The organism is Oceanobacillus rekensis (assembly GCF_002153375.1).
GTDB classification, from domain to species: domain Bacteria; phylum Bacillota; class Bacilli; order Bacillales; family Amphibacillaceae; genus Oceanobacillus; species Oceanobacillus rekensis.
On sequence record NZ_MTBQ01000006.1, the window covers coordinates 172,220 to 229,890 of the forward strand.

General features: G+C 37.7%; 60 protein-coding genes and 1 other annotated feature (1 of these 61 cut by a window edge). Of the genes, 39 read left to right on the plus strand and 21 right to left on the minus strand.

Annotated elements, in window-relative coordinates:
• The 6 genes in view from hisA to hisZ are tightly spaced (at most 18 nt apart) and all read right to left on the minus strand, a layout consistent with a single transcriptional unit that may run on beyond the window.
• Positions 1–611: the 5' portion of a 1-(5-phosphoribosyl)-5-[(5-phosphoribosylamino)methylideneamino]imidazole-4-carboxamide isomerase gene (hisA, locus tag BV906_RS15145; protein ID WP_087974469.1), read on the minus strand. 112 nt of this gene lie to the left of the window's left edge; 611 of the gene's 723 nt are visible here — the first part of the coding sequence; the start codon lies at positions 609–611; its stop codon lies off the left edge, out of view.
• Positions 608–1,213, minus strand: coding sequence for an imidazole glycerol phosphate synthase subunit HisH (gene hisH, locus BV906_RS15150; protein ID WP_087974470.1), 606 nt, complete (start codon positions 1,211–1,213; stop codon positions 608–610). Before hisH ends, hisA begins: the two co-directional genes overlap by 4 nt.
• A gap of 18 nt (positions 1,214–1,231) precedes the next feature.
• Positions 1,232–1,816 (minus strand): imidazoleglycerol-phosphate dehydratase HisB, encoded by a 585-nt coding sequence (gene hisB, locus BV906_RS15155; RefSeq protein ID WP_087974471.1) that lies wholly within the window; start codon positions 1,814–1,816, stop codon positions 1,232–1,234.
• A complete protein-coding gene (hisD, locus tag BV906_RS15160; RefSeq protein WP_087974472.1) occupies positions 1,809–3,095 on the minus strand; it encodes a histidinol dehydrogenase in 1,287 nt (428 codons plus the stop codon). Before hisD ends, hisB begins: the two co-directional genes overlap by 8 nt.
• Before the next feature lie 6 nt (positions 3,096–3,101).
• Positions 3,102–3,728, minus strand: coding sequence for an ATP phosphoribosyltransferase (gene hisG, locus BV906_RS15165; RefSeq protein WP_087974473.1), 627 nt, complete (start codon positions 3,726–3,728; stop codon positions 3,102–3,104).
• Positions 3,729–4,979 carry an ATP phosphoribosyltransferase regulatory subunit gene (hisZ, locus tag BV906_RS15170; protein WP_087974474.1) on the minus strand — a complete coding sequence of 417 codons (1,251 nt, stop codon included), beginning with the start codon at positions 4,977–4,979 and terminating at the stop codon, positions 3,729–3,731.
• A 140-nt stretch (positions 4,980–5,119) separates the two neighbouring features.
• Between hisZ and BV906_RS15175 the strand changes: the two genes are divergently transcribed.
• The 4 genes from BV906_RS15175 (at position 5,120) to murB (ending at position 8,268) form a co-directional block, all read left to right on the plus strand.
• On the plus strand, positions 5,120–5,920 hold the full coding sequence (locus BV906_RS15175) for a histidinol-phosphatase HisJ family protein (protein WP_087974475.1): 801 nt from the start codon (positions 5,120–5,122) through the stop codon (positions 5,918–5,920).
• A gap of 103 nt (positions 5,921–6,023) precedes the next feature.
• The gene (locus BV906_RS15180; protein WP_087974476.1) at positions 6,024–6,404 is read left to right on the plus strand and encodes a YbaN family protein; all 381 of its coding nucleotides are present in this window, start codon (positions 6,024–6,026) and stop codon (positions 6,402–6,404) included.
• 14 nt (positions 6,405–6,418) lie between these two features.
• Positions 6,419–7,228, plus strand: a complete 810-nt coding sequence (locus BV906_RS15185) for an alpha/beta fold hydrolase (protein ID WP_245844199.1) — start codon at positions 6,419–6,421, stop codon at positions 7,226–7,228.
• 116 nt (positions 7,229–7,344) lie between these two features.
• Positions 7,345–8,268 (plus strand): UDP-N-acetylmuramate dehydrogenase, encoded by a 924-nt coding sequence (gene murB / locus BV906_RS15190; protein ID WP_425435201.1) that lies wholly within the window; start codon positions 7,345–7,347, stop codon positions 8,266–8,268.
• A 158-nt stretch (positions 8,269–8,426) separates the two neighbouring features.
• Here the strand turns inward: murB and ehuA are convergent, their stop codons facing one another.
• The 4 genes from ehuA to ehuB all read right to left on the minus strand — a co-directional run bounded on the left by ehuA (position 8,427) and on the right by ehuB (position 11,624).
• Positions 8,427–9,197, minus strand: coding sequence for an ectoine/hydroxyectoine ABC transporter ATP-binding protein EhuA (gene ehuA / locus BV906_RS15195; protein WP_087974478.1), 771 nt, complete (start codon positions 9,195–9,197; stop codon positions 8,427–8,429).
• Between the two features lie 17 nt (positions 9,198–9,214).
• Complete coding sequence (gene ehuD, locus BV906_RS15200) at positions 9,215–9,916, minus strand: ectoine/hydroxyectoine ABC transporter permease subunit EhuD (protein ID WP_087974479.1); 702 nt, start codon at positions 9,914–9,916, stop codon at positions 9,215–9,217.
• Position 9,917: 1 nt separating this feature from the next.
• On the minus strand, positions 9,918–10,577 hold the full coding sequence (locus BV906_RS15205) for an amino acid ABC transporter permease (RefSeq protein WP_087974556.1): 660 nt from the start codon (positions 10,575–10,577) through the stop codon (positions 9,918–9,920).
• A gap of 147 nt (positions 10,578–10,724) precedes the next feature.
• Positions 10,725–11,624, minus strand: coding sequence for an ectoine/hydroxyectoine ABC transporter substrate-binding protein EhuB (ehuB, locus tag BV906_RS15210; protein WP_087974480.1), 900 nt, complete (start codon positions 11,622–11,624; stop codon positions 10,725–10,727).
• A gap of 398 nt (positions 11,625–12,022) precedes the next feature.
• On the opposite strand from ehuB, the gene ytzI reads away from it, so the two are divergent.
• Positions 12,023–12,196: a YtzI protein gene (gene ytzI, locus BV906_RS15215; protein ID WP_087974481.1), complete on the plus strand. Its 174-nt coding sequence runs from the start codon at positions 12,023–12,025 to the stop codon at positions 12,194–12,196.
• 168 nt (positions 12,197–12,364) lie between these two features.
• Here ytzI and BV906_RS15220 read toward each other — a convergent pair whose 3' ends face one another.
• Positions 12,365–13,342: a ring-cleaving dioxygenase gene (locus BV906_RS15220; protein ID WP_087974482.1), complete on the minus strand. Its 978-nt coding sequence runs from the start codon at positions 13,340–13,342 to the stop codon at positions 12,365–12,367.
• Between the two features lie 158 nt (positions 13,343–13,500).
• Positions 13,501–14,058 (minus strand): M15 family metallopeptidase, encoded by a 558-nt coding sequence (locus tag BV906_RS15225; RefSeq protein WP_087974483.1) that lies wholly within the window; start codon positions 14,056–14,058, stop codon positions 13,501–13,503.
• A gap of 163 nt (positions 14,059–14,221) precedes the next feature.
• On the opposite strand from BV906_RS15225, the gene BV906_RS15230 reads away from it, so the two are divergent.
• From BV906_RS15230 to proS, 8 genes are all read left to right on the plus strand, one after another.
• A complete protein-coding gene (locus BV906_RS15230) occupies positions 14,222–15,811 on the plus strand; it encodes an ABC transporter substrate-binding protein (protein ID WP_087974557.1) in 1,590 nt (529 codons plus the stop codon).
• Positions 15,812–15,827: 16 nt separating this feature from the next.
• A complete protein-coding gene (locus tag BV906_RS15235; protein WP_245844205.1) occupies positions 15,828–16,817 on the plus strand; it encodes an ABC transporter permease in 990 nt (329 codons plus the stop codon).
• Entirely contained in the window at positions 16,817–17,653 is an 837-nt protein-coding gene (locus BV906_RS15240; RefSeq protein WP_087974484.1) for an ABC transporter permease, read from the plus strand. The genes BV906_RS15235 and BV906_RS15240 overlap by 1 nt, the downstream gene beginning before the upstream one ends.
• 16 nt (positions 17,654–17,669) lie before the next feature.
• Positions 17,670–19,121 (plus strand): ABC transporter ATP-binding protein, encoded by a 1,452-nt coding sequence (locus tag BV906_RS15245; RefSeq protein WP_087974485.1) that lies wholly within the window; start codon positions 17,670–17,672, stop codon positions 19,119–19,121.
• Between the two features lie 106 nt (positions 19,122–19,227).
• A complete protein-coding gene (locus tag BV906_RS15250) occupies positions 19,228–19,851 on the plus strand; it encodes a glycerol-3-phosphate acyltransferase (protein ID WP_087974486.1) in 624 nt (207 codons plus the stop codon).
• A 204-nt stretch (positions 19,852–20,055) separates the two neighbouring features.
• Positions 20,056–20,541, plus strand: coding sequence for a DUF456 domain-containing protein (locus BV906_RS15255; protein ID WP_087974487.1), 486 nt, complete (start codon positions 20,056–20,058; stop codon positions 20,539–20,541).
• Between the two features lie 31 nt (positions 20,542–20,572).
• Complete coding sequence (gene thiD / locus BV906_RS15260) at positions 20,573–21,406, plus strand: bifunctional hydroxymethylpyrimidine kinase/phosphomethylpyrimidine kinase (protein ID WP_087974488.1); 834 nt, start codon at positions 20,573–20,575, stop codon at positions 21,404–21,406.
• Positions 21,407–21,477: 71 nt separating this feature from the next.
• Positions 21,478–21,700, plus strand: a binding site (T-box leader).
• Positions 21,701–21,751: 51 nt separating this feature from the next.
• Complete coding sequence (gene proS / locus BV906_RS15265; RefSeq protein ID WP_087974489.1) at positions 21,752–23,191, plus strand: proline--tRNA ligase; 1,440 nt, start codon at positions 21,752–21,754, stop codon at positions 23,189–23,191.
• 106 nt (positions 23,192–23,297) lie between these two features.
• Here proS and BV906_RS15270 read toward each other — a convergent pair whose 3' ends face one another.
• On the minus strand, positions 23,298–23,777 hold the full coding sequence (locus BV906_RS15270) for a glutathione peroxidase (RefSeq protein ID WP_087974490.1): 480 nt from the start codon (positions 23,775–23,777) through the stop codon (positions 23,298–23,300).
• A gap of 95 nt (positions 23,778–23,872) precedes the next feature.
• On the opposite strand from BV906_RS15270, the gene BV906_RS15275 reads away from it, so the two are divergent.
• Complete coding sequence (locus tag BV906_RS15275) at positions 23,873–24,559, plus strand: hypothetical protein (protein ID WP_087974491.1); 687 nt, start codon at positions 23,873–23,875, stop codon at positions 24,557–24,559.
• A gap of 48 nt (positions 24,560–24,607) precedes the next feature.
• Here the strand turns inward: BV906_RS15275 and BV906_RS15280 are convergent, their stop codons facing one another.
• Positions 24,608–25,048, minus strand: a complete 441-nt coding sequence (locus BV906_RS15280; protein WP_087974492.1) for a general stress protein — start codon at positions 25,046–25,048, stop codon at positions 24,608–24,610.
• A gap of 314 nt (positions 25,049–25,362) precedes the next feature.
• On the minus strand, positions 25,363–26,334 hold the full coding sequence (gene trhO / locus BV906_RS15285) for an oxygen-dependent tRNA uridine(34) hydroxylase TrhO (RefSeq protein ID WP_087974493.1): 972 nt from the start codon (positions 26,332–26,334) through the stop codon (positions 25,363–25,365).
• Positions 26,335–26,566: 232 nt separating this feature from the next.
• Between trhO and BV906_RS15290 the strand changes: the two genes are divergently transcribed.
• The 6 genes from BV906_RS15290 (at position 26,567) to BV906_RS15315 (ending at position 29,750) form a co-directional block, all read left to right on the plus strand.
• Complete coding sequence (locus tag BV906_RS15290; protein ID WP_245844208.1) at positions 26,567–26,794, plus strand: spore coat protein; 228 nt, start codon at positions 26,567–26,569, stop codon at positions 26,792–26,794.
• A 122-nt stretch (positions 26,795–26,916) separates the two neighbouring features.
• The gene (locus BV906_RS15295; protein WP_087974495.1) at positions 26,917–27,480 is read left to right on the plus strand and encodes a spore coat protein; all 564 of its coding nucleotides are present in this window, start codon (positions 26,917–26,919) and stop codon (positions 27,478–27,480) included.
• Between the two features lie 29 nt (positions 27,481–27,509).
• Entirely contained in the window at positions 27,510–27,941 is a 432-nt protein-coding gene (locus BV906_RS15300) for a spore coat protein (RefSeq protein ID WP_087974496.1), read from the plus strand.
• 531 nt (positions 27,942–28,472) lie between these two features.
• Positions 28,473–28,664 carry a cold shock domain-containing protein gene (locus BV906_RS15305; protein ID WP_087974497.1) on the plus strand — a complete coding sequence of 64 codons (192 nt, stop codon included), beginning with the start codon at positions 28,473–28,475 and terminating at the stop codon, positions 28,662–28,664.
• 95 nt (positions 28,665–28,759) lie between these two features.
• Positions 28,760–29,449, plus strand: coding sequence for a class I SAM-dependent methyltransferase (locus BV906_RS15310; protein ID WP_087974498.1), 690 nt, complete (start codon positions 28,760–28,762; stop codon positions 29,447–29,449).
• A gap of 1 nt (position 29,450) precedes the next feature.
• Positions 29,451–29,750: a hypothetical protein gene (locus BV906_RS15315; protein ID WP_087974499.1), complete on the plus strand. Its 300-nt coding sequence runs from the start codon at positions 29,451–29,453 to the stop codon at positions 29,748–29,750.
• Positions 29,751–29,987: 237 nt separating this feature from the next.
• Here BV906_RS15315 and BV906_RS15320 read toward each other — a convergent pair whose 3' ends face one another.
• Entirely contained in the window at positions 29,988–30,890 is a 903-nt protein-coding gene (locus tag BV906_RS15320) for an NAD(P)-dependent oxidoreductase (protein ID WP_281254149.1), read from the minus strand.
• Between the two features lie 222 nt (positions 30,891–31,112).
• On the opposite strand from BV906_RS15320, the gene BV906_RS15325 reads away from it, so the two are divergent.
• Positions 31,113–31,790 (plus strand): TraR/DksA C4-type zinc finger protein, encoded by a 678-nt coding sequence (locus tag BV906_RS15325; protein WP_087974501.1) that lies wholly within the window; start codon positions 31,113–31,115, stop codon positions 31,788–31,790.
• A gap of 48 nt (positions 31,791–31,838) precedes the next feature.
• On the opposite strand, the gene BV906_RS15330 is transcribed toward BV906_RS15325, so the two are convergent.
• Complete coding sequence (locus tag BV906_RS15330; protein ID WP_087974502.1) at positions 31,839–33,164, minus strand: S1C family serine protease; 1,326 nt, start codon at positions 33,162–33,164, stop codon at positions 31,839–31,841.
• A 184-nt stretch (positions 33,165–33,348) separates the two neighbouring features.
• On the opposite strand from BV906_RS15330, the gene BV906_RS15335 reads away from it, so the two are divergent.
• The 3 genes from BV906_RS15335 (at position 33,349) to typA (ending at position 37,340) form a co-directional block, all read left to right on the plus strand.
• Complete coding sequence (locus BV906_RS15335) at positions 33,349–34,035, plus strand: response regulator transcription factor (protein ID WP_087974559.1); 687 nt, start codon at positions 33,349–33,351, stop codon at positions 34,033–34,035.
• Positions 34,036–34,037: 2 nt separating this feature from the next.
• On the plus strand, positions 34,038–35,387 hold the full coding sequence (locus tag BV906_RS15340; protein ID WP_087974503.1) for a sensor histidine kinase: 1,350 nt from the start codon (positions 34,038–34,040) through the stop codon (positions 35,385–35,387).
• 129 nt (positions 35,388–35,516) lie between these two features.
• A complete protein-coding gene (gene typA, locus BV906_RS15345) occupies positions 35,517–37,340 on the plus strand; it encodes a translational GTPase TypA (RefSeq protein WP_087974504.1) in 1,824 nt (607 codons plus the stop codon).
• Between the two features lie 129 nt (positions 37,341–37,469).
• On the opposite strand, the gene BV906_RS15350 is transcribed toward typA, so the two are convergent.
• Positions 37,470–38,318, minus strand: a complete 849-nt coding sequence (locus tag BV906_RS15350; protein WP_087974505.1) for a YsnF/AvaK domain-containing protein — start codon at positions 38,316–38,318, stop codon at positions 37,470–37,472.
• Positions 38,319–38,636: 318 nt separating this feature from the next.
• Between BV906_RS15350 and treP the strand changes: the two genes are divergently transcribed.
• From treP to BV906_RS15370, 4 genes are all read left to right on the plus strand, one after another.
• On the plus strand, positions 38,637–40,568 hold the full coding sequence (gene treP, locus BV906_RS15355; protein ID WP_087974506.1) for a PTS system trehalose-specific EIIBC component: 1,932 nt from the start codon (positions 38,637–38,639) through the stop codon (positions 40,566–40,568).
• Positions 40,569–40,636: 68 nt separating this feature from the next.
• A complete protein-coding gene (gene treC / locus BV906_RS15360; RefSeq protein ID WP_087974507.1) occupies positions 40,637–42,298 on the plus strand; it encodes an alpha,alpha-phosphotrehalase in 1,662 nt (553 codons plus the stop codon).
• 12 nt (positions 42,299–42,310) lie between these two features.
• Positions 42,311–43,027: a trehalose operon repressor gene (gene treR / locus BV906_RS15365; RefSeq protein ID WP_087974508.1), complete on the plus strand. Its 717-nt coding sequence runs from the start codon at positions 42,311–42,313 to the stop codon at positions 43,025–43,027.
• A 51-nt stretch (positions 43,028–43,078) separates the two neighbouring features.
• On the plus strand, positions 43,079–44,761 hold the full coding sequence (locus tag BV906_RS15370; RefSeq protein WP_087974509.1) for a glycoside hydrolase family 13 protein: 1,683 nt from the start codon (positions 43,079–43,081) through the stop codon (positions 44,759–44,761).
• A gap of 537 nt (positions 44,762–45,298) precedes the next feature.
• Here BV906_RS15370 and BV906_RS15375 read toward each other — a convergent pair.
• Positions 45,299–46,159: a dimethylarginine dimethylaminohydrolase family protein gene (locus BV906_RS15375; protein WP_087974510.1), complete on the minus strand. Its 861-nt coding sequence runs from the start codon at positions 46,157–46,159 to the stop codon at positions 45,299–45,301.
• A gap of 136 nt (positions 46,160–46,295) precedes the next feature.
• Between BV906_RS15375 and BV906_RS15380 the strand changes: the two genes are divergently transcribed.
• On the plus strand, positions 46,296–47,027 hold the full coding sequence (locus tag BV906_RS15380) for a YqcI/YcgG family protein (protein WP_087974511.1): 732 nt from the start codon (positions 46,296–46,298) through the stop codon (positions 47,025–47,027).
• 34 nt (positions 47,028–47,061) lie between these two features.
• On the opposite strand, the gene BV906_RS19570 is transcribed toward BV906_RS15380, so the two are convergent.
• Positions 47,062–47,238, minus strand: a complete 177-nt coding sequence (locus tag BV906_RS19570) for a hypothetical protein (RefSeq protein ID WP_176330372.1) — start codon at positions 47,236–47,238, stop codon at positions 47,062–47,064.
• A 263-nt stretch (positions 47,239–47,501) separates the two neighbouring features.
• Here BV906_RS19570 and BV906_RS15385 point away from each other — a divergent pair, with 263 nt between their 5' ends.
• From BV906_RS15385 to BV906_RS15420, 8 genes are all read left to right on the plus strand, one after another.
• Positions 47,502–48,320, plus strand: a complete 819-nt coding sequence (locus BV906_RS15385; RefSeq protein WP_087974512.1) for a DUF368 domain-containing protein — start codon at positions 47,502–47,504, stop codon at positions 48,318–48,320.
• Positions 48,321–48,379: 59 nt separating this feature from the next.
• Positions 48,380–48,700, plus strand: a complete 321-nt coding sequence (locus BV906_RS15390) for a thioredoxin family protein (protein ID WP_087974513.1) — start codon at positions 48,380–48,382, stop codon at positions 48,698–48,700.
• Positions 48,701–49,210: 510 nt separating this feature from the next.
• Positions 49,211–49,903 carry a response regulator transcription factor gene (locus BV906_RS15395; protein WP_087974514.1) on the plus strand — a complete coding sequence of 231 codons (693 nt, stop codon included), beginning with the start codon at positions 49,211–49,213 and terminating at the stop codon, positions 49,901–49,903.
• Positions 49,900–51,258: a sensor histidine kinase gene (locus tag BV906_RS15400; protein ID WP_087974515.1), complete on the plus strand. Its 1,359-nt coding sequence runs from the start codon at positions 49,900–49,902 to the stop codon at positions 51,256–51,258. Before BV906_RS15395 ends, BV906_RS15400 begins: the two co-directional genes overlap by 4 nt.
• An 88-nt stretch (positions 51,259–51,346) precedes the next feature.
• On the plus strand, positions 51,347–52,018 hold the full coding sequence (locus tag BV906_RS15405; protein ID WP_087974516.1) for a PepSY domain-containing protein: 672 nt from the start codon (positions 51,347–51,349) through the stop codon (positions 52,016–52,018).
• Between the two features lie 232 nt (positions 52,019–52,250).
• The gene (locus tag BV906_RS15410) at positions 52,251–52,790 is read left to right on the plus strand and encodes a PepSY domain-containing protein (RefSeq protein ID WP_087974517.1); all 540 of its coding nucleotides are present in this window, start codon (positions 52,251–52,253) and stop codon (positions 52,788–52,790) included.
• Between the two features lie 51 nt (positions 52,791–52,841).
• A complete protein-coding gene (locus BV906_RS15415) occupies positions 52,842–53,717 on the plus strand; it encodes a PepSY domain-containing protein (RefSeq protein ID WP_176330373.1) in 876 nt (291 codons plus the stop codon).
• A gap of 318 nt (positions 53,718–54,035) precedes the next feature.
• Positions 54,036–54,710 carry a serine/threonine protein kinase gene (locus BV906_RS15420; RefSeq protein ID WP_087974519.1) on the plus strand — a complete coding sequence of 225 codons (675 nt, stop codon included), beginning with the start codon at positions 54,036–54,038 and terminating at the stop codon, positions 54,708–54,710.
• A gap of 171 nt (positions 54,711–54,881) precedes the next feature.
• Here BV906_RS15420 and BV906_RS15425 read toward each other — a convergent pair whose 3' ends face one another.
• Complete coding sequence (locus BV906_RS15425; RefSeq protein WP_176330374.1) at positions 54,882–56,450, minus strand: bifunctional metallophosphatase/5'-nucleotidase; 1,569 nt, start codon at positions 56,448–56,450, stop codon at positions 54,882–54,884.
• 381 nt (positions 56,451–56,831) lie between these two features.
• Here BV906_RS15425 and BV906_RS15430 point away from each other — a divergent pair, with 381 nt between their 5' ends.
• Positions 56,832–57,119 (plus strand): glutaredoxin family protein, encoded by a 288-nt coding sequence (locus BV906_RS15430; RefSeq protein WP_087974520.1) that lies wholly within the window; start codon positions 56,832–56,834, stop codon positions 57,117–57,119.
• A 79-nt stretch (positions 57,120–57,198) separates the two neighbouring features.
• Positions 57,199–57,615, plus strand: coding sequence for a YppG family protein (locus BV906_RS15435; RefSeq protein WP_087974521.1), 417 nt, complete (start codon positions 57,199–57,201; stop codon positions 57,613–57,615).
• Positions 57,616–57,671: the final 56 nt, after the last annotated feature.

A 57,671-nucleotide genomic window follows, 5' to 3' on the forward strand; every position in this document is an offset into this window, starting at 1 on the left:
TCTTCTTTTGTTGAAACCCCACCAGATGCAATAACATCCATTGTTGTAGCGTTATTGATGGTTGCGAGCTCTTCAAAGTTTGGTCCTTGCATCATTCCATCTTTTAGGATGTCGGTGTAAACAATCGTCTCCACTCCAAGTGCTTCTAATTCTTCTACTAGGTCAATTGCTTTTACTGTACTTGTTTCTGTCCAACCATCTGTTGCAACGTAGCCATTCCGGGCATCAATGGAAACTGCAATTTTCGAACCATACTTTTCTAATGATTCTTTTAAAAATTGCTTGTTGTTAATGGCGGCTGTCCCAATGATAACGCGTGAAACACCAGCAGATAGGTAATCTTCTATAATATCCAGTGAACGGATTCCGCCACCAACCTGTACAGGAATTTTAGTATTTGCGGCAATCTCCTTAATGGCATCAAGGTTCAGTGAATCCCCTGTTTTAGCACCGTCAAGATCTACCGTATGTATAAATTCCGCTCCTTTTCCCTGCCATTGTGCAGCCATTGCTGTAGGTGAATCCCCGTAGATTTTCTCTTTATTATAATCTCCTTGTGTTAGACGGACACATTTCCCGCCGCGAATATCGATTGCTGGAAATAGAATCATGAAATCATCTCCCCATAGTTTTGTAGTAGTTTAATTCCAATATCACCACTTTTTTCAGGGTGAAATTGCATGCCTGTTACATTGCCTTGCTGAACGATTGCTGGAACAACTCCACCGTATTGTGTACTGCCGACAAGTGAATCTTCTTCAAGTGACCCAACTGCATAGGAATGCACAAAATAAACATAAAAATCATCTGGCAGATTTCTCGTGATTGGATTTTCTTGATGCTTTGTAATTGTATTCCAACCCATATGTGGAACCTTGACACTCTCTTTAATTTTGCTTGCATTTCCTTTAAGTAAACCAAGACCTTCCCAGTCACCATCCTCATAACTTCTTTCATAGAATAGTTGCATTCCTAGACAGATACCGAGAATAGGCTTTCCGGCTGCGACTTCCTGTTTTATAACTTCCGCCAAATTCTGTTCATTGATGGCAACCATGGCATCCTTGAAGGCTCCAACACCTGGAAGAATAATGGAAGAAGCATCCCTTATTACTTGAGGATCATTGGTCACGACAGAATCTTTCTTCAATTTAGCAAGTGCAAATTGTAAACTCTTAATATTTCCCGCGCCGTAATCGATAATTGCGATCATATAAGTTCTCCTTTCTAATTATAGACTCCCCTTTGTTGAAGGAATACCTTTCATTCGAGGGTTTTTCTGTGTTGCTTGATCCAATACCCGGCCAAACCCTTTGAAAATGGACTCAATCATGTGATGCGTATTTTTTCCATATTCAAGATTGATATGGAGGGTTACCTTTGCATTGCTCACAAAGGCTTGGAAAAATTCCTCCACTAGTTCTGTATCAAAATTACCAACCTTATCTTTTAATCCTTCAACATGATAAACAAAATAAGCACGTCCACTGATATCCAAGGAAATGGTTGATAATGCCTCATCCATTGGAGTTGTCACCGTCGCATATCGAGTGATTCCTTTTTTATCACCTAGTGCTTCATTGAATGCCTGTCCAAGAGCAATTCCAATGTCTTCTACCGAGTGATGCTGATCGACTTCCAGATCACCATCACATTTTACATCTAGATTAAATAAACCGTGCTTTGTCATTAAGGTTAACATATGGTCAAAAAATCCAACCCCTGTTTCGATAGAAGAGTTTCCGTCACCATCGATTGTAAAATCAAGCTCAATTGCTGTTTCGCCTGTTTGTCTGCTTACTGCCGCTTTACGCATTTGGTTCATCCTTTCTGATTCGAATGGAATTTGCATGTGCCGTTAATCCTTCTACATTTGCTAGCGTGATTATTGGATCCGCGGCAGTTTGAATTGCTTCTTTGGAATAATGGATGATGCTCGATTTCTTGATGAAATCATAGACACCGAGTGGGGAGGCGAATTTTGCTGTTCCATTCGTTGGTAATGTATGATTTGGGCCTGCAAAATAGTCACCCAATGGCTCTGGTGAATAATTACCGAGGAATATCGCACCTGCATTCTTGATATACTGCAGATTCTCCCCAGGATTTTCAATCATCAATTGTAAATGTTCTGGTGCAATTTCATTAACGATTGTGAAGGCCTCTGATAAGTTAGAAACGACAATAACCTTTCCGTTTTGGTTGATTGATTGCTCGATAATCTCCTTGCGTTCCAGTACGGCAGTTTGTTTTTCTACTTCTAATTTAATTTTCTCTGCTAACGTATTGCTTGTTGTTATACAAATAGAACTGGCAGATTCATCATGTTCCGCTTGAGAAAGTAAATCAGCGGCAACATAGCTTGGTGGTGCTGTTTCATCTGCTACGACGCAAATTTCACTAGGACCTGCAATCATATCAATGGCTACATCGCCGTAAACCCATTTCTTTGCTCGAGCCACATAGGCATTGCCGGGGCCAACAATTTTTGCGACTTTTTTGATCGTTTCGGTTCCATATGCCAAGGCAGCAATTGCCTGTGCGCCCCCAACTTTGTAAATTGTACGAATACCGACTTCCGATGCAGCGACAAGTACATATGGGTTAATTTTTCCATTTGCCTGTGGAGGTGTAGTAATGACAATTTCTTCAACCCCAGCAATCTTGGCTGGGATAACATCCATGAGAACGGATGACGGATAGGCAGCTTTACCACCTGGAATATAGACACCAACTCGATCTAACGGCGTGACCTTTTGTCCAAGCATGATTCCTGGTCCTTTATTCATAAACCAGGATTGTTCTACTTGTGCTATATGAAAAGATTCGATATTTTCTTTTGCCTGTTTCAACGCCGAAAGAAATTCACTGTCCACCAATTCTCTTGCTTCTATAAATTCATCTTCTGAGACGGTTAATGAACTTAATTTTGTTCGGTCAAATTTTTCTGTATAACGAAATAATGCATTGTCACCATCAAGACGTACTTGTTTGATTATTTCTAAAACCGCATTATCCAGTGCTTGTTCACTATTTAGTATAGAAGCCTGATCCTTACTTTCATTCGTAAATTGCTCTGCTGTTACTATTTTCATTTATTATCACTCCAAAGCGGATTTTAATTGACTTATTAGTTGCTGAACTTCAGCAGACTTTGTAGCAAAGCTTGCCTTGTTCACAATCAATCTTGTGCTGATCTGTTCTATATCTTCCAAGACTGTCAGCCCATTTTCTTTAAGCGTGTTACCTGTCTCGACGATATCGACAATATAATCTGCCATACCAATAAGTGGTGCCAATTCGACGGAGCCATTTAGTTTCACGACTTCAATGGATTGCCCTTTTTTATCAAAGTGTTTCTTAGCAATATTGGGATATTTAGTTGCAATGGTTAGATGCCGACTCTGTTCGAGTGCTTGCTCCTCTTTTCCTGCTACAGCAAACTTACATTTTCCAATGCCTAAGTCTAACAATTCATACACATCAGCCTGTGATTCAAGTATATTATCTTTACCAACAATACCGATATCGGCTGCACCTTTATCCACATATGTTGGTACATCGATTGCTTTCACAAAAATGAGTTTAATTGTTCGGTCATCATTATAGAATACAAGTTTCCTGCTTTTCTCATGAAAATCTTTAAAATGGATCCCTGTTTTCTCCAGAAGATCAATCGTGCTTTTGGCCGGGCGACCTTTGGCTAGTGCTAGTGTAATAGATTGCAATTATAAATCCCCCTTTACATCCTCTAGCAACGACGTCATCTCATTCATTTTAGAGAATGGTTGCTTCTTGTCATTACTGATTAATGTATTCTCCTTGGTATCATAAACTACTATATGTCTAGAAGTTAGCTCTTTTAAGCTACTAGTCTCCCTAGAAAATGTTAAGACTTGGTAGTTTCTATTTCGCAGTTCGGATGCTGCAGTTAAAGCTTCCTTTTGCTTTTCTTTTGTATAATAAACGATGACATCGATAGCCTGGTCTCCAGAGGTTGCTCTCCCTTGCTGTTCGATAGCCAACAGCAAGAGGTCAACTTCAATTGCAAAGCCGATAGCAGGCATTGCATTGTCGAATTGTTTACCAAGATTGTCATATCTGCCACCCATTACTACGGGTTGACCAATTTTATCAACAAACCCTTGGAAAATAACCCCCGAGTAATAATTCATATTATTGATTAATCCCAGATTGAAAGCAATATAATCTTCTACGCCGTAATCTTCTAGAACTTTATAAACATCGATTAGATTTTGCAGGACAAGTTGCATTTGGTTACTTAAAATACTTTTTTCTGCTTGCTGGATAACAGTAGCAGGTTCGCCATATAACATTGGAATGGACTGGATAGCAGCTTTCAATTCCCTCTTAATCGGTAAATCGTTTAGTAGAAGTTCAATTTCCGCTAAATTTTTCGATTGAATGAGTGTTTGCAAATGGTCTAATTCCTGCTCGGATAAAGCAGCCTGCTGAACCAGTTCCTTAAAGAACCCTGCATGGCCAATTTCAATCTTGAAATTCTTGAAACCGAGATCCTTTAATGTATGGACTGCCAGCATTATTACTTCTGAGTCTGCCTCTGGAGTATTTTCACCGAAAAATTCGACTCCCGCCTGTGTGCTTTCTTTCTGATTAGGAAGTCCTGCAGCCTGGCGGAATACATCCAGTACGTAAAATAAACGCTGGTTAAAGTCATTGGAATTCTGATTTGCTGCTGTTATTCTTGTGATAGGGATAGTAACATCAGGACGCAGAACGAGTACTTCTCCGGTATTATCAATGACTTTGATCATTTCATCTTTATTTACAGTCCCGATAATATCGGAATACATATCATAGTATTCAAATGTCTGAGTCCGTACTTGTCTATAGCCATATGTAGTAAAGCGATTTTTTAATGTAGCAATTAACTCATCTCGCATTTGAAAGTCTTCCACATTTTTGTTTCTGTTCGTGTCGGTATCATATCTTTGCATTCATAAAACTCCTTTTTAGAGGTTGTTCATCCTTTTACAACTCTTTATCAATTTATCGCTTTATCACTTTAACTAAGTAAAGTTATTTAGTATTATAATAATATCACGAAATAAAGTCAACCGGAAGGGGAATATAAAATATGTTTGATTATCATATTCACAGCAAGTTTTCAAGCGATTGTAATACTGCTATGGAGACAACGATTGAAAAGGCTATTAACATTGGTCTGGAGGAGATTTGCTTTACGGAGCATATTGATTATGACTATCCCGATAAAGATTGGATATTTGAGTTTGATTTAAATCAATATGATAGGAAAATAAAGGAAATGAAGGAGAAATATGACCAACAGATTCACATCAAAAAGGGTGTGGAAATTGGGGTGCAGCCACATCTAGCGACAAAGCATAAAAAGTTTATGGAAGAAGAGACATTCGACTTTGTTATCTGTTCCATGCATGCAACAGAGGGGAAAGATTTACACTCCGGGGAATTTTTCAACGGGAAAACGGTGGAAGAAGCCTATGGGGTATATTATCAGGAGCTATATGAATGCATAAAGGACTTTAAGGATTTTAGTGTGTTGGGGCATATTGATCTTGTCAAACGGTACACAAAAGAGAAGAGTAAAGAGAACTTTCATGACATCATAGGGGATATTTTTAAAGAAATCATCCCAGAAGGAAAGGGAATCGAGTTAAATACATCCGGCTTCAGGTATGGTCTTGAAAGCGGTATGCCAAGTACAGATATTCTTAAGCTATATAAAGAATGCGGTGGGGAAATTATCACGCTCGGATCAGACTCTCATGTGGAAACAACACTGGCATATCAATTTACGGAGTCATTGGTATTACTGCAATCGATAGGATTGAACTATATCGCAACATATCAAGATGGTGAACCGGTATTTCATCCAATACGTACATTATTAAAATAACCAACGAATAAGAAATTTATATGAACTTTCGATTATTACACCTCTAAGAAATGTTCCAAAATGGTATACTAATGGTACATTAGTAAATAGGCCGGTGTATTTAATGAATTATATTAAAAAACTTTTCTTAATTATAATAGGTTCGATTTCCTTATTTTTTGGGGTTTTAGGGATATTTCTCCCATTATTGCCAACAACTCCACTGCTACTGTTGGCAGCGGCATGTTATGTTCGGAGTTCTGAAAAACTATATACATGGTTGATAACGAATAAATATTTTGGTTCCTATATTTTAAACTATAGGAATGGTAAAGGGATTCCATTGAAAGCTAAAATTATCGGGGTAACCTTATTATGGATTTCCTTGCTTTATACAATCATATTTGTCATACCTTTACTGATTGTGAAAGTACTGTTATTTTTAACAGGTTCTTATTTCACATGGTTTATTCTTAAACAAAAAACTTTGCAAAAAACGGTATAAATGAGGGTTGCTTCTTGGGAAACAAACATATTATAACTATGGTGACAACATCTATGCTCGTCTTTGGGGTCGTCGGCGTCCTATACATGCCAAATAAGACGAAATCTGAATTTTACTATGGGGAGCCAACTGTATTTATCCATGGTTATAAAGGAACAGTGAATTCATTTGGATCAATGCTCCATCGTTTCGAGAAAAAATATGGATGGGGAAATAAAGGCTTGGTTTATTACGTTTCCAAAGAAGGTAGAATACGTGATTATAATTTGAATAGAGGGAGGAATGCTCCAACCTTTGTTCAAATCATCCTTGAAAATAACCGAGCAAATTTTGCGGATAGTACAGAATGGGTTTCATCTGTTCTTCATCATATGAAGGAAAAATATCAAATGGAGTCCGTAAATATAGTAGGACATTCCATGGGTGGTATAATAGCCTTGAAATATGCGACTGAGAGTGCAGGAAACGATTATCCTAAAGTAAATAAATTAATTACTATCGGCAGTCCTTTTGATGGAATTTACAGTGAAGAATATTTCAGGCTTCACAGGGATCCAGCGGCAATAGATTTAAAACCTGACTCACTTGCACTTCAACTGTTGAGAGAAGGTACATTTCCTTCAGATATCGATGTATTAAATATAGGGAGTACAGGAGATGTGGTCGCAACCCCAAAAAGTGTGCAGGCATTACGAATGATTATACCGTCAGGGAACTTTCATGAGATTATGATTGAAAATGAAAAATTGGGTCATAGTGCATTACATGAAAATAAAGAAGTAGATAAAATGATACATTCTTTTTTGTGGCAAGATGATGGGTAATAACTTACAATAGATAAAGATTAATGATAAAGAAATCACCATCCAAATTTAGGTGATTTTTTTCACTATCTGTGCAACTTTTTGACAACTACTACTTGAATAACTTTTTAAAAGGAATGATATGCGTGTTAACGAATCATCATATGTACGATAAATTAATACAGATAACTGCGAAGAGTAATGTGATGATGAATGAGCTCTTAAAAGATCATACGTATACTCGTTTAGGTGGGAAAGCCGATTTTTATGTAACACCTGAGACTTACAACCAAGTACAAGATATTATAAAATTAGCCAATCGAGAAAATATTGCTTTTACCATGCTTGGAAATGGTTCAAACCTAATTGTCAAAGATGGCGGTATTCGTGGGATTGTAATGAATCTGCAAAAGCTCGCAGATATAAAGACGGTCGGTAATACGATGATTGCCGGTAGCGGGGCGCGAATCATTGATGTTTCCCGAGAAGCTCTGAAAGAGAAGCTTGCCGGCTTGGAATTTGCTTGTGGAATACCAGGATCTGTTGGTGGAGCCCTATTCATGAATGCTGGTGCATATGGCGGCGAGATTAAAGATGTTCTCAAAAGCACTGTCGTAGTTAACCGTGAAGGTGAGATTCTAACGTTGACTGCCGATCAGTTGGATTTGGATTATCGTACGAGTAACATACCTGATAATGGCTATATTGTTCTGGAAGCGACTTTCACACTCGAGCATGGGGATTATGATGCAATTAAGGGAATCATGGATGATTTGACCAATCGCCGTGAAACAAAGCAGCCACTTGAATACCCCTCCTGTGGAAGTGTGTTTAAACGTCCGCCAGGCTATTTTGCTGGGAAATTGATCCAGGATAGTGAGCTTCAAGGTAAACAGATTGGTGGTGCACAGGTGTCGCTTAAACATGCAGGCTTTATTGTTAATAGAGACAATGCGACAGCAAAGGAATACATTGCTCTCATTCATTTTGTGCAAGATACTGTAAAAGAGCGATTTGATATCAATCTGGAGCGAGAAGTTAAGATAATTGGTGAAGATTAGGCAGAATAACGAATACGCTGTGAACACTCTTCGTGAGTGTCCACAGCGTATTTTTGCTAAACGCGGAATAAAGATGATATGCGCGGAATAAAGTCACGAATTCGCGGAAAAGCATAAGCTAAATGCACTCCCATCATGGGAAAGTGAAGCAACAAAAATTATTTCCTAAACCGATGCAAGAATTCTTGCAAGCGTTCATTTGTCGAATGTTCAATAACTTGGCTTGCTGTTCCTTGCTCAGCAATGACACCTTCATCAAGGAACAGAACCTTATCAGCTATATCCAGAGCAAAGTCCATTTCATGTGTAACAAGAACCATTGCCATGTCATCGTTTTTGGCGATATCACGGATGACCTCAAGAACTTCTCCAACTAATTCTGGATCAAGTGCAGAAGTTACTTCATCAAATAACATAATTTTAGGGCGCATAACCAATGCACGAGCCATTGCAACACGTTGTTTTTGACCACCCGAAAGCTGACTTGGATAGTTATTTAGTTTATCACCTAGTCCAACCCTGTCGAGCATCTGAATGGAACGGTCACGTACTTCTTCCTTGGCTTCTTTTTTTACATGAATTGGTGCAGTCATACAGTTTTCCAATATTGTCATATGTGGGAAAAGATTAAAGTGCTGGAATACCATGCCGATATCCCCACGTATTTCCCTTAAATGTTTTTCATTTGCTCGAACCATTTGACCTTTCTTTTCCATTTTCCATAGGTTGGTACCACCAACGATAATATCACCAGACGTGGGTTCTTCCAATGTCATCAGCATCCGAATAATCGTTGTCTTCCCAGAACCACTTGGTCCAATAACTGCTACTTTTTCTGCTGAATTAATATCCAAATTGATTCCTTTCAAGACTTGTGTATCGCCAAAGGATTTATGAACATCCTGAAATTTTACTATTGGTTCAGTCATTACATCACTGCTCCTTTTTAATTACCTTTTATAGTCGCATTCTTGTCAAAGCGCGTATTCATTTTTATTTCTAACTTTCTAATTAGGACTGCAGATGGATAGCTTAGTAATAAGAATATGATCCCAACGATTGTTAATGGCTCCAGGTATGCCCAGTTTTGTGCGCCGTAACTGTTAGCCATTAGCATTATACCAGCGACACCTATTATTGATGCAAGTGGCACCTCTTTAAACATAATAATAAAGTAGTTTCCAAGCATGGGAATAGTGGGTGGTAATGCTTGTGGTAAAATGACCTTTTTCCATTTATCAATTGTCGTAAAATTCAATGCTCTAGATGCTTCCCATTGACCCTTATCAACACTTTCAATACCAGAACGATAGATTTCCCCTATATATGTACTGAAATGAATCCCTAGGCCGATTACTGCACTTGTGAATGGGCTTAAGGTTACCCCAATCCCTGGTATCATAGGCCATGCGTAATAAATAAAAAACAACTGAACGAGGGGAGGTGTCGAGCGAATGAATTCCATGATCCATGTAACAACAAAGTGAAATACCTTATTTGGCAATCTGCGCAAGAATGTCCAGACAAAACCAAATAGAAGAGCAAATAAATAGGATGCAATCGTCAGTCCAACCGTGTAGCCTAAACCTTGCAAGACAAATGGTAAGGCATCCAGAAATGTATCCCAACTCCAATACGTAGAATTCATTTTAGCTAGCAACTCCTTTCTTGGAAATGCTTTCTCCTTTTCTTGTTAACCAAATCAATGGAAGTGCAATGATAAAGTAGAAAACAAGTACTAGGAAATAGACAAGTGGTGCTTGTGAGAGATTGGAACTTCTTATAATATCTCCATGATATAAGATGTCGTTCATACCGATTAAGGAGACTAAGGACGTACCTTTTAATATTTGAATCGTATAATTACCGAACTCAGGCAGCATCATACGTACTGCTTGAGGGAAAATAATCAGTCTCATCCGCTGAAAACTTGACATGTTGAGAGCTGTTGCAGCTTCCGTTTGGCCTTTTGCTACAGATAGAATCGAGCCACGGACAACTTCTGAAAGGTATGCACCATAATTCAATCCGATTGCAATGACACCAATCCACCAATTGGAACCGAGTTCTATTCCAAAGAGCATCGGGACGGCGTAGAAAAGCCAAAATAACTGAACAATTAAGGAGGTTCCACGAAATACTTCAACATAAAAACCGGTGAATTTTCGAATGAAAATGTTTTTGGAAAGACGGCATAATCCAGCAATAAATGCCATTAGATAAGCAAAGACCGCTGAGGCAAGAAGTACACTTATTGTAATGCCCAGACCCCTAGAGAGTTGTGGTACAATCTCAATTATCGCATTAATCGTAATCACTCCTTCATTAATTTATTGTTTATATATAATGTTTATGTAAGGCATCATTTCTCTAACCTTGAAAAAAATAGGGTCAGTCCCCTGGGTGAGGGAACCGAACCCTATGGAGTCATCATTTCATGGTTAATATTTCAGTGTTTACGCTTCACCATTACAAATTTGTTCTGTTGTTATTGTATCAACAGGGACAAAGTTGCTTTCTCCACTGAAACCGTTAGCTTCTAATAGTTCAGAAATTGTTCCGTCTTCTTTCAATTCTGCTAGTTTCTCGTTGTAAGCGTCACGTAATTCGGTATTTTCAAGACTGAATGCTGCTGCACCAAAACTTGGCACTCCCTGAATATCTGGTTGTTCAAATGATTCAACGAATTCCAACTCATCGGTATTAGCTGACTCTAACGCCATCTTAACTGTCATTTCCGTACCTGTTGTCGCATCGGCACGACCAGATTGTACGGCAGAGAATGTTGCTGGAATATCTGGTGCGGTTTGAATTTGATCCTCACTAACACCTTCTGATTTCAAGAATTCAATTTCTGTAGCACCTTCCATAACGATTACTGATACATCCGGATTATTTGCTATGTCTTCATAGCTTTCTAACCCTTGTGGATTTCCAGCTTCAACGATAAGTCCTTCCCCATATTGCATCGTTGGTTCACTGAATGCTGCATTTTCGCAACGATCCGGATTAATCGCCATACCAGCAGTAACAACATCAAATTGTCCTGCCTGTACACCGGGGATTAATTGACCGAAGTCAGCCAGTTGAGAATTCATTTCCTCAATACCAAGCTCTGCAAATACTGCTTGTGCAATATCTACCGAAGCCCCTTTCAGTTCCCCATCTCTCTCATATGCATATGGTTCTTCATTGGCAAAACCAATCGTAACGGAACCTGCTTCCTGTAATTCTTCGAGTTTGCTATCGCTTTCACTGGATTCTGATTCAGCGTTTGAATCACCCTCGTCAGATCCACAAGCAGCTAGAAGTACGAGCATGGATGCGAAAAATAATGTAATTAATAATTTTTTCAAAACTAAAGACCTCCCTTTGTATTGTAGTGCGTGTAAACTATAATTCTCTCTATTGGTGACTTTTTACTAGGTATATATCACCGTATATTGCCTGAAAAAAAAGAATGAAAGAATTAAGGTTCCAACATTCATAAGATAATGTTATAGAATTTTAAATTTTCCTTCAAGTTCTGTATCTTTTGATAACTTGCAATTTACCTCCATATTCCTTGTTTAAACTACATAGACTCGAAGAAACAGAAAGATAATCCGAAATATTGCCGAATGCTCTTGGATACACCAAATTCAGTGTAGGAAGTATGACGAGAATTTAAAAACGATTGAAAAGGTAGAAGTTGTGGTTTAATCTATATATAAAGAATAATCCATATAGATGAAGCAAAGTGGGGTTTTAATTAATGGGGACTTATTTAACTGTAGGCATAGTATCATTGGTTTTTGTAGGAATGGTTGTCGCACTTTCACTTGTTACTTTGTCAAAAGGTTACGGATACAAGCATTCCGTCGATTCATTACCAGATAACGATAAAGAGGAAGATATTGAAAATGGAGATAATAAAAAGCAAGAATAACAGTTAGGTAATCCTACCTAATTTTTGGAAGGTGAGATCCGCGCCACAGATTTGGCGATAGGAAACTAGGGACAAAACCCCCGCGCATGGGCGGAGAAGTCTCCGTAGGATTTATGCAGATTAGAAAGTTTATCCCTTCCTACCTGGATAAAAAGATCGCACTTTTTATTAGTGCGATCTTTTTGTCTCCAATGGTTCGATGATTGCTTCAATTTTCTTGCGCTGTCCTTCTAAGTATGGAGGTAGTGCCAAGGATTCTCCGAGATCTTCAAATTCTTCATCGGTTACAAAACCAGGGCCATCTGTTGCAAGTTCAAACATTATTCCATTTGGATCTCTAAAATATAAGGATCTAAAGTAAAAACGGTCTACCATACCGGAATTTGGCAGTTGAATTTCTTCCAGGCGATCTTTCCATTTTGTTAATTCTTCCCTATCTTTGACACGAAATGCCACATGATGAACACTTCCGCGTCCAGGTCTCTCCTGAGGAAGGTCTTTTCTTTCTTCCAGATGAACCTCTGCACCTGTTCCACCATCGCCAGTTGAGAATACAAGAATATCGGGTTGATTAGCAATGTCAGAGGGATAACTGCCCACCTGCTTGAATGTCAAAAGTTTAGTTAATATGTTCACGGTTGGTTCAGGCTTACGCACAGTTAATTTCGAAGGTCCAAGGCCAATAATTCCTTTATCTATGGGAACAGGACTACGATCCCAAACCTTCCCACCTGCAACTCCACTATTGTTCTCATCAGAAACGAGTGTCAACCGTTGTTGTTCTGGATCGCGGAAATGAATTACTTTACGTTCTCCTTGCATTGTAATACCATCGTGATCTACATTATGGTTGGTTAAACGTTCCTGCCAATATTCCAATGCTTTGTTATCCGGAACACGTAGCGAAGTTGATGATATGCTACCAACTCCTGGATGTGTGGCTCCTGCATTAGGTATTTCAAAGAATGTCAAATCGGTACCCGGATTCCCTGCTTCATCCGCATAAAACAAGTGATACATTGATGTATCGTCCTGATTTACCGTTTTTTTAACAAGTCGCATACCAAGGACTTCTGTATAAAAATGGAAATTATCTTTCGCGTTTTTTGTAATAGCAGATACATGATGAATACCTATTATTTCCATGAGTTTTCCTCCTAAAAATATCAAACACCTTTTAATTGTGTATTTTAACGATACCAAAGGTGTATTTTTGAACATCCTCTTTAATTAAATATAAATTGATTATAGACTTAATTAGGTGTATTGTCCAAGTTGTAACTTGAAATTATAATGCTATCTTTTCACTGAGAGGAAGGGCGAATACCACTTTGGAGTTGGCGAAGACTCAAGTCAAAGGTCATTTGTAAGTGGGGATAATCTCTAAAGTTTCTAAAGTCTCCACCCCATTCAAAGCCTAACTCCTTTGCAATGTCAGCAACTTCAAACCAATCAGACTTTCCGTTATTATTGCCATCATATTGGACGTCCCAGATGATTTTGGCTGCTTCGTTTTCCAGGGCATAATCAATCGCCAATCCATAGTTATGATATGATTCACCGCCTCTAGCATTTGTTACAATATTACCGTCAGTCGTTCTTCCTTGTTCATATAATTGATCTTGCTCTTCAAACGTACGTATCTCTTCTGTAATAACGATGTTAATGTTAATATCGGAAACTTGTTCAACTAGAATATTTTTTCTTTCTTCTACGATGGGATGGAGTTCTGTAGGCATTGGAGCATTCGTCCCTAAATGTAAATAGTCTTCATCTTCCAGCTGGTTATATAGAAAGAATAGTATGACCAGAAATATAATCAAAATGATCCATATTACTAATGTGCCGGTGGAACCTTTCATAGAATAGCTTACTCCTTTAAATTGGATATACGTTCATCATAACATTTTAGAAGGAGTCCGCGCACGTGTAGGAAGAGAAAGATGAAGCATTCTGTTGCAGTATCATTCCAAAGGATTTAAAATGAATGAATTAGCATATGCATCGATAGAAAGGGAATATAATATGAAGCAAAGAGAAAAGTTTTTATGGATTATTTTAGGATTACTTGTATTTATTTTGGGAGCTTGTTCGGGAACAACAGAAAATGAATCAGATCAAGAAACAGATGAGCTGATCCTTGCGATAGGGGGAGAACCTGATAATGGATTTGATCCCACAACAGGATGGGGACGTTATGGATCACCCCTTTTTCAAAGTACATTATTTACATATGATAAAGATTTTAATATCGTAAATGATTTAGCTACTAGTTATTCCTTGAGTGATGATGGGTTAACATGGACAATCGATCTCCGGGATGATGTGAGATTCTCAGATGAAGAGCCGCTTACAGCTGAGGATGTTAAGTTTACATTTGAAACAGCAAAAACAAGTGGTTCTATCATTGACCTTAATAATTTAGAAGAAGTGAAAAGTATTGATAATGATACAGTAGAGTTCACGTTAAAAGAACCGGAATCAACATTTATTTATTTGCTGGTCTCAACTGGAATAGTACCAAAGCATGTATATGATGATACGTATAATGAAAATCCAGTCGGTTCTGGTCCGTATCAGTTAGTACAATGGGATAAGGGGCAGCAAGTGATTGTAGAAGAGAATCCCAATTATTATGGTGAGAAACCCAATTTTAGTAAGCTCACATTCTTATTTTTATCAGAGGATGCTGCATTTGCAGCAGCAAAAGCAGGTGAAGTGGATGTAGCCTCGGTACCACCCGCATTTGCGAACGAAGAGGTAGAAGGAATGGAGCTTATAGAATTGGAGAGTGTTGATAATAGAGGTATTATGTTTCCTTATGTAGCAGAAGGTGAAGAAACTGCTGATGGTGCTCCAATCGGAAACGATGTTACAGCAGATAAAGCCATACGTAAAGCAATAAATATTGGTGTGGATCGTCAAACTTTAGTTGATGGGGTGCTGGAAGGTTTTGGAACACCAGCATATTCTGTTGCAGATAATATGCCATGGTGGAATGAAGATACAGTTATAGAAGATAATGATCCAGAAAAGGCGAAACAGATATTGGAAGAATCCGGCTGGCTGGAAAATGAATCCGGTGTGCGTGAAAAAGATGGGTTACCAGCCGAATTTACATTATTATATCCTGCGGGCGATCAAATTCGTCAATCATTATCTATAACATTTGCTGAACTAATGAAACCGCTTGGGATTCAGGTTAAGACAGAAGGAAAAAGCTGGAATGAATTAGAGAATTTGATGTATTCCAATCCGGTTATGATGGGATGGGGAAGTCACGACCCTTTAGAAATTTACAATCTTTACAGTAGCGAGACAAGGGGAATAGGCTATTATAATGCCAATTACTACGCGAATCCTGTTGTTGACGACTATTTGAAACAAGCAATACGAGCGACCTCAGAAGAGGAAGCAAATAAATATTGGAAAAAAGCACAATGGGACGGTGAAACAGGATTCTCAAGCTTGGGTGATGCACCATGGGCATGGCTGGTTAATCTAAATCACCTATATTTTGTTAATGCAAACCTGGAAATAGGTGAACAAAAAATTCAACCACATGGGCATGGATGGCCGATTACAGACTTTATTGAGCAGTGGCATTGGCAATAGAGAAAGAGGTTAAACATTGCGATATAAACAATTAGCAATATTCATCATTAGAAAATCAATTAAACTGGCAACATTATTAATCGCAGTTAGTATCCTTTCCTTTACCTTGATTAGTTACTCGCCAGTTGATCCAGTACAATCCTATATCGGCGCAGATATGACAAGGGTAAGCCCGGAACAGCGCGAAGAAATTGCACGCTATTGGGGATTAAACGAACCAAAAGTAGAACAATTTTTAAACTGGGGGAAGAATGTACTGCAGGGAGACCTAGGTACTTCCTTGTTATATCGCAGCTCTGTTACTGAAACAATACTTGAGCGTTTCCTGGCTTCTTTAGCATTAATGGGTTTGGCCTGGGTACTCTCAGGCCTGTTTGGCTTTTTATTAGGAATTATTGCTGGTATGAAAGAAGGAACATGGGTTGACCGTTTGATAAAGGGTTATTGCTTTACGCTTGCATCAACTCCTGCATTTTGGCTCGGGTTATTATTCCTTATGTTGTTTTCAGTCTGGCTTGGTTGGTTTCCAATCGGACTTGGATCACCAGCTGGCGTACTAGCGGAAGATGTTTCAATTCTGGAGAAATTACGACACTTGGCATTGCCTGCATTGACATTAAGTATTGTCGGTGTTGCAAATGTTGCACTCCATACTAGACAGAAGCTGATTGAAGTGCTTGAGAGTGACTATGTCCGGTTTGCAAGAGCGAAAGGGGAACATGGGCTCTCCCTATTATGGAACCATGGTTTACGGAATATTTCACTTCCAGCAATTTCAGTGCATTTTGCCTCCTTTGGTGAACTGTTTGGGGGAGCTGTTTTAGCGGAACAAGTATTTTCATATCCTGGACTCGGACAGGCTGTCGTTCAAGCAGGACTTGGGGGCGATATACCCTTATTATTGGGAATTGTATTATTTAGTACAATTTTTGTGTTCGCAGGAAACCTAATTGCGGATCTGTTATATAAAATCATTGATCCTCGCATTAGAAAGGGTGAAATCTAATGGGGGAAAGAAAGCGAATGTTGAACCTTAGGCAGCGGACAATAGCAATGATTATCGTAGCGATTCTCTTTTTATTTGGAATGGTTATCAGTGGATTTTTAATTAATGCAGACAAGCTTACTGTGAATTTGGATATGAAAAATAGTGCTCCTTCCGTAAGTCATCTTTTTGGCACAGATTGGCTTGGAAGGGATATGCTTGCACGTACATTAAAGGGTCTTACATTAAGCATGGGTGTTGGATTACTTGCAGCATTTTTAAGTGCTGGGATTGCATTACTATTAAGTTTACTTGCTTCTTGGAATAAACGAATCGATAGTATGGTTACATGGCTTATTGATTTATTCCTGAGTGTTCCACATATTGTACTATTAATATTGATTTCCTTTGCGTTTGGTGGTGGATTTAAAGGTGTCGTTATTGGCCTTGCTTTTACACACTGGCCAAGCCTAACGCGCTTACTCAGAGCTGAAATGCTTCAAATTAAATCAGCAGAATATGTAGGCGTATCCCATCGATTAGGAAAATCAAGGCGGTGGATTGCGTTACATCATCTATTGCCACATTTAATTCCACAGCTTTTCGTCGGATTTATTTTATTATTCCCACATGCTATTTTGCATGAATCAGCCATTACATTTCTTGGTTTTGGCTTATCAACGGAACAGCCTGCGATTGGGGTTATTTTATCTGAATCGATGCGTTATCTGTCAACGGGAATGTGGTGGTTAGCATTCTTTCCCGGTCTTTCATTATTATTAATGGTAGCTTTATTTGATTTATTGGGAAGGAACTTAAAGAAATTGATCGATCCATTTCATGGACAGAAAGCGTAAGGAGAGGTGCTGCTAGTTGGGAAATATATTAGATAAGGAACCACTGCTGGAAGTGAAAGATTTTTCGCTCTCCTTTCGCCAGTATAAAAAAGGTTTACGTGAAACTAAATTGCAAGTCATCCGTAATTTAAATATGACGATTCATGAAGGGGAAATTGTTGCTGTTGTAGGCGCGAGTGGCTCGGGGAAGAGTTTATTGGCAAATGCTATTTTAGGTATACTTCCGGAACATGCTCTGTTGGATGGAACGTTGAATTATAAAGGTGTGATGCTCACGCAGGAATTGCTTGAGCAAATACGTGGGAAGGAAATTTCGCTTATTCCACAATCTGTTAATGCATTGGATCCAATAATGAAGACTGGAAAGCAAGTACAATCCGTAATTCGAAATGGTGATAAAAAAGAGATCCAACAAGCTATTTTTAGTAAGGTAGGATTACCAATCCATACAGGCAAAAAATACCCCTTTGAATTATCAGGTGGGATGGCAAGAAGGGTGCTTGCAACAACTGCTATGATCAGTGATGCTGATTTAATTATAGCTGATGAACCGACACCTGGGTTGGATCCGACTGTACTTCATGAGACGATTGGATATATTAAACAACTGGCTTTGGATGGAAAAGGAATTATGTTTATTACTCATGACATTGAAACAGCATTAAAGATTGCCGACCGAGTAGCTATATTTAATGGCGGTGAAATTGTTGAAATAGCACAAGCGGCGGATTTTACGGGTAAGGGAGAAGAATTAAAACATCCATATACTAAAAAGCTTTGGGAAGCCATGCCACAAAATGAGTTTATTCCCGGATTAAATGTTAATAAGGTCCCAACATCCAAAGCCAGTGAAAATATTGGGCTAGAGGTTGAGGGAATAAGTTATCATTACAGAGGTGGAAATTATCTTTTTAAAGATCTCGAACTAACCGTCAATCCTGGTGAAGTAGTAGGCTTACATGGATATAGCGGATCTGGAAAATCAACAATGGCTCAAATTATTGCAGGTTATTTAAAACCTAAAAAAGGAATGGTAACAGTGAATGGTAAGCGTAATTTCCGTTCGATGGTGCACCCAGTGCAGTTAGTTTGGCAACATCCCGAGAAGACGATCAATCCAAGGTGGCAAATGGAAAAGGTACTGGCTGAGGGCGGTATGTCAGATGAAAATTTACTCATGGAGTTAGGTATCAACCGTGAATGGTTAACACGCTGGCCGAGTGAGTTATCAGGAGGCGAATTACAGCGCTTTTGCATTGCCCGTGCACTCCATGAAAATGTGAAATATATTATTGCTGATGAGATGACCACAATGCTTGATACAATCACACAGGCAAATTTATGGAAGACTATTTTACGGTTGGCAAGGGAAAGAGATATTGGCATTCTTGCAATCAGTCATGACCATCAGCTGCTAAAAAGGGTTTGTAATCGAATCATTAATTTTAATGACATTGCGAACGTGTAAGTAAAAGTAATGTAGAACCAATATGATAAAGTCCGTGAAATCTTTGCTGGAAAAAAGGGCTATAGGCTGAATTTTCCAATATACTGTATGGAAGGGAGTGAGTATTTTGTACTTTCTAATATCTGGGTTCATTGGCTATTTATTTGGTTGTATTCATGGTTCGCAACTGATGGGGAAATTGAAGAAGATAGACATTAAAAATTCGGGAGTAAAAAATGCTGGTGCATCGAATACTACTATTTTGCTTGGATGGAAGTATGGAATTTTAGTTGCGCTGATTGACATTTTCAAAGCAACATTAGCGCTTTTATTAGTCTTATATATTTTAAATGAAGGTGGAATCGTTGGCAGTCAGCAAACATTATTTATTTATATTACAGCGTTATTTGTTATTATCGGTCATAACTATCCTATAACTATGAAGTTTAGTGGTGGAAAAGGGACGGCATCGCTTGTTGGCGCACTAATTGCAATAGATTGGGAAATTGCTTTGATAGGTATTGGGCTTTTATTGATCTTTACATTTGCAACAGATTATCTAGTTATTGGTGTACTCGTTATGTACCTTTCATTTCTTGTCACCACGTATTTCTTTTTCGGTATTCCACCGACACTGATTGTTGTTCTGCTATCCTTATTAAGTATTATGAAACATATGGAAAACTATAAACGTATAATAAATAGGGAAGAGACGAAGCTATCGAGTATGTTTCGTAAAAAAGTATCTTAGTATTTGGCAGTTTTCATAAAGATTGGGACTCCGTACTGCTCGTCCTATCGAAAATAATTGTTGTTACTACCGCAAAAACTATAAACTACGAAGTAACTACGATGTTAAAATAGCAACAATTCTTTTCAATGGGACGATTAATCAATCTGTAGTCCCAAACATTTATCAAGAGCCTAGTTTTTAAAGATGTAATTGGAGGGTATTATGCTGGATATTGTAATTTGGATTATTATTATTGCATTATTTATACTAAGCTTTGCAGGGATTCTATTTCCAATTGTTCCCTCTGTACTCGTATTATGGATTGGATTTTTACTGTATCAATTTGTTTTGAATGGCAATGAACTTAATACATTATTTTGGATTGTCATGGTGCTATTTACCGTTCTGCTCATTGTGGCAGATATCATTGCGAATAGCTATTTCGTAAAAAAGTATGGTGGAAGCAAGTGGGGTGAGCGGGGTGCGGCAATTGCTGTTATTATCGGATCGTTTATTACACCTCCATTTGGAATTATTTATGTTCCATTTATTGCCGTATTTATCATTGAATCATTACAAAAAAGAACGTTAAAAGAAGCGTTTCGAGCGTCAATCGGTTCGCTTTTCGGATTTTTAGGTGGCTCCGTTGCAAAAGTTGTCATTCAATTAGTTATGATTATTTGGTTCTTTGTATTAGTATTATTTTAATAGAGTTCTCTAAACGAAAGGATCTTGACATATGAATTATCCATCTAGAGTTATTACAATAGCGGGTTCTGCTGCTGGTGGAAGTGCGGGAATCCAAGCTGATTTGAAAACATTTCAGGAACTGGATATTTACGGAATGAGTGTGGTTACAGCAATTGTCGGCCGTCATCCAGAAACAAATAAAAATGTCCACCCCCAAACAATTGAAGCAATCGAGGCCCAATTTGCAACTGCAATACAGCAAGTTGGTACAGATGGTTTGAAAACGGGGATGTTATTTTCAAAAGAAGTAATTGAAACTATAGCAGATTTGATTCATGATTCATCAATTGAAAATATCGTTGTTGACCCTGTAATGGTAGGGAAATTAGATTCTAAGCTATTAGAGGACGATGCAATTGAGGCATTGAAGAAAAGTCTCATACCGTTGGCAACCATTATTACTCCTAATATACCTGAAGCATCCTTTTTATTGGATGGCAGGATAATAAATAGTGTAGAGGCTCTAAAGCAGGCAGCAATTGACCTCAGTTCATTGGGTACTAAATATGTGCTCGTAAAAGGTGGCAGATTAGAAGGTCCAGCTGTCGATGTATTATATGATGGAGAGACAATCACTACTTTTACAGCACCAAGAATTGATACGGTCAATACGAGCGGAGCAGGGTGCACCTATTCTGCAGCAATTGTTGCTTATTTATCAAAAGGGAAGTCTGTCATTGAAGCAGTTCATTTGGCCAAAAGCTTTGTTACAACGGCAATCGAACATGGTTTTTCCTATACGGAGAAGGTAGGGCCAACCTATCATGCTGCAGAGCGAAAGTATGGAGAGACATATAAGATTATAGTGGAGAAGGATAACTAAAAAGGGATAATATCTTCCCTTTGTTAGTAGTCCTTGACTTTATAATTTCATCACTATATATTTAGTACATATACGAAACATTGAAGAGGATTAGTACAATTTGTTTGTCTTTCTAAGAGAGGAAATGGTTGGTGTGAATTTCCGAAAGACTAGAATTGGAACCTGCCTCGGAGTTCGCCATCGGAAAGGCTTTGTGCTGTAGGATGTGCGCGGTTCATAACCGTTATGAAGTAAAGTGTGCAGGGGTAAATTCTCTGTAAACAAGGGTGGTACCACCAGACCTCGGTCCCTTTTCGGATTAGGGGATTTTTTTGTGTCTAAATAAGAAAAATTGGGGTGTTCATATTGGGTAAAAAGAATAAACAATTTGTAGAAAAAATTACTGCGATGGAGGATGACTTCGCGCAGTGGTATACAGATGTAGTGAAGCAGGCAGATTTGGTTGATTATGGACAAGTACGGGGAACGATGATTATTAAGCCATATGGTTATGCAATTTGGGAGAATATTAAAGATGAACTGGATCGTAAAATTAAACAAACAGGTCATTCGAATGTCGCATTCCCAATGTTTATTCCTGAAAGCCTTTTGCAAAAAGAAAAAGACCATGTCGAAGGCTTTGCACCGGAAGTAGCTTGGGTAACACATGGTGGAGAAGATGAGCTAGCTGAACGAATTGCTGTCCGTCCAACATCGGAAGTGCTTTTCTGTGACTATTATTCCAAAAATATTCATTCTTATCGCGACTTGCCAAAGTTGTATAATCAATGGGCAAATGTCGTACGCTGGGAAAAGACAACACGTCCGTTCTTACGTTCATCTGAATTCCACTGGCAGGAAGGCCATACCGCACATGCGACAGATGACGATGCATCACAGGAAACCGAGAATAATCTTCGTACGTATGCTGATCTTGTAGAAAACTATCTTGCCATTCCGGTACTTAAAGGCCGCAAAACCGATAAGGAAAAATTTGCGGGTGCAAAATACACGCTAACGATTGAAAGCTTAATGCACGATGGAAAAGCATTGCAGTCTGGTACTTCCCATCATTTTGGAACCGGATTTGCAGAAGCATTTGATATAACGTATTTAGATGAAAACGGTAAAAGTCAATTTGTTCATCAAACATCATTTGGACTATCGACACGTATTATGGGGGCACTAATCATGGTTCATGGTGATAACCGAGGATTAGTCGTACCACCGCGAATCGCTCCAACACAAGCAATGATTGTACCGATTGCACAGCATAAAGAAGGTGTACTTGATAAAGCATATGCATTGCGTGATCAATTACAGACCCTAGTTCGTGTTGATATCGACGGTAGCGATAAGATGCCGGGCTGGAAATTCAATGAATATGAAATGAAGGGTATCCCTGTTCGTATTGAAATGGGACCGAAAGATATTGAAAAAGAACAAGTTGTTCTCGTTCGCCGTGATACAGGTGAAAAAGAATTTGTTGCACTTAGTGAACTGGAAGAGCGCCTCCCAACATTATTGGAAGAAATTCAATCCAATTTATATGCTAAGGCATTGGAGCATCGTAATGAAATGACAACCATTGCAACGGATATGAATGAGTTCAAACAAACGCTTGATCAAAAAGGTGGATACCTAAAAGCTATGTGGTGTGGCGATGTAGCGTGTGAGGAAAAGATTAAAGAAGAAACAACTGCAACATCTCGCTGTATTCCATTTGAACAGGAAAAAGTGGCAGATACATGTGTATGCTGTGGCAAAGAAGCGAAAGAAATGGTTTACTGGGCAAAAGCATATTAATTTTTAAAAAGGAAATGGACACTTTAGTAATAAGTGTCCATCTCTTGTGTTGACTAACCCGTCTAAACCTGCAAGATAGTGATTAGTTGCAAACTGCAAGAAGCTGTTATACGTTCAGTAATTTTTTAATGTTTTTTTCAATACTTTCAGGTGTTTTCTGAGGAGCAAAACGGTCAATGATATTACCATCTTTATCTATTAAAAATTTTGTGAAATTCCATTTAATATTCCCGCCCAAAAGGCCCTTTTTTTCGGAAGTCAGATGTTTGAATAATGGATGTGCATTCTCACCATTTACGTCAATCTTGCTGAACATAGGGAAATTAACTCCATAGTTACTTTGACAAATAGTCGCTATTTCTGTGTCTGTACCAGGTTCTTGGTTACCGAATTGATTACATGGGAACCCCAAAATTTCTAAGCCTTGATTATTATATTTATTATATAGCTCTTGTAATCCTTCTAACTGTGGCGTGAATCCGCACTCACTTGCAGTATTGACAATCAATAAAACCTTCCCTTTGAAATCGGAAAGGGATTTTTCGTCATTTCGTATGGTAGTCGCGGTAAAATCGTAAATAGTCATTTAAACTCCTCCTTAAATGGAAAGTATAGCAACATGAGAAATTCAAGTCAAAATATCAACCTATTATATACTTGTGAAAGGAATAGGAAAAAAGTATGTATTTAACAACAGGGAAACTGCATAATGGACAAACGTTTTATGTTCGATATTTGAATTTACAAGATTTACCTAACATAATAAAGTTGCAAAGTAAGGTTGTGAAGGCTTTACCTGAACCAGATGTTTTACAACCACTTACGATTGAAGAGTATACCAACATATTAAATGGTGAGACATTAATGATTGGTGTTTTTGTAGAAGAAAAACTGATAGCATTTCGGGCGATGCTAGTACCTGAAAATGATGAGGAAGGCCTGGGTGCAGATATTGGGTTGAGCGAGGAAGTCTTTCCCACTATCATTTATTCTGAGATATCCAATGTAGATCCCGATTTTCGCAAAAATGGTTTACAAACGTACATGGGTGAAATATTAGTGAATAATATAAATCGGAAACTTTTTCGGTATGTACTTGCAACGGTTGCTCCTTTTAATATTCCAAGTTTAAAAGATAAATTTTCCTTAGGTATGGAGATTGCCGTGTTAAAGGAAAAATTTGATGGAAAACTGCGTTATGTATTCGTAAGGGATTTGAATAGGGAAGCGCGAACGGATATTACGCTAGATGTACAAAATATTAAAATGGAGCATATCGAGCAGCAACAATCATTATTAATGGCAGGATACCGTGGAGTTTCCGTGGAACTAATTGGTAATGAATGGCATGTACGTTTTGAAAAGTAGGTATAAACTACGAAAGCCTATCCATAAATATGGATAGGCTTTCGTAGTTTACAATGATTTTTTCATATTATCATCCAAATTAGTAGATAATTTGGGATTATGGTGAAAAGCACTATCATTTGGTGATAAGTCTAATAGATTATCTGTAATTAAATACAAATTGTAATTTTCACCATTGGTCGTATACTTTTCAGCATCTTCTTTACTTACGCCATAATTAACTAATTGTTCATGGTGTGATATATTCATGGAGCCTTCATCGGTATATAATTTCTTAATCTTATCCCAGAATGAAGCATCTTCTTCAATATATGGACCTTTTTCAATATTAACATCGGTATAACTTTCCAAATTATTATTTTTCATTTTACTATTGCGGTTTATAAGAATAGTCAGGTCATCCGTTTTATAACCAGCCAGTTTAAATTCGCTAATTGCCTGTATAGCCTCTTCTTCAGATTTGTAAGCACCAATAATGTGTTTAGCCATTTACAATTACCTCCTGTTAGTTCTGTTTGATTATACAAGTTATATTCCCGGACGAATATATTTAAAACATAGGAAAAGGCACAAAAAAACGACCTATAAAGGTCGTTTTTAATAAGCATGGATAAAGGTTTAGCAGTAATTATTCACTGACATAAACAGCCACTTCCAGCTCCAGCACTTAAGCGTATCGGACTTCGCTCACCTCTGTGATCTAACTCAACATCAGTTTACTACCGTTCACTGTGTTTCCTATATCTCCGCCGGCTAAAGGATATGTCCATACGTTGCTAACCTAGCTTTAAGCTTTTGCTCGTTTATACTTCTTGCTGTAAACTTTCTCCGAGAAGTGCCAGTCTTGATTCAACTTCTTCTTCGTTCAGATTCTGTTCTTTTATATACATATTACGGGGACTTACACGGCATTTATGCGTGCATCCGCGCATATATTTATGCTCATTTTCTTCTGAGCAGAGAATTTGTTTGTTACATTCTGGGTTTGCACAGTTTACATAGCGTTCACAAGGCTGTCCATCGAAATAATCAACGCCGACTACAATGTGTTCTTTCTGATTAACTGGTACGGCAATACGTTCGTCAAATACATATAACTGCCCGTCCCATAGGTCACCTTGAACTGCTGGATCTTTACCATAGGTGACAATGCCACCATGTAATTGAGCAACATCTTCAAAGCCTTCTTTTACAAGCCAGCCTGAGAATTTCTCACAGCGAATACCACCTGTACAATACGTGAGAACTTTTTTTCCTTCTAGAATATGCTTATTCTCGCGAACCCAATCTGGTAAGTCACGAAATGTTTCAACATCAGGGCGGACAGCACCACGGAAATGTCCGAGATCATATTCATAATCATTTCGGGCATCCAGTACAATTGTATCTTCATCCTGCATTGCCTCGTAGAAATCTTTCGGATCTAAATATTTACCTGTAGTTACAAGTGGGTTGATGTCATCTTCCAATCTTAGTGTAACCAATTCCTTACGTGGACGTACATGCATTTTCTTGAAAGCATGGCCCTCGTGTGGGTCGATTTTAAATACCATATCAGCAAAGCGTGGATCATTATGCATTGCATCCATGTATTTAATTGTTTGTTCAACCGTTCCAGAAACGGTTCCATTGATTCCTTCCTCAGCTACTAATATCCGGCCTTTTAATTCAAGGTCTTTACAAAATGCGAGATGTTGAGCCGCGTAGCTTTCTGGATCTTCAATATGCACATAGTTATAATACAATAAAACTTGATAATTTTGATTGCTTTCCATTTCATTACCACCTGTTCATTCATATTTGCAAGATATAAATGGTTGGTAGTCGATATTTATTTTTTTATCTTGCAAGAAATTATTTTACCACGCCTTAAAGAGTTTTTCAATAACACCCTCAAAATAGAATATCAACCTGTAATAATCCCTTGTTGAGTAGCTACTTCGCTAACACCTATAGACAGGAGCATAGTCAACTTCTGGTTAAATACCATAGTATAAAATATATTGAATGAAAGTGGGTGAAGTGAATATGGGTGATGCATCCAATCAAGGAGTACCTGAAAAAGTAGTTGATCTTATGGTCGATAGTATATTTAGAAAAAATGGTATTAAACCAGATGAATTAAAGAAGAATTTGTCTGATGAGCAAAAACAAATGCTAAAAGAGATGGTGGAAGACTTAAAGGACCAGGTTGATCAATTTAATAAAAAAAATTCGGATCCAACAAATGAATAAAAATAGAGAAAACACCTAGCTATAGGTGTTTTCTCTATTTTTAAGGTTACTAGTGCATCTGTACAATCTTCTAGTTGTAAAAACCATAAATTATCCTATAACCATAAGAAAGGAGTGTCAAAATGGCAGTTTATAGAAGTGCAAGAGATACGAATGACTATAGTCGGAACAGAAAACAACAATATTTTTTAGATACCGAAGATCGATACAGATGCAGTTGCGGTAATAAATGTGACGAGAAATGCAGACATGAATCAAGAAACGAATCGGAATTTGATTACAATTTTAATAATAATGATAATGATCATGATGATGCAACAGTTTCCCAAGATGGTGAACAATATGCATTTATGGAGCAGGAGTCAGCTGAATTAATTTGGGTGAAAGAATCCTGTGATATCACAATTAACACTACGGACACACAAGCAGGGGTTTCATTACAAGCGGGATTACAACTGGCAATCGCACTTGTTCTTAGAATTACAATTGGGGACTCTGACCAAAGCGAGGCCGTATCACAAGAGTTAATGCAGCAATTCGATATGACTCAATCTAATAAACAAAAAATCTATATTTATAATACAAAAGATGCAACGGTAACAACTACAGATACAGACCTGGCAATCAATATCCAAGTTCTGCTGCAGTTATTAGTAGCGTTAATTATTATAGTCGATATTTTATAAAAAAATAATGTAGAAAAGAGGTGTATGGAATGACAAGACTTAAAGAATGGCGTGCTTTAGATCATTGTGATGATAATAAGCATGACAATGCAGATGTTGATCAAGAAGCTATACAGCACGACTCCATTAAGCAAGTATCAGATGAATGGATAATCATTAAGGACTCTGAATGTGTTCATGTTAGAACAACCGATACACAGGCAGCAGTGTCCCTGCAGCTTGGTATTCAGGTAGCCATCGCAGTAGTTCTTAGTATTACAATTGGGGATTCTGATCGGGCTAAGGATGTCATGCAAGATTTCAAGCAAGTTTCCAAAACAAGACAGAGCAATCGCCAAAAAACAATTGTTGAGTGTTCAAAAAATGTTGATATCACTACAACTGACACAGATATAGCAATTAACATCCAGTTGTTAGTACAGATTCTTGTAGCTATTGTTGCGAGCTTGGATATACTCTAAAAGATAGTAGATTAATTATTAGAAAGCAAATAGAGATGTCAGGGAAAAGTAAATTATCTGTTAAAAACGGATTCTTTCCCACTTGTTTTTGCGGTCTTTTTTAAAATAGGGTCGTCTTAATTATGGGGGATTTCTTAAACTGTTGGTAAACCTTAAAATATAATTTAATGATACCCGATACTCCGGTTTAGTTGGCTGGGGTATTTTTGTTTTTAATGTCTTTTTTGTTGTCATACAGCATCAATTGTCTTCTTAGATTGCTTAATCTAAACTTTGAAATCTTATCCTTTCCTGCCAAGATTGAAAGATATAATCATTCGTTTTTACCGCATTTATTTATGCGGTAAAAGCTAATTAGTTTTTTCCAAAAATTAATATAAAAACGCTTGCATTTTTATCGGAAATTAGTTAAAGTTAAAACAGCAATGGAAATTGAAGTTTGAATAATACTTTACGATTCTTGTTCAAGATGGTGTAAAAGTATTTATGATTCAATTACTTTGCACGATATTGTATAAGGAGGTCATTTAAATGACTGGTAAAGTAAAATGGTTTAATGCAGAAAAAGGTTTCGGTTTTATCGAACGCGAAGATGGAGATGACGTATTCGTACATTTCTCAGCAATCCAATCAGAAGGTTTCAAGACGCTTGAAGAAGGTCAAGAATTTGAAATTGTAGAAGGTAACCGCGGACCACAGGCTGCTAACGTTACTCGTCTGTAATATATAGCATTTATAAAGACTTGTCCCTCAATGGGATAAGTCTTTTTTTGGTTAAATGCTTATCTATAACAAAATGAATAGAAACGGGGATTTGTATGACTTCATTTGACTGGATAGTAGAAGCGGAAACCGAATGGGATAACCGGGCAACCTTCTGGAATCAAAAAAGCAGGAGTATGTGGGATAATGGGAGCAGAAAAGATATTGTACCATTGTTATCTAATTATTTGAAGCCAGGAAGTACCGTTCTGGATATTGGATGCGGAGATGGTTATGGCAGTTTCAAGTTGTATAGAGAAGGTTATCATGTAACAGGTGTCGACCTTTCCAAAGAAATGATCCAACTGGCAAAGTCGAGATTGAAGAAAGGGGAAAATATCTCCTTTCAGCAGGGGAATGTTAATGAAATTCCGTTTGAGGATAATTATTTTGATGCCATTATGGCAATTAATGTTTTAGAATGGGTGGAAGACCCACTTCATGCATTAAAAGAATTAAAACGTGTCGTGAAGCCTAATGGACTTATTTATGTTGGTATACTTGGCCCCACTGCTGGACCGCGTGGAAATAGTTATCCCCGTCTATTAGGGGAAAAAGCAATCTGCAACACAATGATGCCCTGGGAATTTAATACATTGGCAGTCGATATTAAACTGAAAGATGTAGATGGTTTTGGAGTATATAAAGAAGGCGTTCATATTAATCATTACAAAGATTTACCTATTAAACTGAAACAAGCATTAACCTTTATGTGGGTATTTTTATTAAGAAAAGTTGGTGAATGAAATGGATAAAAAAGAAATGGAAAAGCAAGTAATTGAGAACTATCAGAACGATGAAAGAATGATGATTCTCATTTATTCACAATGGTGTATTAATCATAAATTGGATCCGGCAGTTTTGTATGAAGAAGCATACCCAAATCAGGCTGCAAACAGCACGATGGAAGAAGTGCATGAGTTAACCGTTCCTGCGAATGAATCGGAAGATATTCCGGATCAAACCGTTTTAAATGTGTTACAGCTTTTTGGCAATGATGACTTAGCATTTATTGTTCAGGAATATATCGAAAAGCGGGATAAATAGCCTCCCGCTTTTTTTAATTCCACCTAAGAAGCAGGCATTTGGTAATAATTAATATTACTTTAGACTATAATGGGACCCAAAATTCTTGACCACCATTGAAGGTGACACATTTATGGGTTGTAATTCAAACCTGATTTCGTGTGCCTTTCCCAGAGCGGTCGCCGAAGTTTATCTTACGCCGCAATTTACCTCGATTACGGGGCAGATAACAAAATCTATGAAAGAAGTTTTGCTTATTTACTCAAAAAGCTTTATTAATGCTTGTGTACCGCTATCTTCCCCTCCCTTTTCAGCGAGTTCTTTATACAATTTTAGTGATAGTGATAATCCTGGCGTGACTAAGCCAAGTTCTTCTGCTGATTCCAATGCAATCGTCATATCCTTAATGAAATGTTTGACGTAGAAACCAGGTTCATAATCCCCCTCGAGCATTCGAGGGCCAAGCTTGGAAAGCGAAAAACTTGCTGCAGCACCAGTTGCTATACTTTGAAGGACACGTTCTGGATCAAGACCAGCCTTTTTGGCATACATAATTGCCTCACACACACCAATCATATTAGATGCGATTGTAATTTGATTTGCCATTTTCGTATATTGGCCAGCCCCTGCACTGCCTTGTAATATAATATTTTCACCCATTATCTCAAAAAGTGGCAGAATATTGGTAAATGCTTCTTCATCCCCACCTACCATGATAGCCAGTTTTCCACTTTTGGCTCCAATATCTCCTCCGGAAACCGGTGCATCCAATGCATATATATTCTTTTCTTTTGCCTTTTTATAAATTTCCTTTGCAAGAGATGGTTTCGATGTCGTCATATCCACAGTAAATGTACCAGGTTTGGCGCTTTCCAAAATTCCATATTCACCATAATAGATATCCTCCAAATCTGAAGGATATCCGACCATCGTAATTATGATATCAGAGGATGAAGCAAGTTTTGCAATGGTATCCATCCATTCTGCTCCATTTTTGAGTAATTCCTGTGCTTTTTGTTTTGTACGAGAATATACGATTACGGAATAACCTGCATCCATTAGATTTGCTGCCATACTTTTACCCATTACACCAGTACCGACAAAACCAATTGTAACTTCTTTAGAAAGCATATATTTATATCCCCTTTTGGCTTGATATATAGTAGTTATTCTACAAAAACTGTCAAAAGTCCTTCTTATCGTAAAATATACCGGGAAGAACGAAAATTTTTCTAGACCTATCTTAGAGGATGAGATTCCCCATTTTTACATGATTTGGGAACGTTAATCGGGAATCATTGTAAAGCATTTACACATAGTATAGATAGCACATTATCAGTTACAAATTTTAGGCCCAAAAAGTGAATGGAGGAGGATATTTTAGTGATTACTAAAAAGCAACAATCCAGGTGCAAATCTGCTTTATTGGAACAGCAAAATGAGTTAATTCAGCATGTTCAGGACCATTTTGGAATGAAATATGAATTTGCTCAAGAATCAATTGGTGAATTATCAAATTATGACAACCATCCAGGAGACCATGGTACAGAGCTTTTTGAGCGTGGGAAGGATCTCGCCTTAAATGAGCATGCTGAAAGTGAGTTAGAAGATATTAATGAGGCACTACATGCGATAGAAGAGGGTACCTATGGTATTTGTAGCGCATGTGGAGCGGATATTCCATATGAACGATTAGAAGCTAATCCGACGGCGGATAAATGTCTCGAGCACGCAAAAAGTAATACATTCGAACAACCCCGGACAATTGAAGAGGAAGTGTTCAGCCCAAACATTAATCCTGATGAAGTCACAGCTGAAGAGCAAGTAGGATATGATGCAGAAGATGCTTGGCAGGAGGTAAGCAGGTATGGAACGTCTGAGACACCATCGGATTTTTACGGAGATCGAGAACATTATAATGAAATGTTCCCCAATAGTGATGAAAGAATAGGCGGTACAGAAGATGTAGAAAACTTTCTGGCAGCAGATATTAATGGGAAATATACTGGGGTAACTCCAAATCATAATAAATATGAGAAAGAGGAAGGATTGGAAGAATAAATCAAAAGACTCCTCAGGGGACAGGAGTCTTTTTGAATCAGTAATATTTTATTGTTGTTCTGCCTCTTGCTCCATCTCTTGAAGCTTTAGGCTCGTTGTTTGACGTTCACTATCACGTATATATTCCACTTCTAAATTATCACCTATATTTGCTTCAGAATAGAGATATTTTCTAAGTTCCACTATAGATGTTATATCTTGACCATTGATTTTTGTAATGATATCAAATTGCTGTAATCCTGCTGCGTTTGCAGGTGATCCCTGCTGGACATCAGCAATGACCATTCCTCCTTCGATATCATCGGGGAGATTTATTTCATATCGGTATTGAGGGGGAACTTGATTTAAAGAAACAGTACTGATACCTATCAGCGGACGTGTCACTTCACCTTCCATTTCCAGCTGTTCCATGATTGGAAGAGCCGCATCAACCGGGATGGCAAAGCCAATGCCTTCTACTGCCCCTTGCGCTATTTTCATGGAATTGATACCGATAACTTCACCATCTGCATTGACAAGAGCGCCTCCACTATTACCAGGGTTAATCGCTGCATCTGTCTGCACGACTTCTGTAATCCAGTCTGCCTGACCGTCTTTATTAGTATCAACGGTAACAGAGCGATCTAATCCACTGACAATTCCTTTTGTCACGGTGTTCGCAAAATTCATTCCTAATGGATTCCCAATGGCAAGCACGGTTTCACCAACTTGTAAATCACCGGAGGAACCAAGATTTGCTACTGTATTTATTTTTTCACCATCAACTTGTAATACAGCTAAATCTGTTAGAGAATCTTCGCCTAAAACAGTTGCTGGAATACGTTCCTCATCACTCAGAACAATTTCAACTTCTTCTGCACCAGCAACGACATGCTGGTTCGTAACGACATATGCCTTTCCATCTTCTTTCTTATAAATAATTCCTGATCCTGTACCTGCTTCCTGACTTTCTGTCCATACACTCTGTTGCTTAAGATTCACAACACCTACAACCGATTGGGCGACTTCATTAATATTTGTGGAGACATCAGCCTCCTCCGCTGCAAGGGTATTGACAACATTTGGTGCCGATTCATTTTGTGGGTTGTCAGTGTTATTTTCAACTGTATCGTTTGTCGGAATTATATTGTAACTGAATAACACAGCAACAATGATAGCTGCTATCACACCACCAATAAGCCCACCGAAAAGTCCGCCTTTCCAGTTTCTTTTATCCTTTTTATTTCTTTTCTCCTCGTGAGGTTGCTCCTGTGAGGATATGTTCTCTTGCTGGTTATCTCTATCTACCGCTTCCCCAGCTGGTTCGGGTACATCTTCAAGATGTTCCGTATCATTATTGCTCCGGGAACGATCGTTTTGTTCATAATTATCCATAAGTAATTCACCTCTTCATTTTATTATGCTCTACCCTAATAATAGAAGATTAAATCGGAATGGGTTTGGTATAAATAAGGAAAAAATGTGTAATTGTACGTTATGTTGTAAAGTTTTGCTATGATATGTGAAAATGAAACTATAAGAAGCTGTTCAATAAAATGTGAAAGGTGAAAACACAATGGTGAATTATCATATTGGTTTAGTAGAAGATGATGTTAATATCCAAAATATCGTGTCTGCCTATTTAAAAAAAGAAGGCTTTGAAGTTTCGATCATGGACTCCGCTGAAAAGGGTTGGGAACTTTGGGAGGACAACCCACCGGATATGTGGGTTTTGGATATCATGTTACCCGGGATGGATGGCTATGAATTTTGCAAGAAAATACGGAGTAAAAGTGATGTACCAATTATTATTATTTCTGCAAAAGATGATGAAATTGATAAAATCCTCGGTCTTGAATTGGGTGGGGATGACTATTTGACCAAACCTTTTAGTCCGAGGGAATTGATTGCAAGGGTTAAACGGTTGTTCAAGCGCACATTACAAAGTAAGAATGTAAGTGAGATGGATGATGACAGATTAAAGGTGGACCATCTTATCATATATAAGAATGATCGCCGTATCTTTTTTGAAGAGAAAGAATACGAGGTAACAACGAAGGAGTATGATATGCTACTGCTTTTGGCAGAGAATCCAAATCGAGCCTTTTCCAGAGAAGAATTATTAATGAAAATATGGGGAAATGATTACTTTGGCAGTGATCGTGCAGTTGATGATTTAATTAAAAGGATACGAAAAAAATTGGATCATATTCCACTAGAAACGGTTTGGGGATTTGGATATCGACTCCGTAAAGATGAGGATTGAATATGAAACTCCAATCACAGCTAAATGCAGCATTTACAGCGTTGCTCATTGTCATTATGGCTGCTGCTGGCTTTGTTATTCATTCACTTATTATGGACTTACTAATTAAGGATGAGCAGCGTCAGTTGGAAGAAACGGGTGAACTGCTAGTTAGCTTTTTAAATGAACAATATGGAACAGAAGATGATCTCCGTTCGTTCAATAACTTTTTGAAGGAGCAGAACCTGCAATTATTTATGTATGATAGAAATCAGGATGCCGTGCTCTTTTCCACGATGTCTTTGCCTGTTGCAAATGACTTTTTTCAGCAGAATGATTTCTCTGCAACAGATGAAACTCTCTGGTCTTATGGGAAGGACCGGTTTGTTACATCACGAATATTATTTTATAATATCTCAGGACTTGAACTAATCTTATTGACTCCGATGGATGATTTAGAAATTGTTCAGCAAAACTTTTTTAATCGATTATTGCTTGTTTTTCTAATTGGTGCAGCTGCAGCAGTATTTCTCAGTTATTTTATGACAAATAAGCTTGTTACACCACTTTCACAGTTAAAAGGTCAATTGAAAAAAATTGAAAAACGGCAATTTAATGAAATGGATCGTATAAAGGCGACCGGTGAAATCAAAGAAGTGGAACAAAGTGTTTATGAAATGGCACAGGAACTTCAAAGGTATATGAATTCGCAACAAACCTTTTTCCAAAATGCTAGTCATGAACTGAAGACCCCATTAATGACCATTCAAGGATATGCAGAAGGAATTAAGGATGGTATTTTTGATGAGAAGGAAAGTGAAAAGGGTCTTGAAGTCATGGTAACAGAAGTGAAAAGGTTGAAGGGGATTATTAACGAAATGATTCTGTTGGCTAAACTGGACAGTGAACCAGCTGATGCTAAACCTGTTGCAATTGATGCGAAAGAGTTTATTGAGAAAATAGTCGAACGTACCATTCCAATCGTTAATGAAAAAAAGATTAATTTTAAACAGAGTGTGGAGAATAATATTATTATAGTTGCAGATGAGGAAAAAATGCTAAGGGCAGTGCTTAATATTGTTATCAACGGAATCCGACATGCAAAGTCGGAAGTGAGCATACAGGTTATGAAGAAAAAACAAATAATAGCAATCCTTGTTGAAGATGATGGTGAGGGTGTGTCCTCAGAAGAAGCTGCACATATATTCCACCGGTTTGTAAAGGGGAAAAATGGGGAAACTGGTTTAGGACTGGCTATTGCACGGGCAATCATTGAACAAGCAAATGGTACCATCTCCGTTGGGAAATCTGAACTTGGTGGAGCAATGTTTAAAATCCTTTTTGAAACGGAAAAGCATAAGGACAAGTCTTAGTAAATGGTTGCTGGGAGCGGATTTTTAAGGAATTTCTTTAAAATTAGAAAAATCCTCTTTCAAAATGGAATAATTATGGTACAATTGGTAAGTTAATCATCCTGTAATAAATAGAGGAGCGAAATGTTTATGCAATTAAGAGAAGATATTCGTAATATCGCAATTATTGCTCACGTTGACCATGGTAAAACAACACTAGTGGATCAACTGCTAAAATACTCCGGAACTTTCCGTGAAAATGAACATGTAGATGAAAGAGCAATGGACTCAGGTGATATAGAACGTGAACGTGGAATTACAATTTTAGCAAAGAATACTGCTGTTAAATATCATGATACAACAATTAATATTTTAGATACTCCAGGACATGCCGATTTTGGCGGTGAAGTGGAACGTATTATGAAAATGGTTGATGGAGTAGCACTTGTAGTCGATGCCTATGAAGGTACGATGCCACAAACGCGTTTTGTACTTAAAAAAGCGTTGGAGCAAAAAATTACACCAATCGTAGTATTGAATAAAATAGATCGACCAAATGCAAGACCGACGGAAGTTATTGATGAGGTTCTTGACCTATTTATTGAACTTGGTGCTGACGATGAACAATTGGAATTCCCTGTTGTGTATGCATCTGCATTAAATGGTACCTCAGGTCTTGAGCCGGAAGATCAACAGGAAACAATGGATCCAGTGTTCACAACTATTCTGGAGCATATTCCAGCACCAGTTGATACAGCTGATGAGCCATTACAATTTCAAGTTACCTTACTTGATTATAATGACTATGTTGGTCGTATCGGTGTTGGTCGTGTTGTAAGAGGAACCCTCAAGGTTGGACAACAAGTTGTCGTTCTCAAAGAGGACGGCACGAAAAAATCTTTCCGTGTTAGCAAATTATTTGGTTTTATCGGACTGAAACGTACTGAAATTGAGGAAGCTAAATCTGGAGATATTGTGGCTGTTTCAGGTATGGAGGATCTTAATATTGGGGATACGATTTGTCCTGTAGAACATCCAGAGCCATTACCTTGGTTGAGAATTGATGAACCAACATTGCAAATGACCTTCCTTGTAAATAATAGTCCATTTGCAGGACGAGAAGGGAAATATATTACATCACGTAAAATTGAAGAACGTTTATTAAAACAATTGGAAACAGATGTAAGCTTACGTGTCGATCCAACTGCCTCTCCAGACGCATGGACAGTGTCAGGTCGTGGAGAGCTTCATTTATCTATATTAATCGAAAACATGCGTCGTGAGGGTTTTGAATTACAGCTTTCCCAGCCACAAGTAATCATTAAAGAAGTTGATGGCGTTAAGTGTGAACCTGTTGAACGCGTACAAGTTGATGTTCCAGAAGAATATACTGGAGCAGTTATGGAATCACTTGGTGAGCGTAAAGGCGAAATGATTGATATGGTAAACCATGGTAATGGACAAGTACGTATCGAGTTTAAAGTTCCATCACGTGGATTACTTGGGTATACAACTGAATTCATGTCACAAACTCGTGGTTACGGAATTATAAACCATACTTTTGATACCTATGAGCCTGTTATTAAAGGTCAAGTTGGTGGAAGACGTGAAGGTGTTCTTGTTGCTCTGGAAAACGGTAAAGCATCGACTTACGGAATTATGGGGCTGGAAGACCGTGGAACTATCTTTGTTAACCCAGGAACAGAAGTTTATGCTGGAATGATTGTCGGAGAACATAATCGTGATAATGACTTAACGGTTAATCTTACGAAGGAAAAGCATTTAACAAACGTTCGTTCAGCGAACAAAGACCAAACTTCAACAATCCGTAAAACTCGTGATATGTCATTGGAAGAAGCGCTTGAATATTTAAATGATGACGAGTTCTGTGAAGTTACACCAGAATCAATTCGCTTACGTAAGAAAATTTTAAATAAAAACGAACGTGAAAAAGCATCAAAGAAGACTAAATAAATATAATTATGAAAAGCAAAGGCAATATGATGCGCCTTTGCTTTTTGTGTTTTAGTATAGATATGACACCATGTAAAAGCTCTCTAGAACATTTCTAGAGAGCTTTTCATCTTAAAACAGTTTTTCGTATTACTTGTTTAAGTCGTTGCGTTTGTTTACTCCTTTGCCAAGTGGATCTTCAACATCAATTCCATTTTCTGTCACATCTACATGCTCTTTCTTAACCGTATCTGCGACGTGTTCTGTATCGAGATTTTTAGATTTGTCGATTACAACTTCTTCTTTTACAACCGGCTTTTTCTTTACTTCGATCTCTTCTTCTACAATTGGAACGCGGATGGATTCATCATCCTCAATAGGTCTAGTTGATTCCTCATAGTCTAAAACAGGGCGGCGTTCAACGTGAACCTCATCTTTTTCAACAGGTACTTCGACATCTTTGAACTCCTCTGAGACTGTTTTGTCTACCTGAACTTCCCCAGTTTGAACTTTGTTTTTATTGATTTGAAGTTCTTCTTCGCGACGTTTCACTTTTTCAATTTCCGGGTCCAGTTCACTCCCCGAACCTATAAATGGAGCGGTTCCAATAGCATTTGTATCTAAATCAGCATCTGCTCCCACTCCCATCCCACTTTCTGAAATTAAAATGATTTTGTCGGCTGCTAAATCATCTTTATATGTGTTTGCTTCAGATGATGAAATACCAAGATTCGTTAATTGTTCATGTGGATGGTTGTTAGTTGCATCATCCTCACCAGAGAATAGTTTTTTAACGCTTTCCCAGAAAGAATCATCATCTCCAGTAGTTCCGCCATTTTCTACATTAACATTCGTGTTATTTTCAAGACTTTCGGTATTTGTCTTGCGGTTTGTAAGTACAGTAAGATCTTCTGCTAACATTCCGTTCGCTTTGAAATCCTTTACCGCTGCAATAGCTTCTATCTCTGTGTTGTAAGTACCAATAATATGTTTGGCCATTGTAAATACCTCCTAAGTTCATTTGGTTGTTATATTCCCAATGCATATCATTCTAAACATGGATTAATTTCCCACTGAAATAACAATGATGGTAAAACAATTAGTCGGAAGCATACTAATTATGCGTTGCATCTATCATAGAACTGAAGCTGTAGTCATGTTTAGTAGTAGGGATAAAAAGGGAAAGAACCTTATAGGATAAGACCGCCAGTTGTAAGCACTTGCAATACTTGTATATACAAGTTATACTAGTCAATGAACATGTATATACAAGTTAAATAAAAACATATAGAACTATATTGATTGGAGGTTTTACCAATGGCTAACCAAGGTAATAAGAAAGAAATCATTTTTGCGCCACTGAGTGGAAAGGTCACACCGCTTGAAAATGTTCCAGATCCTACATTCTCTGGGAAAATGATGGGTGATGGCTTGGCAATTGAGCCGACCGATGGCAAAGTCGTTTCACCAGTGGATGGAGAAGTAGTATTGACCTTTCCTACGAAACATGCAGTTGGTATAAAAAGTAAATCAGGAATTGAATTACTGATTCATATTGGGATAGAAACGGTAAGCATGGACGGCGAGGGTTTCGAAGTACATGTCAAACAAGGTGAACAGGTGAGAGTCGGTGATCCGCTTATTACGTTTGATCTACAACTGATTAAAGAAAAGGCCTCAAGCCATACTACCCCAATAATCATTACTAATGGAGATAGGGTTGCATCCTATGAGGGAACAGAGGATAACACCGTCATTGCAGGTGAATCAACATTGCTTGAACTATTCCTTCAAGGTGATGATGTACCAGCAAGCAATGCTAAAGAAAAGAAAAAAGCAGGTCAAGGTATGGAATATAGTGAAGATGCAGAGAAAATTGTCGCTGCTGTTGGTGGTTTGGAGAATATTGATGCTGCTACACATTGTGTAACAAGACTACGCTTTGCTTTAACTGATGAAGCAATCGTGGACAAAGATGCACTTGAAAACCTCGACATTGTAAAAGGAACATTCTCAGCAAACGGCCAATACCAAGTCGTTATTGGGCAGGGAACTGTTGATAAGGTATATAAAGCAATGGTACATGAGACGGGAATACAGGAAGCTTCAAAAGATGATGTAAAGGCTGCAGGTGGCAAAAAGCAGAATCCATTGCAGCGCGCAATTAAGACGCTGGCAGATATCTTTATTCCAATTCTTCCAGCAATTGTTACAGCGGGTTTACTTCTTGGACTTAATAATATTTTAGTTAATCCTATTTTTACGGATGAATCAATTATCGAGATGTACCCATCATGGGCAGGTGTTGCAGACATAATTAATGTAATTGCCAGTACTGCATTTACTTTCCTTCCTGCATTAATTGGTTGGTCGGCAGTGAAACGTTTTGGAGGCAATCCGTTATTAGGTATTGTTCTAGGTTTAATCCTTGTTCATCCAGCATTAATGCCTGCCGGTGATTATGCACTTGCAGTTGCAGAAGGCAATGCACCAACATGGAATGTATTTGGATTTGACGTTAGTATGATGGGTTATCAAGGACAGGTTCTTCCGGTATTGGTAGCAGCCTGGGTTTTGGCAAGTATCGAAAAATGGCTGAATAAGCGGGTTATTGATTCCTTGCAATTATTAATTGTCGCACCAATTGCACTGCTTGTTACTGGATTCTTAGCATTTATTTTAATTGGACCAGTTACATTTACAATCGGTAGTTGGATTACAGATGGATTAGTGGCTATATTTGAAGCCGCACCACTTATTGGCGGTCTCATCTATGGAGCGCTTTATGCGCCATTAGTTATTACAGGGATGCATCATACATTCCTTGCAGTTGATTTACAGTTAATCGGTAGTACTGGAACAACATTCCTATGGCCGATTGTTGCGTTATCAAATATCGCGCAAGGGTCCGCAGTATTTGCAATGTTTTTAGCAGCAAAAGATGAAAAGCTTAAGGGCTTGGCAGGTACTTCTGGTATCTCAGCATGGTTGGGTGTAACGGAGCCAGCAATGTTTGGGGTGAATTTACAATATCGTTATCCATTCTATGCAGCCTTGATTGGAACGGCAATCGCAGGTGCGTTTATAACAATGGGGAATGTACAAGCATCTTCCATTGGGGTAGGAGGTATTCCAGCCTTTCTATCTATTGATAGCAGTATGATTTCCTTCCTGCTAGGAATGCTAATTGTTATTGTCATACCATTTATCATTACGTTAGCTATAGCAAAACGAAAAATAAAAAATTAATTGTTTTTGATTTAGCTTTGGGACTATTTACAAATTAAAATAAAACATCTTAGATAAGGAGTGAGAACATGAGTGAGGCATGGTGGAAGAAATCAGTTGTATATCAGATTTACCCGAAGAGTTTTCATGATACGACTGGAACAGGAACAGGTGACATTCAAGGGATTATTTCGAAGTTGGATTATATTAAAAAATTAGGTGTTGACGTCATTTGGTTGACACCTGTTTATAAATCACCACAAAAGGATAATGGCTATGACATTAGTGATTATTATTCCATTGATCCAGACTATGGCACAATGGATGATTTTCAGGAATTGCTCGATGAAACCCATAAACGTGATATGAAACTAATCATGGATCTCGTCATTAATCATACATCGACAGACCATGAATGGTTCCAGCAAGCCGCATCATCCAAGGATAATGACTTTCGCGATTTCTATATCTGGAAAGATGGGGTGGATGGTGGATTGCCGAATAACTGGCAATCGAAGTTCGGTGGATCCGCATGGGAATTGGATGAACAAACAGGCCAATATTATTTACATTTATTTGACCGGTCACAGGCTGATTTAAACTGGGAGAATGAAGAGCTCCGCGAGAAACTTTTCGAAATGATGCGTTTCTGGGCAGAAAAGGGTATCGATGGTTTCAGGCTCGATGTGATCAACCTTATATCTAAGAATCAGAATTTCCCTAATGATGAAACTGGAGATGGACGTAAATTCTACACGGATGGACCAAGAATCCATGAATATTTACATGAAATGAATCAAGAAGTTTTTTCAAAGAATAATATGCTCACTGTTGGAGAGATGTCATCAACAACACTGGAAAACTGTGTAAAGTATACTAAACCAATACGTGAAGAGCTAACGATGACTTTCCAATTCCATCATTTAAAAGTCGATTATCCGAATGGAGAGAAATGGACAAAGGCGCCATTTGACTTCTTGGAATTAAAACAGATTCTTTCCGATTGGCAAGTTGGTATGCATGATGGTGATGGCTGGAATGCACTTTTCTGGTGTAATCATGACCAACCACGTGTCGTATCCCGCTTTGGTGATGACAGGCAGTATCATAAAGAATCAGCCAAAATGCTAGCGACAACGATTCATATGATGAAGGGTACGCCATATATTTATCAAGGAGAGGAAATTGGAATGACCAATCCACATTTCACTTCCATCGAGCAATATCGTGATGTGGAATCCTTGAATGCATATAAGGAATTACAAAGTGAAGGTAAGACAGATGAAGAGATTATCGGCATCTTGCAACAAAAATCTCGTGACAATGCAAGAACACCGATGCAGTGGACGGCAGATGAACATGCAGGATTTACGAGTGGAACACCTTGGATTGCTACTGCAAGTAATTATCCTGAAATTAATGTGGAGAAAACATTACAAGATTCAGATTCAATCTTTGATCATTACCAGCAGTTAATCGAATTAAGGAAGAAGTATGATATTATAACCAACGGGGACTATCAGTTACTTTTTGAAGATGATCCCCAAATCTTTGCATATACAAGAAATTGGAACGGGGAAAAGTTGATTGTTATTAGTAATTTCTATGGGAAAGAAATCACGGTTGACTTGCAGTTAGAAAAGGCGATTGTACATCCAGAAGTTCTGCTGTCCAATTACGATGATTCTCCTGAAACCTTGGAGCAATTACACTTAAGACCTTATGAATCCATTGTCTACTATGTAAAATGATGAGGGAAACGAATGCAAAAGAAATATTTGACAATCTATGATGATCTCGTAGAAAAAATCCAAAAAAATGTATGGCCAATTTCAACGAAGCTTCCATCTGAGAATGAATTAACCGTTCAATACAAAACCTCACGGGAAACGATTCGAAAGGCACTGAACCTTTTATCACAGAATGGCTATATTCAGAAAATCCGTGGGAAAGGTTCGGTTGTAATCGATATTAACAAATTCTCGTTTCCTGTGTCCGGGATTGAGAGCTATACTGAATTGACAGAGAAACTGCAATTGAAAAGCAAAACAAAAGTTCACACAATTGGATATGTGGATTCGGAAAGTGAAATCGCGCAACTGTTGAAATCTGATACAGCAGAATCAGTATGGAATGTTGTTCGCATCAGGGAAATAAGCGGTGAGATAATTATATTGGACAAAGACTACTTTAGTGAAAAATACGTACCATTATTATCTAAGGAAATCTGTGAGAATTCGATATATGAGTATATCGAGAATGAATTAGGGCTTGTAATTGGATTTGCACAAAAAGAAATAGTAGTGGAGACGCCAACAGAAGAAGACCGTGAGTTATTAGACCTTAAGGGATTCTCTAATGTAGTAGTAATAAGAAGTCAGGTTTATTTAGATGATGCTAGTCTATTTCAATTTACCGAATCAAGGCATAGGCCGGATAAATTCCGCTTTGTGGACTTTGCCAGACGAGTTAAAAACTAGGACACCGCAAAGCGAACGCTTGCGGTGTTCTTAATACTGGAGGAATTTTTTATGGAAAAGACCTGGTGGAAAGAAAGTATCGTATACCAAATCTACCCACGAAGTTTCCGTGACAGTAATGGAGATGGTATTGGTGATATTAATGGGATAATAGAGAAACTTGATTACTTAAAAGACTTAGGTGTTGATGTCATCTGGCTCTCTCCAGTATACGAATCCCCAAATGATGATAATGGCTATGATATATCGGATTATCAAAAGATCATGAATGAATTTGGAACGATGGAAGATTGGGAAGAGTTACTTGCAGAAATACATCATCGCGGGATGAAGCTGATTATGGATCTTGTCGTCAATCATTCCTCTGATGAGCATAAATGGTTCCAGGAATCAAGGAAGTCCAAGGACAATCCGTATCGAGATTATTATATTTGGCGTCCAGGCAAGAAGGGAAAAGAACCGAACAATTGGAAGTCTTCGTTCAGTGGTTCTGCATGGGAATATGATGAGAATACCGATGAGTATTTTTTACATTTATTCAGTAAGAAACAACCTGATTTGAACTGGGAAAATCCAAAGCTTCGGCAAGAGATTTACAAGATGATGAAATGGTGGCTTAACAAAGGAATTGATGGTTTCCGCATGGATGTTATTAATTTTATATCCAAAGTTCCCGGATTACCGGATGGCCCTGAAAAGCCTGGAGAAAAATACGCATCTGGCGGAAAATTATACAGAGACGGTCCACGAATTCATGAATTTTTGCAGGAAATGAATGAAGAAGTATTGTCAAAGTATGATGTCATGACGGTTGGTGAAATGCCTGGCGTCGATGTCGAAGAAGCAAAGAAATATACAGATCATCGACGAAGAGAATTGAAAATGGTCTTCACGTTTGAACATATGAATTTAGATTCTGGCAAGGGTGGGAAATGGGATCTGAAGCCACTAGAATTAACCGATTTAAAAGAAAACCTTTCAAAATGGCAAACAGGTCTGCATGGTACCGGGTGGAACAGTCTTTATTGGAATAACCATGACCAACCAAGAATTGTTTCAAGATTTGGCAATGATCGGGAGTACCGGGTAGAGTCAGCGAAAATGCTTGGGACATTCCTTCATATGCTTCAAGGAACACCATATATTTACCAAGGGGAAGAAATTGGAATGACAAATGTCCAGTTTGATTCAATTGAGGACTACGAGGATATTGAAATCCGGAATATGTATTATGAAAAAGTGGTAGAAGGAAATGAAGATCCTGACAAAGTTATGGAATCCATCTATGTGAAGGGCAGAGATAATGCACGGACACCTTTCCAGTGGAACAACCAACCAGCAGCAGGTTTCACAACCGGAGAGCCTTGGTTAAAGGTAAATCCGAACTACAAGGCGATTAATGCAGAACAAGCAGTTACGGATGAAAATTCTATTTATCATCATTACCGGAAGTTAATTCAACTTAGGAAACACCATCCGATTATCGTCTATGGTGATTACCATTTGATTTTACCGGAACATGACAAGATTTATGCATATTTACGCACATTAGAGAATCAAAAGTTACTTGTTATTACGAACTTTAGTGCAGAAAATGTTTCATTTGATTTACCGGAAAATGTAGAATTTGAAGCAAAGAAACTGATTATAGGTAACTACGCTACGGAAGAGACGGATAATCCGACAAACTTTACATTGAAGCCTTATGAAGCAAGAGTGTATAAAGGGATATAACCTAAATGCTCTTTTCGTAACGTTTGGGACTGCAGTTACTCGACCACCGAAAGGAATTGTTGCTTTTAATCCCCGAAGTTAAGATAGGATGCGCCTTAAGATAAGCAACTTCGGCGACCGCTCTGGGAAATACAATGCGCGCATCCTAAGGCATGGGTGAGCCCCTTCATGCTGACGCATTTCAGTGTCTCACCCATGCCTCTCTTCCCGTAGGAGTCTCCGTGTATTTCCCAGAGCTGGTTAGAAGGTTGCCGACAATTACTATACCAATAGCTAAAGTAACATCATACGGCTTCACCAGTACGGGTGAGCGGAGGCAGTGCCCGCGGAAAGCACCCGTGTAGAGCGAACCCGGACGGCAGCAAGATTACACGTTTTGGAAATCAACTTAAAGTTACGCTGCATTTTGTAGATTTCGTGGCAATATCAACCAACAATATTTTTCGGTGGGATGAGTACCGTCAATCCCAAATTTTTAGAAAACAGCCAACTAAAAAGAAAAAGCATTGGCCGATAACTTTCAGCTAATGCTTTTTTCTATTCTCTAATTAGCGGTAAGGTACAGCAACGATATGAACCACCAGACTTGATGATCTCTGAAAAAGGTACTTCAATGACTTCAAAACCTGCACGCGTCAGTTCCTGATTTAATCGTTTATTTTCCGGCAGACTGATTAACTTCTTATGCCCGATTGACAGAACGTTAGGCCCCATATTGAATTGCTCCTCTTCTGTCACTTCTATCAAATTATACGAAGACTTCAGGGTGTTATAGGAAACTTCATCGATTGCCGGGGCGTAAATTAAAGCAGTATCATCACTAATAACATTAAATATACAGTCCAGATGAAGAATATCTTGTCTCATTAAAATCGGTGTAACTGTATGATTTGGCAGCTGTTCATCTAAAATATCGATTGCAGTTGGTGATGTTCGATCACTCTGTCCCACCCATATTTTCGCATTATCCACGATCACATCTCCACCCTCAATCGAAGGCGTAGCAAACCGATAATAGGAGATTTGATTCTCTTTTAGCCAGTCGATTAATACACGCTCTTCTTGTCTGCGAATATCTTTCTTCATGAATGATACAAAGAATTTGCTGCCAATTGTAAATCCAATATCACGTGTATAAACTTGCTCATTTAATTGCTTCTTTGCTTCTAAAGTAACTACAGTTGCACCTTCTTCTTCAAGGGTATGTATGAAATCAGTATGCTGCCTTGCAGCCTTTTCTATGTTAATATTTTCTTCTAAATAATGGCGCTGGGTTGTATTGATTACCTCTTTTATTTCCATATAACGAGGGGGAACTACGATGACATGTTGCAGTGGATCATATTCATTTTGACAATTAACTCCAGATGGTCTATCTTTTGATGTTCTATCCTGCATTTTTATTCCTCCAATATATAATCTAACTGAGTTTTCCCTAGTTTTATTTATTATAAACATTATTACGCAATAGTTTAAAAAAATCCAGTAAGGGTATTTTCTATTAAGGAATAAAGAGGAAATTGGAGGAAGATTCATGCACAAAACAGCTGCTTATTTACTTACCAAAGAGGATATGATGAATAACTCAAGTGTATTACCGGATTGGTTCAAGGAAGAATACAAAACATTTGAAAGTATTGTTACAAAGAAAAATTTCCCATGTTATTTTGGAATGTCTGGACAGAAACGAGGAGAATTGAGATATGGTTACATATCGCATGATGACTGGAGCCAATTACCGATGATGCTAGAAGAATTTAATCAACTGTTCGAGAACCAAGAAAGAATGATACGTCACGGATTCTTTTTATTTGTTGAACCTGAGAAGGAAGAGAAGTCCCTAGAATATTACCGGAAATATTTCTGGAATATTCTTCAATACTTGCATGATTTTGATCAACAAGAATGGCCTTCTAATTACCCGAAGGATCCAGATCATTATTTATGGAACTTCTGCTTTGCAAAGGAGCCTTATTTTGCCTTTGGAAATGCTCCAGCCTATAAGCAGAGGAAAACTCGAGACTTAGGGAATAGTCTAATCATTGGTTTTCAACCACGTAAAATATTTGAAGGGTTAGAAGGAACGGAGCAAAGTGGGGTAATGTCTCGTGAAAGGGTAAGGGAAAGAGTTGAAAAATGGGATGGGCTCCCGAAACATCCGAATATTAGCCATTACGGAGATAAAGATCACAGAGAGTGGAAGCAATTTTTTATTGGAGATGATATCAAACCAATCGAAGGAAAATGTCCTTTTCATGCTAAATAAAACGCGAGAAACTGTTTTTGCAGTTTCTTGCGTTTTATTCTTTCTCTTTTTTGTCATTTGGAATATATTTGGTGTAATAAGCTGCAAGTAACAATAAGACAATTGCCAAACCCCATGAAACGATTCCACTCCAATAGAGATCCAATTTAATTCCCACAAATATAATGACTCCACTTAACCCAATGAATATAGCTGTAAGGTATCGTTTCAAACATAATTCCTCCATTGCGATTGAAAAAACTATTAGGATGTAACATAACATTTTCTATAACTATTATATGTCTACAATCAAGTATATTATAACAAATTTTAATTGGATAAACATTTATAATGAATCGATCCTACTAGGTTGAAAGAAAGAGGGTAAAGTCACAATGTAGCAAGAATATAATTATTTCTATATATTTCAGGTTATTTTTGCTATTATTAGCAATGTAGTGAATTAATGAAGACATATAGAGGGGAATCGTATAAATGGAATGGAAAAATCTTTACCGTGGTTTAATTATGGGGGCTAGTGATGTAATCCCTGGTGTCAGTGGAGGAACAATAGCTGTATTGCTAGGAATATACGATAGACTGATTGCTTCAATCAATGGTTTATTCAGTAAGGATTGGAAGAAACATTTGGGTTTTCTGATTCCTTTGGGTATTGGCATACTAACAGCAATCTTTTTACTGGCCAATGTCATCGAGTGGTTATTTGAACATTATCCTGGACCAACTCAGTTTTTCTTTCTTGGATTAATCCTCGGCGTGCTACCATATTTGTTTTATAAAGCAGAGGCGAAGAATAATTTTAAAACGAAGCATTATGTATTACTTCTAATAGGAGTGGTTGTCGTAGCATCGATGGCTTTCTTTAACCCTAATGAGGGAAATGTTATTGAGAATGTGACTGCATCTACATATGTACTGCTGTTTTTTTCTGGTTTTATTGGAAGCAGTGCAATGATTATTCCTGGTATTAGTGGGTCATTTATGTTGTTGCTGATTGGTGTCTATACAACCATTATTTCTGCAATTAGTAATCTCCAACTTGATATTATTGCAATAACTGGTCTTGGAATTGCAGTAGGTTTTATTGTAATGAGTAAGGTAATTGCCTACTTCTTAAGCAACTTTTACACTGGAACATTTGCTGTCATTATTGGGCTTGTAATTGGATCTATATTTGTGGTATATCCCGGATGGCCAACAAGTACCTCCTTTGTACTTCTTTGCGTAGTTACCTTTGCTGCTGGTCTGTTTGTTGCATATATTCTTGGCAGAGTGGAATACAAAGGGAAATAAGCAAACAAAGCGACATCGATGATTAAAATCGTTACAATGAAGGAAAAGGAGTGAGAATAATGGAAGCAATTCAAACGGTTGAAGAATTTAATGGAATTATTGTAAGTGAAGAACCTGTTATCATAAAATTCTTTGCAGACTGGTGCCCGGACTGCAAACGAATGGATATGTTTATTGGTGATGTTATGGATGAGTTTAAGAACTATAAATGGTATGAAGTGAACAGTGACGAAGTAGAGGGATTGGCTGAACAATATGAAGTCATGGGTATTCCAAGTGTGTTAATTTTTCAGAATGGAGAAAAGCTTGCACACCAGCATAGTGCCTACACTAAATCACCTGAGTCTGTAACAGACTTTCTACACCAGCAGCTCGGTTAAATTAAAACACGATTATTCCTCAGATGGAATGATCGTGTTTTTACATTCCAGTAAGTCGTTTTGGGCGGATGCGCACCTTAGGCTTCGGACACGTTCTGTTCCCGCAGGAGTCACCGCCCAAAACGATACCGGACAGGTGAAGTCGTATAATGGTGCTATGCAGTTATTGCAAGTGTAGTAATTGTCAGCAGCTTCTAACCAGCTCTGGGAATTATACGTAGACTTCAGCCGTCCTAAGGTGCGCAAAGTATATTTCCCAGAGCAATCGCCGAAGTTTCTTATTTTATTTCGTAGTTTATCTCGAGCTACAAGGCCGATAGCAACAATCTATGCGGTAACATCCTAATATTTTCACGTACCCCATTTTCACTTTCAAATCGATTGTAATTATAAGGAATCCATTAATTATTTCGTAATCTTCAAAGTTCAATAGTATAATAAAAGTTAATTAGCCTAATAAAGATATTATTCTCGTATTATAGAAGGTCTTAGGGGAAAGCTGGTGTATTAATGAGTGAGAAAAAGATACTGATTGTAGAAGATGAGCGGAAAATAAGCCGTGTTCTTCAATTGGAACTGGGATATGAAAATTACAAAACAGAAATTGCCGCAAATGGTAAGGATGCACTTCAATTAATGAAGGACCAAGCCTGGGATTTGGTTTTATTAGATATTATGATCCCTGAACTGAGCGGATTGGAAGTTCTACGAAGAATTAGAAGAACAGATGATGCTACGCCAATTATTTTGCTGACGGCAAGGGATGAAGTTCATGATAAAGTAAGTGGTCTTGATCTTGGTGCAAATGATTATATAACTAAACCATTTCAAATTGAAGAACTACTTGCACGCGTTCGAGTTCACTTAAGAAAATCTGTTGCAAATAAAACTTCAGGAGAGTTGTTGACTGTAGGGGATTTATCTGTGAACCTGAATGGCCATGAAGTGAAGCGAAATGGTAATACTATTGACTTGACACCGCGCGAATTCGATTTACTCGTATGTCTATTAAGAAATAAAAATATTGTTTTAAAAAGAGATCAATTAATTGAACAGGTTTGGGGATTTGATTATTTTGGCGATACCAATGTCGTTGATGTTTATATTCGCTATTTACGCCAGAAAGTTGATAAAGGCTTTGACGAATCATATATTCAGACCGTTAGAGGTGTCGGATATACGATAAAGGATCAGGTTAAATGAAATTAAGGACAAAAATTCAACTTTTTTCCAGTCTGTTTATGCTTGTCCTGATTTTACTCGTCAATACGTCTATCTATTTTTTATTTTATAAAACAGCTGCAGATAGTGAGTTGGATCAGTTAACATTACAAGCTGACGCATTTACAGAAACGTTAGCGGAAAACCCTGAGATTACAAATGAAGAAGCCAGTGATTTAGTGAAAGCATATCTTCCTACAAATGGAATGATTCGGGTTATTCAGGAGGATGGCTCTAAAATTATGGAGCCGGCAAGAGCGGAAGAATACTACCGTTCATTGCCGGAAGCTGATTATACAACAGTGGAATCAAATAGGATTGTTTCAGGACAAAATGGAATGGATATTGCGGTCATAACGAAGCCTGTCATATGGAATACAGGAGAGATTGTAACCATACAGATTTCGGATCATCTTGTCCAACTGGAAGAAACAATGAACGCATTGTTTTACGTATTTGTTATTGCAGGTGCAATTATGTTGGTTCCTGTGGTAATTGCTGGAGCTGTACTTAGTCGGTTTCTACTTAATCCAATCCAAAAGTTAATCCATACGATGAAGGATAATACGAAACATGCCAAATGGGAGAAAATCAACTTGGAAAATCGTTCGCGGGATGAACTTTATGAAATGGAAAAGACATTCAATGAAATGATTGATTATTTACGGGATAATTTTGAGAAACAGGAAATTTTCGTTTCCAATGCTTCCCATGAGCTGAAGACACCGATCCAAATTGTGAAAAGCTATGCCCAGCTTCTCGAGCGTCGTGGAGATGAGAATCCAGAGCTTTTGAAAGAATCCATTGAAGCAATTGATTCAGAAGCAGATCGTATGAAAAAGCTGGTGGAACAGATGCTTTTACTTGCAAAGAATAAGCAATCTGCAACGATGAAACAGGTTGATTTAGGTACACTTTCCGAAGAGACAATAACAACATTTCGACGGGCATATTCACGTGAATTATATTTTCAGAAAAATGCTGAGGACCTGCTTGTGCAGGGAAACAGGGATCAACTGGAACAGGTTATCTATATACTCATTGAAAATGCTATCAAATATAGTAGTGATAAAATCAATGTAAGTCTTTCAAAAATCAATAATGATATATTCTTTCAAGTTCGAGATTATGGAGACGGTATTCCTGAAGAAGAACAGGAAAGGATTTTTGATCGTTTCTATCGTGTAGATAAGGCAAGAAGTAGGGATACAGGTGGTACTGGTCTTGGTTTGGCAATCGCAAACATAATAACGGAAGAACATTCTGGTGAGCTAACCGTATCAAGTAAACCGGGACAGGGCTCAACATTTACACTCCGTCTACCGGTTGCCGGATAGAAGCTTATCACATCAAAATGTAATCTTATTCACAGGCCAAATTCATTTCTTGAAGGTAGGATGGAAATATTAAGAAAGGAGAATTGCTGTGAAGAAAAAATTAATGGTAACAGTAGCTATTGTTGGTGTCGTTGCAGTCTTAGCATTCGGCTTTTTTCAAACAGGAGCTTCGTCTGCAGAACCGACTTTATCATCAAAAGAGATTCGGGATTTGGTTCTGAAACAATATCCACCAGGTACGATTACAGAATTAAAATATGAAGAAGACGCTAATGATGCCTTTTATAAAGTGAAGCTGGACAGTGATGGAAATCTATACCAAATTAAACTCAATGGAAATACTGGAGAAGTTTTAGATTTAAAAGTAGATAAATCAACTTCTAATAATGTCGCTCAAAATAATAAAGAAAAAAATGAGAAAGAACAGAAAGAAAAGGTTGGGACAGAGGATGAAGTGCGACCAGAGGACAATAAGCAAGATGACAATGCCGACGAAGAAGAATCTAGTCAAAAGGAAAAAACAAATACCGGGGGATCTTCTGGTAACGCAATAATCAGTGAAGCGAGAGCAAAGGAAATAGCGCTTGGTGAGTTTTCTGGAACGGTCACTGAAATGGAACTGGATGAAGATGATGGACTTCGAGTATATGAAGTAGAAATTGAAGACGGGGAAGACGAAGCAACAATTGAAATTAATGCCTATACTGGGGAAATTTTGCTGGTGGAAATGGATATAGAAGATGACGAAGAAGATAATTAATAGTTCGGGCTGCCTTTTTAAAAAACTGGGCAGCCATTTTTTCTGCCAAAACGGGTAGTATGACCCGCAATGAATGAAGGTTCACTTTATTCATTGCGAGTTGAAAAACGTCGTTTCCCCTTAAATGATAATAACTTTATGTAATTCTCATCAATTTCTAATCTTAATCACAGGAGGCTTTCAGACTATGTGGATAGGATAAAGGTAACAAGAAAACAAGGAGGAAATGAATATGAATAAAAAATTAGTTTTCGCATTAGGAACATTAACAGTAGCAGGAGCGTTTGGATTTGGTGTATATCAGTCTGAGGCTGCCCCAGCAGATCCTGCTTTATCAACAGAAGAAATCAGCCAGTTAATTCAAGATCAATACAAGGGAACAATTACTGAAATGGAAATCGATAAGGAATTTAACAAAGTTGTTTATGAAGTGGAAGTACAAGGTGATGGAGTTGAATACGATCTAAAGTTAGACGGTAATACCGGTGAAGTACTAAAGGAAAAACAACATGAAGATTTTGATGACGAGGACAAAAATGTATCACAAATTAATTATGTAGGTTCAGATGCTATTGGTGTTGAGAAAGCAAGAGAAATTGCATTGGGTCAATTTGATGGAACAGTTACAGACTTTGAACTGTATGAAGATGATGACAGATGGGTTTATGAAATTGAAATTAAAAACGGTAATAAAGAAGCAGAGTTCGAAATCGATGCTGTTTCAGGTGACATACTGGAAATGGAAATCGATACAGAAGACGATGATGATTGAGTTAAATAACAAAATAGTCTACATGGAACATAATTTATGTGGAGGTTTAAAATGAAAAGTAAGTTTGCAACGGTAATTGGCGTAGTTATTGCAGCAGCTATTTTAGGCCTTGGATTTTCTCAATCGGGTACTGTTCAGGCTGGCCCAAATTTATCACAAGAAGATATTAGGTCCCAGTTAGAGAAACAGTATCCAGGGGAAATAACAGAACTTGAATTGGATAAAGAAGCAAAGAATCCAATTTATGAAGTGGAGATTGATATAGAAGGTAAAGAATATGAACTAGCGATGGATGGTAATACTGGAGAAGTATTAAATCTCTCTGAAAAACCGGAGTTAAAAAAGCCTATAAATGTAAAAGAAGAAAAGAATGTAGAAAAAGATGCTACGAAACAGAAAGCAGCTGAGTTGAAATTTAATGAAAAACCAAAACCCATCACGAAGCCTGCTGCAGAGGATAAGGTTAAAAACGATGACAGTAAACAAGGTGATATCTCTAAAAGTGAAAAGACATCCGAAAAGAAATCTCAACAGACTGTGGAGAAGGTAGAGATTGAGAATACTTCAGATGTTATGGTAAGTAACAAAGAATCCCAGGAGTTAAATTCCAATAAAAAACCAGCCAAAGCAGAGACAAAAGTAAATACTGTCGAACCACCGAAAGAAAAAATTACCGATAATAAAGTGGTAGCAGCAAAGTCGGGAAAATCGGTCAAAAAGGCTTTTATTGGAGAAAATAAGGCAAAAAGTATTGCACTTGGACAGTTTTCTGGAAATGTAGAAGAGATTGAGCTTGATGATGATGATGGCCGCTTCATTTATGAAGTGGAAATAGAAAATGGCAATAAAGAAGCAGAAATTGAAATTGACGCATATACAGGTGCGGTTTTAGTAATTGAAATCGATACAGAAGACGATGATGATTAAAAATCAAGCTATCCATCATTAACGGGTTTGCCACAGGGGTGCTAGCAATCAAATAACTTCTCAATTTCAATACACATGTTATTTCACATTGAAAATAGCGTGTGTATTTTTATTATGGTTACAAAATCGCAATTTTAATATAAAGTAAATTGTATAAAGGAATATTGAAATTTGTGTTAAAGTTAATATTGGAATTGTGCCAAAAAGCATTTAACGCTAAACTTAGCAGATCAGTTGCATGAAGGAATTTGATAGGAATCCTAAAATGAAGTAGTGATCATGTATTTTTCTTAGAACTTTAATGAAGGGAGAAATTATATGGAAAGTGACTGGAACATAGCTGCTAATTCTCTTTCCAAAATTAATGTTTTTTCAAATCCAGATAACGAACCCGTAACCATAAGTGGTGATACTGATGATTTAAAGTGTATAGGTGTAGGGACAGATGCGGCTGTTTTCGGATCTCTTTGCGCTCCGGCCTACGCGTTTAAAAAATATGCTAAGGACAAAGTAGCTAAAGTAAAAATAGAAGCAGATGTTTATCGTATATTAGGTGATTCACCATTCTTTTCAACATGTTTTGCTTCATATGACGAATACCTTGTTTTAAGTTACGAGGAGGGGAAAACTCTCTTTGACTGTATTCTACAAGGAATTCATATTCCAGAGCAGGTAATAAATGATGTGGAGGATGCAAGAGAATATGTTCGCAATAAGGGGCTTAATCCACGTGATATCCATTTAAAAAATATTTTACTGCAAAATGGAAGAGCAAAAATACTGGATGTTTCTGAATACGTGCTGCCAGGTAATGATTTTCGGTGGGAGCATCTAAAAAAAGGATATGAAGAATACTATCATTTAATAGATGGGAGTTCTGTTCCATTTTGGTTAGTAGAAACGACTCGAAAGTGGTATAACCAGCGGAATAAGTATTTTTCTTCCTTTGATGAGTTTATAAAAATGGTTTTGAAAATTCTTTATAAAAAATAGGAGAACAAGTTCCTTTACATCAAAGCATTCGTACATGAGTTGAAGAAAATTAGAACCAATAGAAATTAAATTATAAAAGCCGTAGAAAAACAAAATATAACAAATTGTTTTTAACACAAATCCCCTATAAATTTTTATAGGGGATTTGCTATGTGGATGGATATATACTTGTTATACTACCACCGTAAAGTTTTTGTTAACAATGGGGTCCACCGTTTGATTCTTTTCAAAATATGCTCTGATTAGTTCGACTGTATCTTGTTGGATTTCTTTTATTACAGGTTTATCTTTGAACATTTGAAAGTTCCCACCACCTGATGCACGGTAATTATTCAGGACAACTTGATAGGATTGCTTCAGGTCAAGAGGCTCTCCGTGATACATAATATTAGAAACCCTTGAACCCAGAGGTTTGGATGCTTTAATCCTATAGTCGATGCCTTCCCACATATCATAATGGTAATGCTGTGGTTTTGGAATGATGTAAGCGGGATTGACAGCTATTTGATGATCAATAACTGTGAAATACTCCGCACTTTTTTCCAGTGCTGCTTTAATATCTTCCCCATTCAATTCAAGTACCACGAGCGTGTTGGGATACATATAATTAGACACAATATCCCTCATTGTCACGACAGATTTAAAGCCAGTAGAAGTATTGTTTAAAAGCGAGGTAACAGAAATATCTGTTCCACTAGCATCCATCTGCACATTCTGTATGAACTGGATAAATGGATGTTTGCTGACTCTCGCCTTAAAAGGGTCATCAATCACCATGTCACCATCAATCCTGCCTATCGGCTCGTCAAGCCACTGCTGTGTTGATTCTTCGATGTCTTTCATATATTCTAATATTTCTTGATCTGCTTCTGTCTTTGCCAAATCATGGATGCTGCCTGTTTTATTTATAATATTCCATGTATCGTTATCTCTTTGCAATTCAAGTTCAACGTTTCCATAGGCTTGACCATTATTTCCAGGTTGCAGGATGAGTACATTATTAACTACATTAGTTAATCTGCGATGTTGATGTCCTGTTAGCAATATATCAATTCCTTCGATATTCTGGCACATTTGATAGGCTTGATTCTCACCAGTCAGTGCCTCTGTTGGTTCCCCTGATTCGATATTCCGTTCAAAGCCCCCATGATAGGAAACAATTAAAATATCAGGTCTTTCAACTTCGCGAACGTGTTGAACCCACTTATTTAGTGTGGAAAAAGCATCAGCAAACGCAATCCCCTTAATATGTTCGGGAGATTCCCAATTAGGTATGTATTGTGTTGTGACTCCCACAATTGCTGCTTTGACACCGTTAGAAAGTTCCTTTATTATATAGGGTTGGCCAAACTTAGGTTTATTCGTCGTTATATCCAGGATATTTGCAGAAAGCCATGGAAAGTCAGACTGTTTAATTGCATCAGAGAGGATTTTCTCTCCAAAGTTAAACTCGTGATTACCAATTACTCCGGCATCAATTCCAATTCGATTCATAATTCCAATCATCGGATTCTCTTTATCACTATATTCCTTTACATAATGCGTCATTAAAGGGGTCCCCTGAATTAAATCTCCATTGTCAATGACAATCAGGTTTTCCGTATGTTGTCTTACTTCTTTTACGATGGATGCATATTTTGCTAATCCGATATCTGCCTGTTCATTTGTTCCATATAGAATAGGCAGTGCATTACCATGAATATCGCTTGTATAAAGTAGAGTGAGTTTTGTTTTTTGCAATCGAATGCATCCTTTCTCGGAGGTGGAATGTTCAATCAAAAAGTGAAGTTTGTCTAGGAATATCGTACGCTTTAATAAATATTTTCTCAACCTATTACACAATTTTCCAATGAATTAAAAAATACTATCGTACATAAGAATGAATTGGTTGCCATTTATAAATACCGGTATTAAATTTGTAAATAGAATGACTAATCGGTAATTTATATTTCTAACTAGAAAATAGATAAAGTTAATATAAAATTTACAAAAACCGATGATGCCGGGATTTTGTAATATAATTGTAATATTTTTTACAAATTTGCGTTTAAAGATATAATGCATCGGGTATCAACAATTATATAAACACTGTAGGAGTATAGTCAGCGGGAGGAATAATGCATGCGTAATTCAAAGGTAACCATTTATGTAAGTGACAACAGTGTCCAATGTAATAAGGTCATTAAATTAATGAACGACTATGATATTTCTTATAAAATAAAGAATGTATCGGAAAAAAATCAACATATGAAAGAACTTCAAGCGCTAGACATTTATGGTACGCCAGCAACTTACATTGATAATCAAGCAGTAATTCTTGGTTACCAAAAAAACAAAATCAAATATGCATTAGGTATGGATGATTTTAAATCACATTATAGTTCTCTATTTGAAGGATTTAAGAAATAATATATATTTGTAGCTACACACATTAATTCAAAATGCATATTCTATTATAAACAGGAAATCGATAAAGAGGTGTGTAGAAATGCGATATCGATCTTATATTCAACCACAAGATTACCCACCAGTTAATTATAACTTCAATCCTAGCCAAAATCACACATCACACTACCCAAATGAAAACTGGAATGTACCGGAATCTTACCAAACACCATATGAACTGTTTGCGAAACCTGAAATGCCTGTTCAGTGGTTGTATGAATCACAAATGGACGCGGATCCGTTGAAGGCGAACACCGGAAATATTGGAGGAGCATCTGAAGGATTCACAGGAGAAAATGCAAGCGGCCCTGCTGGCGGTCCCACATCCTATTTTAATAATGGAAATGGACAGATTGATTTTGACAAAGTCTTATCGACTGTTGGACAATTAGCAAATACCTATCATCAAGTATCCCCCATTGTAAAACAATTTAGTTCACTAATTAAGAACTTTAGATAAAGTTGCTTATTTCTGTAAAAATAGGAAATGAAATGTGAAGCGATTGGTAATAGAAT

Coding starts and splice junctions, on each gene's coding strand:
- hisH (WP_087974470.1), bottom strand. CDS start 1,213: ATGATCGCAATTATCGATTACGGCGCGGGAAATATTAAGAGTTTACAA.
- hisB (WP_087974471.1), bottom strand. CDS start 1,816: ATGCGTAAAGCGGCAGTAAGCAGACAAACAGGCGAAACAGCAATTGAG.
- hisD (WP_087974472.1), bottom strand. CDS start 3,095: ATGAAAATAGTAACAGCAGAGCAATTTACGAATGAAAGTAAGGATCAG.
- hisZ (WP_087974474.1), bottom strand. CDS start 4,979: ATGCAAAGATATGATACCGACACGAACAGAAACAAAAATGTGGAAGAC.
- BV906_RS15175 (WP_087974475.1), top strand. CDS start 5,120: ATGTTTGATTATCATATTCACAGCAAGTTTTCAAGCGATTGTAATACT.
- BV906_RS15180 (WP_087974476.1), top strand. CDS start 6,024: ATGAATTATATTAAAAAACTTTTCTTAATTATAATAGGTTCGATTTCC.
- murB (WP_425435201.1), top strand. CDS start 7,345: ATGATATGCGTGTTAACGAATCATCATATGTACGATAAATTAATACAG.
- ehuA (WP_087974478.1), bottom strand. CDS start 9,197: ATGACTGAACCAATAGTAAAATTTCAGGATGTTCATAAATCCTTTGGC.
- ehuD (WP_087974479.1), bottom strand. CDS start 9,916: ATGAATTCTACGTATTGGAGTTGGGATACATTTCTGGATGCCTTACCA.
- ytzI (WP_087974481.1), top strand. CDS start 12,023: ATGGGGACTTATTTAACTGTAGGCATAGTATCATTGGTTTTTGTAGGA.
- BV906_RS15220 (WP_087974482.1), bottom strand. CDS start 13,342: ATGGAAATAATAGGTATTCATCATGTATCTGCTATTACAAAAAACGCG.
- BV906_RS15225 (WP_087974483.1), bottom strand. CDS start 14,058: ATGAAAGGTTCCACCGGCACATTAGTAATATGGATCATTTTGATTATA.
- BV906_RS15230 (WP_087974557.1), top strand. CDS start 14,222: ATGAAGCAAAGAGAAAAGTTTTTATGGATTATTTTAGGATTACTTGTA.
- BV906_RS15240 (WP_087974484.1), top strand. CDS start 16,817: ATGGGGGAAAGAAAGCGAATGTTGAACCTTAGGCAGCGGACAATAGCA.
- BV906_RS15255 (WP_087974487.1), top strand. CDS start 20,056: ATGCTGGATATTGTAATTTGGATTATTATTATTGCATTATTTATACTA.
- thiD (WP_087974488.1), top strand. CDS start 20,573: ATGAATTATCCATCTAGAGTTATTACAATAGCGGGTTCTGCTGCTGGT.
- BV906_RS15270 (WP_087974490.1), bottom strand. CDS start 23,777: ATGACTATTTACGATTTTACCGCGACTACCATACGAAATGACGAAAAA.
- BV906_RS15275 (WP_087974491.1), top strand. CDS start 23,873: ATGTATTTAACAACAGGGAAACTGCATAATGGACAAACGTTTTATGTT.
- BV906_RS15280 (WP_087974492.1), bottom strand. CDS start 25,048: ATGGCTAAACACATTATTGGTGCTTACAAATCTGAAGAAGAGGCTATA.
- trhO (WP_087974493.1), bottom strand. CDS start 26,334: ATGGAAAGCAATCAAAATTATCAAGTTTTATTGTATTATAACTATGTG.
- BV906_RS15290 (WP_245844208.1), top strand. CDS start 26,567: ATGAAAGTGGGTGAAGTGAATATGGGTGATGCATCCAATCAAGGAGTA.
- BV906_RS15295 (WP_087974495.1), top strand. CDS start 26,917: ATGGCAGTTTATAGAAGTGCAAGAGATACGAATGACTATAGTCGGAAC.
- BV906_RS15300 (WP_087974496.1), top strand. CDS start 27,510: ATGACAAGACTTAAAGAATGGCGTGCTTTAGATCATTGTGATGATAAT.
- BV906_RS15305 (WP_087974497.1), top strand. CDS start 28,473: ATGACTGGTAAAGTAAAATGGTTTAATGCAGAAAAAGGTTTCGGTTTT.
- BV906_RS15310 (WP_087974498.1), top strand. CDS start 28,760: ATGACTTCATTTGACTGGATAGTAGAAGCGGAAACCGAATGGGATAAC.
- BV906_RS15315 (WP_087974499.1), top strand. CDS start 29,451: ATGGATAAAAAAGAAATGGAAAAGCAAGTAATTGAGAACTATCAGAAC.
- BV906_RS15330 (WP_087974502.1), bottom strand. CDS start 33,164: ATGGATAATTATGAACAAAACGATCGTTCCCGGAGCAATAATGATACG.
- BV906_RS15340 (WP_087974503.1), top strand. CDS start 34,038: ATGAAACTCCAATCACAGCTAAATGCAGCATTTACAGCGTTGCTCATT.
- typA (WP_087974504.1), top strand. CDS start 35,517: ATGCAATTAAGAGAAGATATTCGTAATATCGCAATTATTGCTCACGTT.
- BV906_RS15350 (WP_087974505.1), bottom strand. CDS start 38,318: ATGGCCAAACATATTATTGGTACTTACAACACAGAGATAGAAGCTATT.
- treP (WP_087974506.1), top strand. CDS start 38,637: ATGGCTAACCAAGGTAATAAGAAAGAAATCATTTTTGCGCCACTGAGT.
- treC (WP_087974507.1), top strand. CDS start 40,637: ATGAGTGAGGCATGGTGGAAGAAATCAGTTGTATATCAGATTTACCCG.
- treR (WP_087974508.1), top strand. CDS start 42,311: ATGCAAAAGAAATATTTGACAATCTATGATGATCTCGTAGAAAAAATC.
- BV906_RS15370 (WP_087974509.1), top strand. CDS start 43,079: ATGGAAAAGACCTGGTGGAAAGAAAGTATCGTATACCAAATCTACCCA.
- BV906_RS15375 (WP_087974510.1), bottom strand. CDS start 46,159: ATGCAGGATAGAACATCAAAAGATAGACCATCTGGAGTTAATTGTCAA.
- BV906_RS15380 (WP_087974511.1), top strand. CDS start 46,296: ATGCACAAAACAGCTGCTTATTTACTTACCAAAGAGGATATGATGAAT.
- BV906_RS15385 (WP_087974512.1), top strand. CDS start 47,502: ATGGAATGGAAAAATCTTTACCGTGGTTTAATTATGGGGGCTAGTGAT.
- BV906_RS15390 (WP_087974513.1), top strand. CDS start 48,380: ATGGAAGCAATTCAAACGGTTGAAGAATTTAATGGAATTATTGTAAGT.
- BV906_RS15395 (WP_087974514.1), top strand. CDS start 49,211: ATGAGTGAGAAAAAGATACTGATTGTAGAAGATGAGCGGAAAATAAGC.
- BV906_RS15400 (WP_087974515.1), top strand. CDS start 49,900: ATGAAATTAAGGACAAAAATTCAACTTTTTTCCAGTCTGTTTATGCTT.
- BV906_RS15410 (WP_087974517.1), top strand. CDS start 52,251: ATGAATAAAAAATTAGTTTTCGCATTAGGAACATTAACAGTAGCAGGA.
- BV906_RS15415 (WP_176330373.1), top strand. CDS start 52,842: ATGAAAAGTAAGTTTGCAACGGTAATTGGCGTAGTTATTGCAGCAGCT.
- BV906_RS15420 (WP_087974519.1), top strand. CDS start 54,036: ATGGAAAGTGACTGGAACATAGCTGCTAATTCTCTTTCCAAAATTAAT.
- BV906_RS15430 (WP_087974520.1), top strand. CDS start 56,832: ATGCGTAATTCAAAGGTAACCATTTATGTAAGTGACAACAGTGTCCAA.
- BV906_RS15435 (WP_087974521.1), top strand. CDS start 57,199: ATGCGATATCGATCTTATATTCAACCACAAGATTACCCACCAGTTAAT.